The organism is Pseudomonas sp. TR47, assembly GCF_044143025.1.
GTDB classification, from domain to species: Bacteria; Pseudomonadota; Gammaproteobacteria; order Pseudomonadales; family Pseudomonadaceae; genus Aquipseudomonas; species Aquipseudomonas putida_E.
This window is the reverse complement of sequence record NZ_JBHFCS010000003.1, coordinates 112,709-168,594: the sequence shown is the minus strand read 5'-3', so window position 1 is coordinate 168,594 and position 55,886 is coordinate 112,709. Positions and strand designations below refer to the sequence as shown.

Below are 55,886 nucleotides of genomic sequence, written 5' to 3'. Positions count from 1 at the left end.
GCGCGCTCAGGCGCGCCTGTTCCAGCAGCATCGGCACCACTTCCTGCTCGGGGCGGCGATAGGCGGCTGTAATGGCCGAGCGCAGCACCGACTGGGGCAGGATGCTCTCAGCGAACTCCAGGAAGCACTGGTGCGCATGGTCGGGCTGTACTTCACCGGCATCGTCGGCCGGGCTGTTGGCCTGACCGTTGAGTTCGGTCAGGGTGGCGCCACCCTCGAGCTTCTCCAGGTAGTTGAAGATTGCTTGCTTGATCAACCAGTGCGGCGTGCGGTCGATGGACTGCGCAGCTGCCTTGAGTCGCTCACGGGTAGGGTCATCGAGTTTGACCCCAAGGGTGGTCGTCGCCATTTCTTATCCTCGTTATTGCCACGGTTGTGGCCTAAGCTAACGCCAAGAGTAGCCGTAGGACATTTCGGGTGCAACCAGGTGCAACCCGATTTTTTGACGGAAAAGGTGCAACTCGTCCGATGAATGATCCTACGCTTCAAATACGTTTTTTTCTGATGCGTTTTGTTCTGAAAAACGCGGGTTTTGCTCCATAAAGGAGCAAAAAAGCGGCATTACCTGAAAATGCACGAGAAGGTGCAACTGGCGGACGAAAAGTGGTTGCACCCTATTAACGTTGTTGCATAGGATTCGCCGCCTGGGTGCAACCGTCTCGATTCGGTTGTGCATGAAATAAAAACAAACGCCAGGGCACAAGCATGGGCAATCCACTAACGATCACTTTCGTGATCTATATCGCGGTAATGGTACTGATCGGCTTTGCCGCCTATCGCTCCACCAAGAACCTTTCCGACTACATTCTGGGCGGTCGCAGCCTGGGTAGCGTTGTCACCGCGCTTTCCGCTGGTGCTTCCGACATGAGCGGCTGGCTGCTGATGGGCCTGCCGGGCGCCATCTACTTTTCAGGTCTGTCCGAGGCCTGGATCGCCATCGGCCTGACCGTCGGTGCCTACCTCAACTGGTTGTTCGTCGCTGGCCGTCTGCGCGTGCAGACAGAGCACAACGGCGATGCGCTGACACTGCCGGACTACTTCTCCAGCCGCTTCGAAGACAGCAGCGGCGTGCTGCGGATCATTTCGGCCATCGTCATCCTGGTGTTCTTCACCATCTATTGCGCCTCCGGTATCGTCGCCGGTGCCCGTCTGTTCGAAAGTACCTTCGGCATGTCGTACGAGACTGCGCTGTGGGCCGGTGCTGCGGCAACCATCGCCTACACCTTCATCGGTGGCTTCCTGGCGGTGAGCTGGACAGACACCGTGCAGGCTTCGCTGATGATCTTCGCGCTGATCCTGACCCCGATCATCGTGCTGATCTCCACGGGCGGCTTCGACACGACCTTCCTGGCCATCGAAGCGCAGAACCCGGCGCACTTCGACATGCTCAAGGGTGCTTCTTTCATCGGCATCATTTCGCTGATGGGTTGGGGCCTGGGCTACTTCGGTCAGCCGCACATCCTGGCGCGCTTCATGGCCGCCGATTCGGTCAAATCCATCGCCAAGGCGCGCCGCATTTCCATGACCTGGATGATCCTGTGTCTGGTCGGTACCTGCGCCGTGGGCTTCTTCGGTATCGCTTATTTCTCCGCGAACCCTGACCTGGCAGGCCCGGTCACCGAGAACCACGAGCGTGTGTTCATCGAGCTGGCGAAGATCCTGTTCAACCCTTGGGTGGCCGGTGTGCTGCTGTCGGCCATTCTGGCCGCGGTGATGAGTACCTTGAGCTGCCAGTTGCTGGTGTGCTCCAGTGCGCTGACCGAGGACTTCTACAAGGCCTTCCTGCGCAAGAATGCCTCGCAGCGTGAATTGGTCTGGGTCGGTCGCCTGATGGTGCTGGCCGTGGCCCTGATCGCCATCGCCATGGCTGCCAACCCGGAAAACCGCGTGCTGGGCCTGGTGGCCTACGCCTGGGCCGGCTTCGGTGCCGCCTTCGGCCCGGTCGTGCTGATCTCGGTGCTGTGGAAAGGCATGACCCGTAACGGCGCGCTGGCCGGTATCGTGGTCGGTGCGCTGACCGTGATCCTGTGGAAACAGTTCGACACCATCGGTTTGTACGAAATCATCCCGGGCTTCCTGTTCGCCAGCATCGCCATTGTCGTGGTGAGCAAGCTGAGCAGCCCGTCGAGCAGCATGGTTTCGCGCTTTGAAACCGCTGATGCCGCGTATCACGCTGAAAAGTAATACCTGACACCTGTCGGGTCGAGGTGCCCCGGCCGCCGCTAAACCGGCGGTCGGGGCGCTGTCGATCGGCAGCCAGGCCTGACTCCGCCGGCAAGGCAAGGTAAACTTGCCGCTCGCGCAGGAGTTGCCATGAACTATCGTCACGCCTTCCACGCCGGCAACCATGCCGACGTCCTCAAGCACATCGTGCTGACCCGCCTCATCGCCCTGATGTCGCGCAAAGAACAGCCGTTCGCCTATATCGACACCCACGCCGGTTTGGGCCTGTATGACCTGCAAGGCGACCAGGCCACCCGTACCGGTGAGTACCTGGAAGGGGTCGCGCGCCTGTGGAACCGCGATGATCTACCGGCCATGGCCGCCGATTACCTGCGCATCATCAAGCGCCTGAACAGCGATGGCGAGTTGCGCTACTACCCCGGCTCGCCGGAGCTGGCCCGCCGCCTGATGCGCCAGCAGGACCGCGCCCTGCTCAACGAGAAGCACCCCGAAGACGGGCCGCTGCTCAAAGAGAACATGAAGAAAGACCCGCGCGTGGTGGTGCACCTGGGTGAAGGCTGGCATGTGCCGCGGGCGTTGCTGCCGGTGCCGGAAAAGCGCGCGATCATGCTGATCGACCCGCCGTTCGAACAGGCCGATGAGCTCAAACGTTGCACCACCTCGATGAAAGAGGCGATCGGCCGCATGCGCCAGACCGTCGCGGCCATCTGGTACCCGATCAAGGACCAGCGCTCGCTCACCCGGTTCTACCAGGACCTGACCAGCACTGGTGCGCCCAAGCTGCTGCGGATCGAGCTGTACGTTCACCACCAGGACAGCCCGCAGGGCCTCAATGGTTCGGGCCTGGCCATTGCCAACCCGCCATGGGGGCTGGAAGAAGAACTCAAGGAACTGCTGCCCTGGCTGGCCAGGGAGCTGGCGCAGACGGCCGGCAGCTACCGAATGGACTGGCTGATCGCTGAATAAAGCGGGTGCCCAGGCCGGCCCTGTCGCCGGCGCGGCGCCGCTCTTTGCGCGGCGCCGCGCCTGTCGGTGCCGGCTTGCCGGCGATAGGGCCAGTTGGAAGTGTTTGCGTTATAATCCCGCCTTTTAGCCGCCACCCGCCCCTGAGGCCGCTGGCGCATCTCTACCGAATGAAGAGGCTAATCCCTTGGCATTGACGATTCTTGGCCTGTCCGGCGCCCTTAGCCATGACCCTTCCGCGGCCCTGTACATCGACGGCAAACTGATTGCCGCCGCCGAAGAAGAGCGCTTCGTGCGTGACAAGCATGCGAAGAACCGCATGCCTTACGAGTCGGCGAAGTTCTGTCTGGAACAGGCCGGCATCAAGCCGTCCGATGTCGACGTGGTCGCCATCCCGTTCGCCCCGATCAGCCTGTTCGGCAAGGCTCGCTGGCACTATGCCAAGCGCTACTGGTATGCCCCGGACCGTGCCCTCGACGCGATCCTGATGGGCAACCGCCGTTACAAGCGCTACCGCAAGAAGATCGTCTGGTGCCTGGAGCAACTGGGCTTCGACCCGAAAAAAGTCAAGATCGAGCCGGTCGAGCACCACCTGGCGCATGCCTCCAGTGCCTATCACTGCTCGGGCTTCAAGGAAAAGACCGCGATCCTGGGTATCGACGGCAAGGGTGAGTACGCCACCACTTTCTTCGGCTATGGCGAAAACGGCAAGATCCACAAGATCAAGGAATTCTTCGACCCGGATTCGCTGGGCGGCCTGTACGGCGCGATCACCGAATTCCTCGGCTTCGAAATGCTCGATGGCGAATTCAAGGTCATGGGCATGGCGCCCTATGGCGATGCCAGCAAATATGACTTCTCCCGCCTGGCCAGCTTCGAGAACGGCGAACTGGTGATCAACACCGAGTATGCCAACGTCATCGGCCTGCGCCGCTATAAAGAGAAGGGCAAGGGCTTCTACTTCTCGCCGAAACTGATCGAATGGCTGGGCCCAAAGCGCGAAGGCGACATTGCCGACGAGCCCTATATCCATTACGCAGCGAGCATGCAGGCGCTGTTCGAGAAGCTGGCCTTGCAGATGATCGACCACTACCTGGGCGACACCCTGCGTGAAACCGGCAAGCTGGCCTTCGCTGGCGGCTGCGCGCTGAACGTCAAGCTCAACCAGAAGATCATCGCCCGTCCGGACGTCAAAGAGCTGTTCGTCCAGCCGGCCTCCGGTGACGCCGGTACTGCAGTCGGTGCTGCGGCCTATGTGTCGCATGCCCGTGGCGTACCGGTCGAGAAGATGGAGCACGTCTACCTCGGCCCTTCGTACTCCAACGAAGACGTGATCGCCGCCTGTGCCCGTCACCCGAACCAGCCGAAATGGCGCAAGCTCGACGACATGCCCCAGCAGATCGCCCGGATCATGGTCGACGGCAACCCGGTGGCCTGGTTCCAGGGCCGCATGGAATTCGGCCCGCGCGCGTTGGGTGGCCGTTCGATCATCGGCTGCCCGAGCGTCGAAGGTGTGGCTGACCGCATCAACCACCAGATCAAGTTCCGCGAACGCTGGAGACCTTTCTGCCCGTCGATGCTCGACACCGTCGCCCCGCAAATGATCAAGATCGATCACCCGGCGCCGTTCATGACCTTCACCTTCGAAGTGGCCGAAGAGTGGAAAACCCGTGTGCCGGAAGTGGTTCACGAGGATGGCACTTCGCGTGCCCAGGTGCTCAAGCGTGAGTACAACCCGCGTTACTACGACATGATGAAGGCACTGGAAGACCTGACCGGCAATGGCGTGTCGCTGAACACTTCGCTCAACCGCCGTGGCGAGCCGATGATCTGCTCGCCGACCGATGCGCTGAACATGTTCTACGGTTCGGACCTGCAGTACCTGATCATGGAAGACATTCTTGTTGTGAAGGACGGCGCCGCCGCGTATGACCAGCCGCTCTGAACCGCGCATCCTGCAGTTCTGCCATGGCTACGACGGGCCGTTCCTCGACTGCGCCCGTCAGTACGCCAGCCTGTTCCAGGGCAGCGGCTACAAGGTCACCACGGTATTTCTCACCGGCGCCGCCGACCCGCAGGTTGCGGCTGGCTGCGCGTCGGACGAGGTGCTGTTCCTCCAATTCAGCTCCAAGGCCGTCCGCGGCCTGAAGCTCGGCGCCATACGCGCCCTGCGCCGCATCGCGGCCGAGCGCAATTTCAGCTTCTGCATCGCCCACCGCTTCAAGCCGATCTACGTGGCTTTGCTGGCGACGGGCCTGCCGGTGATCGGCGTGCACCATGCGTTCGGCGACTATGAGCGCAAGGGGCGGCGCCTGTTCGCCAACCTGTTCAGCAAACGGCTGAGCCTGCTTGGCGTGTCGGACGCCGTGCGTGACGACATGCGCCGTTGCCTGCCTCAGTGGCCGGCCGAACGTATCCAGACGCTGTACAACCGTATCGACATCGAGGCCCTGCAGGCCGCACTGGTGCCGCGCGCTGAAGCGCGTCAGGCCCTTGGCCTGGATGCGCAGGCGTGGGTCGTCGGCAATGTCGGGCGCCTGCACCCGGACAAGGACCAGGCGACCTTGCTGCGCGGCTTTGCCCAAGCCCTGCCTGAGCTGCCGGCCGGCGCTCGTCTGGCGATCCTCGGCATGGGGCGCCTGGAAGACAAGCTCAAGGCGCTGGCTGGCGAGCTGGGCATTGCCGGGCAAGTCGACTTTCTGGGCCAGGTCCCGGATGCGCGCCGCTACTTCCAGGCATTCGACGTGTTTGCCCTGAGTTCCGACCATGAACCGTTCGGTATGGTCCTGCTCGAAGCCATGGTGGCCGGCGTACCTGTGCTGGCAACGGCCTGCGGCGGGGCTCGTGAAGTGGTCGAGGGCGTGGGTGTGTTGTTCCCGCTCGGCGATGCCTCGCAGCTGGCCCAAGGCTTGAAGCATATGGCGTTGCTGGACGAGCAGCAGCGCGATGCATGCGCCTCGCACATGCTGCAGCGCCTGCGCGAGCGTTTCTCCGATCAGGCCGTGCGCGAAGCCTTCTGGCAGCTGCCGCAGGTAAGCGCGCTGGTGGTGGGCAAGTGATGCTCAATCATATTCAGGCTTGGCGAGAACGCGGATGGCAGGTGATCGACGCTGCCGCCTACGCCGAGGCGTGGGCACGCTTCGGTGGCAGCGTTGCCACGCACCCGCTGGTGATCGAGCAGTTGGCGGACCTGGCGCAGATACCCGTGCGTTACCTGGGCTGGCATCAGGCAGGCGAGCTGAAGGCTGGTGTTGCGACCTGGGGGCGTCATTTGGCGCTGTCCAAGGACGTGCTCAAGCGTGCCGGCAAGAAAGGCCTGTTTGACCTGGGCAATGCCGAGATCATTCTGCCAGGCGCTGGCGATGCCGCCGCACCCTTGCGCCATACCGCGCGCTACCTGTCCGAGCTGAACCAGGGGCGCTTCAGCGGCCTGAAGGCTCAGAAAGAGCAGTTGGCGATGGCCCGGGCGCATGAAGACCTGTCGAAGAAATTCCGCTACAACCAGCGCCGCGAGTTGCGCCTGCTGGAAGAGGCGGGTGGTGTGGTGCGCCCTATTACCGATTTCAATGCCCAGCAGATCGCGGCCATGTACTGCGACCTGTTCCAGCGCCGATGGGGGTTCCCGGCCACCGGTGCCGAGCGTATGGCCGATGTGCTCGAGCGCCTGCGTGAGCTGCTGATCGGCTCGGTGCTGTTGCTCGACGACAAGCCCATCGCCATCCAGTTGGTCTATCGGGTCGAAGCACCGCAGTGGATCAGTGTCGAGTACGTCAACGGCGGCGTCGACCCTGAGACCAAGGCGTTCAGCCCTGGCAGCGTGCTGAGCTTCCTCAACACCCAGGCTGCCTGGGACGATGCCCGCGCACGCAACAAACCTCTGCGCTTCTCGTTTGGCCGTGCCGACCGCGAGTACAAGGACCGTTGGTGCAACCCCGTGCCGGTGTTCCAGGCGTGAGCCGCAAACAGCAGTTGCTCAAGCGCCACCGGCGCAACAAGCGCCTGGGGCTGCTGGCCGGCCTGGCGGTGCTGGTTGCCCTGGGCGTATTCGCCTGGTGGTGGCTGCCGTTGTTGCTGCTGCCGCTGCTCTGGGCTGCCCACGAAGCTTGGTTCGCTGATCATCTGTTCTATGCACCGGGCGAAGATTACGCCTACAACTTCGGCGAGCAGACCGGCGAAGCGCCTGTCACCTTGCGTGACGGCGTGCTCAAGGTCGATACGACGCTGCAGGGTAATGAAACACTGATCCTCGAAGTGCGGGTCAAAAGCGGATGGCTTGGGCGTTTTCTCGACCCATGTGTCGAGCTGCTGGCCGATGAGCGTGCAGACCGGCAGGCGTTCGAGCGCGGTGTCGACGGCGTTCGCTTCCTGAACCTGACCGGGCTGGCTGCACCGCTGCAGGCCGGTACGCTGCGCGTGCGCGGCCGTCACTGTCGTTTGCAGGGCCAGCCGCGTCTGTGGATAACCGCCGGCGTCGAAACGCAGCGCCGTCGCGTGATGGTGATCGCGCCGCATGCCGATGATGCCGAGCTGGCGGCCTATGGCCTTTACAGCCAGGCGGACGAAGCCTGGGTGGTGACCTTGACCGCTGGCGAAATCGAAGCAGAGCACTACCAGCAGATGGGCATGGGCAAGGCCGAGGCGGCACGGCTGAAGGGCCGTCTGCGCGCCTGGGACAGCATTGCCGTGCCGCGCTGGGCCGGGGTGCCAGAGGCGCGTTGCGTGCAATTAGGCTACTTCTGCCTGCAACTGCCCGCCATGCAGGCAGCGCCCGATGTGCCGGCCGTTTCCCGAGAAGCCGACATGGCCGATATCCGCCCGTTCCGTCGCTTCAACCCGTTGCGGTTGCCGGCCGACAGCGATGGCGCGCCAACCTGGAACAACCTGCTGGCTGACTTGCGTGCGCTGCTGGAGATGGCCCGGCCTGAAGTGCTGGTCATGCCGCACCCGCAACTGGACCCGCACCCTGATCACATCTGCGCCCATGTTGCCGTCATGCAGGCACTGCAGGGCTTGGCGTGGCAGCCGCAGACGCTGCTGTGCTATGCCAACCATCTGCACGACAACGACCGCTGGCCCATGGGCAACAGCGGCGATGGAGTGGCCTTGCCACCGCAATTGAGTGCCGACCAGCCGTGGGCACCCTGCAGCCTGGTGCTGGACCTGCCAACGCAGCGCGACAAGGCGATGGCCCTGGGCATGATGCACGACCTGCAACCTGGCGCACCGTTCAAGCGCCGAGTGCGTCGGCTGTTGCAGCGCTGGCTGGCCGGGCGCCGGCCATCGCCTTACGGTGAGAACGAGTTCTTCCGCAAGGCCGTGCGCCGGCATGAACTGTTCTGGCGCCGTGAGCTGTAGATAATGCCGATGGTTGACCGCGAAGGCGCAGAGCGCCCAAGGAAAGCAATGAAAGTCTTATTTCTGGTGCAGAAGGAACAGCGGGCGATCCTCGATCGCCTGTACGACGGCGTCGCGGCCAACTGTGAGTGCGACCTGCGCTGGTTGACCAGCGATGACCAGCGCAACCTGCGCCGTTATTTCAAACGTGAAGTGCAGGTCGAGCGCTATGACCGCATCGTCTTCTTCCTGCGCTTCAAGCAGGAGATACGCCAGGCGGCGTTCATCCGTACCGTGCCGAACCTGGTGATCCTCGAGCATGATGCCTACCAGAACTACATCCCCTGCAAGTACACCGGCAAGTTCAGTGCGCATTACCGCAAGCTGCCGTGGGCACGGGTGATCAGTTCCGGCTACATGGTCAGTGAGCGCCTGCGCCAGGAAGGTTTCGATGCGGTGTTCGTGCCCAAGGGTTATGACGAGCGCCTGCTCACGGACCAAGGGCTTGAGCGTGATATCGAGCTGGCGTTCGTCGGCAGTACCAACAGTGTTGCCTACAGCGGGCGCAAGGCGTTGCTGGATGAGCTGGGGCGGGTGGAAAACCTGGTGGTGACCCGCACCAAATCCGGCGAAGACTATTGCAACACCCTCAACCGGATCCGTTTCTTTGTCAGTGCCGATGTGGGCATGGGCGAGTACATGATCAAGAACTTCGAGGCCATGGCCTGCGGCTGCGTGTTGCTGGCGTTCGACCAAGGGGCAGAAGAAAATAGCGCCCTGGGCCTGCAGGATATGCACAACGTGGTGTTATACGACAGCATCCCGATGCTCCAGGCGAAGCTGAGCACCCTGCGCGCCGATCCGGGCCTGGCGCAGCAAATTGCGGAAAATGGGCGGGACCTGGCGGTTTCCCGCTTCAGTTTCGCTGAAGTTGGCCGTAGCATCGTCGACCATATGCGCCCGGCACTCAGGCCGCACCCGCCCTTGTCCGCCTGGCAGAGGCTGCGGTTGACGCTGGGCATTTAATCTAAAGAGCTTTCGTGGCCAGGGAGTGGCTACGCAAAGTCTGTTGTCGCAACGCGGAGGGAGTCCGGTGCGCTTTTCAAATGATAGTGATGTCACGCTTGTCGTGACCAGCTGCGGTCGGTTCGATCTGCTCAAGGAAACCCTTGAGAGCTTCGATCGCTACAACACAGCGCCCATTCGCGAGGTCTTCATTACCGAGGACTCCGGTGACGACGCTGTTCACGGTGCCGTACCCGAGCACTGGAAACCCCACTGCACGGTGTTCGTCAACCGCCCCAAGCTTGGGCAGCTGGCGTCGATCGACCTGGCGTACAGCCATGTGAAGACAGCTTACATCTTCCATTGCGAGGACGACTGGCGCTTCTATCGCCAGGCCTTCGTCGAAGACTCCAAGGCGATCCTCGAGGTCAGCCCCGATGTGCTGCAAGTCTGGTTGCGCAGCCACGCCCATGACTTGTCGATCCACAGCCCTTACATTCATCTGGGGGATCGCCAGGTGATCGCCGGCGTGCCGTGCTATCCATTGCACTCCGAGAAAGCCGAATGGCAGGCCTTTTCCCTCAACCCGGGCTTGCGTCGGCTGAGCGATTATCAGCGCTGTGCGCCATTTGCCGCCTATGCCGGCGAGAAGGCGTTGTCGCGCCGTTACGCGGAGTTGAAACTGACAGCGGTGACCCTGGAGGGTGACGCGGTACTGCACACAGGCTTTGGCAGCCACGTCACCGTGCCTGAAGAAGTGCACCGCAAGGCCAAGCGGCGTAATCGCGACCGGGTCAAGCTCGCATTGACGCTGGTGATCGGTGCCTTGGCAGGTATGGGTATATCCATCTTCGTGCACTGACACCGCGCCTGGCAGGTTTTTCAACGGCCTGCCAGGCGCTGCCGGGCTGATGTTCAACGCGCCAGCAGGGCCGCTTGGAAATCGGCGAGGGGGAAGCGGTCGCCCAGTTTCTCGCGTGCGATGTAACTCACCATATGTTGCACGTTGCGTCGAACCATACGGGCAGACAGCGGCGGGCGCAGGAAGCGCATGTCCGCAACGTCGATCAGGCCCAGCTGCTGGTCGGGCGTGACCACCACATTGCCCAGGTGCAGCGAGCGGAAGTACACGCCGCTACGGTGCAACTGGCGGATCAGGGTGATCAGGCGGGGCAGGTAGATGTCCCAGCTGAAGCCTTCGTCCCGTGACATCTGCAGCAGCGTGCGCCCCGGCAATGGCCGGTACAGCACCGCTGTTCTGCCCGGCAGGTCGAGCTTGTGCTGGCTGATTACCTCGAGCGTAGGGATGCCCAGCTGCGCAAGGCGCGCAGCGTTGTCCACGAAGCGCTGGGAGTAGGGGCGCAGCAGCGCAGATGAAATCAGACGCTTGCGCCGAAAAACCTTGAGGAAGTTACCATCCTCAAGCAGGTAGACTTTGGCGCCATGGCTGTCCGCCTCCAGTATCTGGGCGCCAAGTGTCAGCTGATCGAAGTCGACCTGGGTGAGCCGAGAGCATTGCATGAGTTGAGCCTTGTCGTCTGGCGAGCAAAATGACCGGCAATAATGCCGAAAATAATCCTCCAGCACCACGTTGGTCTCTTTTGACTGACCAGGGGGGCTCATACCGTACGAAAAAAACCGGGTGCAAGCCTTGTGGGCCGCCGGCCTGGCATGTTGTTGCCTCGCAGGCGTGCCGAAAATGACGCCTGTGGTAAAATTTCCGGTTCAACCTGAACAGCGAGCTCGATGATGGCCGAAACACCGCTACCGGCGGAGCACACCTCCAGCCTGAAGATCTACTTCCGGTTGCTGAGCTACGTGAAACCCTATATCGGCATTTTCCTGCTGAGTATTATCGGTTTCGTGATCTTTGCCTCGACCCAGCCAATGCTGGCCGGGATCCTCAAGTACTTTGTCGATGGCCTGAGCAACCCCGAAGCGGTGTTGTTCCCCAACGTGCCCTACTTGCGCGACCTGCAATTGCTGCAGGCGGTACCGCTGCTGATCATCCTGATCGCCGCATGGCAGGGCCTGGGTTCGTTCCTCGGCAACTATTTCCTGGCCAAGGTTTCCCTTTCCCTGGTGCATGACCTGCGCGTGGAGTTGTTCAACAAGCTGCTGGTACTGCCCAACCGCTATTTTGACAATCACAACTCCGGGCACCTGATTTCACGCATCACCTTCAACGTGACCATGGTAACGGGGGCCGCCACCGATGCAATCAAGGTGGTGATCCGTGAAGGCCTGACCGTGGTGTTCCTGTTTGCCTACCTGCTTTGGATGAACTGGCACCTGACCCTGGTAATGGTCGCCATCCTGCCGGTGATCGCGGTAATGGTCAGCGTCGCCAGCAAGAAATTCCGTAAACAGAGCAAGAAAATCCAGGTGGCGATGGGCGACGTGACCCACGTAGCTTCCGAAACCATCCAGGGCTACCGTGTGGTGCGCAGCTTCGGCGGCGAGGCTTACGAGCAGCAGCGCTTTGGCCGTGCCAGCCAGAGCAACACCGACAAACAGCTGCGCATGACCAAGACAGGCGCCCTGTACACGCCGATGCTGCAACTGGTGATCTACAGCGCCATGGCCGCTTTGATGTTCCTGGTGCTGTTCCTGCGGGGCGACTCGACCGCCGGTGATCTGGTGGCCTACATCACTGCTGCGGGCCTGCTGCCAAAGCCGATCCGCCAGCTTTCTGAGGTCAGCTCGACCATCCAGAAAGGCCTTGCCGGTGCTGAAAGCATCTTCGAGCAGCTCGACGAGCAGCCCGAGATCGACCGCGGTACGATCGAGAAGGAGCGGGTGGCCGGTCGCCTCGAAGTACGCAACCTGAGCTTCACCTACCCAGGTACCGATCGCGAAGTGCTGAGCGACATCAGCTTTACCGCCGAGCCTGGGCAGATGATCGCACTGGTCGGGCGCTCTGGTAGCGGCAAGTCGACCCTGGCGGCGCTGATCCCGCGCTTCTATCACCACGATCAGGGGCAGATTCTGCTCGATGGCGTGGAGATCGAAGACTACCGCCTGCGCAACCTGCGCCGGCACGTTTCGCAGGTGACCCAGCATGTGACCCTGTTCAACGACACAGTGGCCAACAACATTGCCTACGGCGACCTGGCCGGCGCGCCGCGCGCAGACATCGAAGCTGCGGCTGCCGATGCCTATGCCAAGGAGTTCGTCGACCAGCTGCCCAAGGGCTTTGACACCGACGTGGGTGAAAACGGCGTGCTGCTGTCCGGTGGCCAGCGCCAGCGCCTGGCGATTGCCCGGGCCCTGTTGAAGAACGCGCCGCTGCTGATCCTCGACGAAGCGACTTCGGCACTGGACACGGAGTCCGAGCGGCATATCCAGGCTGCCCTGGACCATGTCATGCAGGGCCGCACCACGCTGGTGATCGCGCACCGCCTGTCGACCATCGAAAAAGCCGACCAGATCCTGGTGATGGACCAAGGCCGCCTGGTGGAGCGCGGTACCCATGCCGAGCTGCTGGCAGCCAATGGCTATTATGCCCGCTTGCACGCCATGGGGCTGGACGAGCCGGCGAAGGCCGATATCACCTGAGTTGCCCTTGATCGGGGCCGTACGGCCCCGATTGTCACCGGAATTTTCCAGGGCCCGATCTGGCCGTAAAGCCGTCGCCTACCCTGTGCTAATATCCTGCCCCTGTTCATTATTTTCATATGGGTTGCCCATGAAGTTGTCCATGCCGCGTTTCGATCAAGCCCCGGTATTGGTGGTCGGCGATGTCATGCTGGACCGCTACTGGCATGGCGGTACTTCGCGTATCTCGCCTGAAGCGCCAGTGCCGGTGGTCAAGGTCGATCAGATCGAGGATCGCCCCGGCGGCGCGGCCAACGTTGCGTTGAACATCGCCGCCCTCGGTGCCCCGGCGGCACTGATCGGCGTTACCGGCCAGGATGAGGCCGCCGACAGCCTGGCCAACAGCCTGCAGGCTGCGGGGGTGCGTTCGGTGTTCCAGCGCATTGCGCACCAGCCGACCATCGTCAAGCTGCGGGTCATGAGCCGTCACCAGCAGCTGTTGCGCATCGATTTCGAAGAGCCGTTCGCCACTGACCCGCTGTCGCTGGGCGCCGAAGTCGAGAGCCTGCTCGAGGGTGTCAAGGTGCTGGTGTTGTCCGACTACGGCAAAGGCGCACTGAAAAATCATCAGAGCCTGATCGAAGCCGCACGTGCCAAGGGTATTCCGGTACTGGCCGACCCCAAGGGCAAGGACTTCTCCATCTACCGCGGTGCCAGCCTGATCACGCCGAACCTCAGCGAGTTCGAGACCATTGTCGGCCGCTGCGCCGATGAGGCCGAGCTGGTCGCCAAGGGCCTGCAGCTGCTGCTGGACCTTGACCTGGGCGCGTTGCTGGTGACCCGTGGCGAGCACGGCATGACCCTGCTGCGCACCGGCCAGCCGGCGCTGCACCTGCCGGCCCGTGCCCGCGAAGTGTTCGATGTGACCGGCGCTGGCGATACCGTGATTTCCACCCTGGCTGCGGCCATCGCGGCCGGTGAAGACCTGCCCCACGCGGTCGCCCTGGCCAACCTTGCGGCTGGCATCGTGGTCGGCAAACTGGGTACTGCAGCGATCAGCGCACCTGAGCTGCGTCGCGCGATCCAGCGCGAGGAAGGTTCCGAGCGTGGCGTGCTGGGCCTGGAGCAATTGCTGCTGGCCATCGACGATGCGCGTGCGCACAACGAGAAGATCGTGTTCACCAATGGGTGTTTCGACATCCTGCATGCAGGGCATGTGACGTACCTCGAGCAGGCGCGTGCCCAGGGTGATCGTCTTATCGTCGCGGTCAACGACGATGCCTCGGTAAGCCGTCTGAAGGGCCCTGGCCGCCCGATCAACAGTGTCGATCGGCGCATGGCCGTGCTGGCTGGGCTGGGCGCGGTGGACTGGGTCATCAGCTTCCCTGAAGGTACGCCGGAGAACCTGCTGAGCCAGGTGAAACCGGATGTGCTGGTCAAGGGCGGTGACTACGGTATCGACCAGGTGGTGGGTGCCGATATCGTCAAGGGCTACGGCGGCACCGTGAAGGTGTTGGGCTTGGTCGAGAACAGCTCGACGACCGCGATAGTCGAAAAAATCCGCAAGAACTGATGTGCCCGGGGCCGTAAGGCGGCCCCGGATATTCATTTGTTCAGCGAGGTGCGCGCGCGCTCCAGCAGTGCCCGCGCCTTGTCGCCAAAGCGTCGCAGGTGCGAAGCCTTTGCGGTTTTGCGCTCCACCAGCCCCTGCTGCTTTACCCAATCCTTCCAGCGTATCCGCTCGTCCGCGACCACCCACCCGTCCTGCCGGGCAAAGCTCTCCGCCAGGTACAGCCCGCGGGTGCTGGCCGGCACCAGTTCATCTTTCCTCAATGTATACAGCTCGGCCTGCGGCTGACCGTCCTGCACCGGCATCAGGTACAGGTCGGGCCGTTTACGGTTGAGCCGGGCGACCAGCTGATCACCTTCAAGGCGTTCATCGACATGGAACAGGCTCAGCTTCTTGGCGTCCCTGGGTACTTGCAGGCGCATGTCGTAGATCAGTTGCAGCGATGCCGTAGGCAGGTGCACGTAGGCCCGTGGGCGCTCCAGCAACATCAGGTTGCCGCAATGCACCGGCCGGGCGGCACCCGATTCCGGCGTCAGCACGAACGGCAGCGCTTCCCGGTAGTGCAGGGCAGCAGCGTAAGGTGCAGGTAGCCAGGTGTCGTTGAAGCGACCACCCAGCCAGCCCTCCGGGGTTTCCAGCAGGCACTCTTCCGCCACTTCCTGTACCGCGGTGTGCAGCGGCAGGTTGAGCTCCTGAGCCGGGACATACCCTGAAATCAATTTAAGCACCACGTCGCCCCGGTCCTGGCGGCGCTGACGCACCAGTACCCAGTAGTCGCGGTTCTGCCAGTGCAGGGTCAGGCGTACCGAGACACCCAGGTTGGCCAGTTCCGCTACGAAGCGCTGGTTATCGGGTAGCTGGATGGCCCGGCGCCGTTGTTGGGTCTGGGCGAAGTTCACCGGCATGCCGATGCTCTGGTAGACCAGGCTCTCGGGGGTGGCTTCGACATGCAATGGCAGTGTTTTGAAGTTGCTCGGGTTCTTGCGAATCAGCGTACGCGGCACGAGGCTCCTCCTTGCGTCGGGTCAGTCTCCAGGCCCGGGGTGGGGACAACTCAATGCTGGCCCAAAATGCGGGCGACCGTGGCCACATTGTGGGCCAGGTGCAACGGGTTGATGGTGCCGACGATAGCACTGCTGACGCCAGGGTGGGCGAACAGCAGTTCGAAGCTGGCGTGTACCGGGTCGACACCAGGTGCGAGGCAGACATGCCCACTGGCCAAGGCCTTCTTCACCAGAATGGCTTTGCCGTGCTCGGCAGCGTAGTCCAGTACCGGTCGTTCTGCCTGCTCGTTGAGGTTGAAGGTGACCATGGCACAGTCGCCCTGCTCGAGTGCCTTCAGCCCGCCGGCGACAGTTTTGCCCGACAGGCCGTAGCCGAGGATCTTGCCCTCCTGCTTGAGGGCTGCGAGGGTCTGATAGACCTCTTGCTGCTCGAGAATCTCCAGGTCGTTGCCATCGGAGTGCACCAGCACCAGTTCGATACGGTCGGTTTCCAGCCGGCGCAGGCTGCGTTCGACCGAAAGACGGGTGTGGGCTGCACTGAAGTCGAAGCGCGACAGGCCGTTTTCGAACTCTTCGCCAACCTTGCTGACGATCACCCATTCATCGCGCTGGCCGCGCAGCAGCGGCCCCAGGCGCTCTTCGCTGCGGCCATAGGCCGGTGCCGTGTCGATCAGGTTGATACCCAATTCGCGCGCCTGGGCCAGCAGCAGGCGCGCTTCGTCATCGCCGGGGATCGTGAACCCGGTGGGGTACTTCACGCCTTGGTCGCGGCCAAGCTTGACCGTGCCCAGGCCCAGAGGGGACACCTTCAAGCCTGTGCTGCCCAGCGGGCGGTAGAAGTCGTGCAGGGTCGGCAGGGTCATGGCAGCAGTTGCTCCCAGGCGGGCACGCCGAGTGGCGGGCGTGGCAGCCCTGCAAGCTCGGCCTGGGCGCTTGGGCGGATGCCGTCACGTTCCAGGCTGGCCAGCACACGGTCACTGAAGTCGGGCGCCAGGGCAAGTTTGGTCGGCCAGCCCACCAGTAGGCGCTGCTGGTCGGCGAGGAACGCGTTGTCGGGCCGCACCAGGCCCGATTGTGCAGGCTCAGCGCGGTCGACCCGCAGCGTGGCCCAGCGGACCAGGCGTTGATCTACCCACGGCAAGAGCTGGCTGATTTCCTTCTGGGCTGCGGCAATCTGTGCAGCCGTGTCGCGTGCTACGCCATCGGCTTCAGCCAGGTCGCCGCCCAGGTACCAGACCCATTGGCCATCGGCTGCGGGGTGGGTGGTGATGGTGACGCGCGGCTTGGGGCCGCCGCCCAGGCAGTGGGCATACAGTGGTTTGAGGTTAGGGCCTTTGGCCATGACCATATGCAGCGGCCGTGTTTGCATGGCCGGTTGCTCAAGGCCCAGGGCGTGAAGCAGGCCCTCGGTGCCCGCGCCAGCACTGAGCACGATGCGCTGGGCCCGTACTTCACGGCCGTCCACGCGCAGGCCAACCAGTGAATCACCTTCACGCAGGGGCTCGATGTGCTCACCGGCGAGCAAGGAGTCGCCAGCCAGTTCAGCCAGGTTGGCCAGCAGGCTGGGGACATCGATCACCAGTTCGGCCAAGCGATACACCTTGCCTTTGAAGGCGCGGTCTTGCAGTGCGGGAGGCAACTGGTCCCCCTTGACCTGGTCAACCCGGCCGCGCACGGCTTTGCTGGCGAAGAAGCTGGTGAGGTTGCCGGCCAGGGTGCCGGGCGACCACAGGTAGTGGGCGTCGGAAAGCAGGCGGGTGCGGCTCAGGTCCAGTTCGCCGCTGCCGGCCACGGCTTCGCGCCAGCGCCGTGGCATGTCGGCGATGGCTTCCGAGGCCCCCGTCAACGCACCGTGCAGGGCGTACTTGGTACCGCCATGGATGATGCCCTGGGACTTGATGGTCTGTTCGCCGCCAAGGCTGGCGCGCTCCACCAGCACTGTCGAATAACCCAGGCGGCGCAGGCGGGCATTGAGCCACAGGCCTGCGACCCCGGCGCCGACGATGAGCACGTCAGTGGAAATGGCGGATGGCATGGCGGTACCTCGAAGTCTGGGACAGCTGGCAAGTATACAGGCTATGCCTGGCTTGGCTCATCGCCGACAGGCCCCATCAATGCCCGGCAGTCTTGGAGAACAACTGGATCACCACCACGCCGCCAACGATCATCGCCATCCCCAGCATCGCCGGCACATCGAGTTTCTGCCCATAGATCACCAGCGCCGCCACGCTGATCAGCACAATCCCAAGCCCCGACCAGATCGCATAGGCGATACCCACCGGAATGCTGCGCACCACCAGCGTCAGCATCCAGAACGCGATGGCATAGCCGACCACCATCAGCAGAAGGGGCAATGGCGTGCTCAGGCCTTTCACAGCCTTCATGGAGGCTGTGGCGATGACTTCGGCGACAATGGCGATGGCGAGGTAGGTGTAGGCGTTCATGGTTCGTTCCTCCGGTTCTGGGCGGGCATTCTAGAGTGTCCCTGAATGCGGTAAAGTCATTACCTATCACTCTGGGAGATAGGTTGATGGCCGAACAGTGGAGCCTCGAGCAGTTGCGTACCTTTGTGCGCGTCGTCGAACTGCGCTCGTTTTCTGCCGTCGCCCGCGAGCAGCGCAAAGCGCAGTCCGCCATCAGCAATGCCATTGCAATGCTCGAAGCGGACCTCGGCGTCACTTTGTTCGAGCGCAGCAGCGGCCGTCAGCCCAGGCTGACCGAAAACGGTACCGCGCTGCTGGAGGATGCCCGCGAACTGCTGCGCCAGTGCGAACGGCTCGATGGCCGCGCTCTGGCCCTGATGCGTGGCCAGGAAGCCTTGTTGCGGGTGGCCCAGGATGAAGCCATGCCTTATCAACCTGTGATCGACAGCCTCGACGAACTGGCCAGTCATTACCCTTTTCTGGAAGTGCAACTGGCCAGCGGTGCCCAAGGTGATGTAGCGCGCAAGCTGGTGGAGCGACGTGCAGACCTGGGTTTGTTTTTCCACCATGAAAGCATGCCTGCCTCACTGGAGCGGCGTGCCCTGGGTAGCGTGGAGATGGTCACGGTGTGCGCGGTGGATCATCCATTGGCGCGTGAAAGCCGCGTCACACGCCAGCAGCTGGCACGTTACCGCCAGTTGCTGATCGCCCCGCAGCAAAGTGGCTACCCCGGCGGCGAAGCGATCAGCCCGCAGGTATGGCGCGCCGACAGCTTCTACGCCATGGCCGAGCTGTTGATGCGAGGGCTGGGCTGGGCGTGGCTGCCACGCCACGTGGTGCAATACCCGACCTACCAGGCGCACATGGTCGAGCTGGCCAGCGAATGGCGGCCCCCGGCCTTGGTCGTCGAACTGGCCTGGCGCCGTGACGAACCGCTGGGGCCCGCCGCGCAATGGCTGGCCGAGCGCTTTGCGGTGCACTTGCGCGCGATCGGGTAAACTTCGCCGCCATGAACAGAACTCTCTATACCCTGTTGTTCCACCTGGGCCTGCCGCTGGTCGCGCTGCGCCTTTACCTGCGTGCACGCAAGGCCCCGGCCTACGGCCAGCGTATCGGCGAACGTTTCGCCCGCAATCTGCCGGCGATGCGCCAGGGTGGCATCTGGGTACATGCCGTATCGGTAGGTGAAAGCATTGCCGCCGCGCCCCTGGTGCGAGCCTTGCTCAAGGCCTACCCGGACCTGCCGGTCACGCTCACCTGCATGACCCCCACCGGCTCAGAGCGCATTCGCGCGCTGTTCGCCGATGAACCACGCATCCAGCATTGCTACCTGCCTTATGACCTGCCGTGGGCGGCGGGGCGTTTTCTCGACCATGTGCGCCCGCGGCTGGGCATCATCATGGAAACCGAGCTGTGGCCCAACCACATTCACCAATGCGCCAAGCGTGGCATTCCGGTTGCGCTGGCCAATGCTCGGTTGTCCGAGCGTTCCGCTCGTGGCTACGCGCGTTTCGCCAAACTGACCCGGCCGATGCTCGCCGAGATGAACCTGATTGCAGTGCAGACCGAAACCGAGGCGCAACGCTTCCGCGACTTGGGTGCGCGTCCTGAGTGCGTGCAGGTCACAGGTTCGATCAAGTTCGACCTGAAGGTCGATGACCAGCTTTTGCCGCGTGCCAGGGCACTGCGTGAACAGTGGGGCGCAAGCGAGCGGCCGGTGTGGATTGCGGCCAGTACCCATGAGGGTGAGGACGCGCTGATCCTGCAGGCTCATCAGCAGTTGCTGCAGGCGCATGGCGACGCGCTGCTGATCCTGGTGCCGCGCCACCCCGAGCGTTTCGATGCAGTGCATGCCTTGTGCTGCGGGCAGTTCGCTACCGTGCGCCGTTCTGCCGGTGCGGCGGTCGATGGCCAGACCCGCGTGCTGCTCGGCGATACGATGGGCGAGCTGCTGTTCCTCTACGCACTGGCCGACATCGCTTTCGTTGGCGGTAGCCTGGTCGCCACTGGCGGCCACAACCCTCTGGAGCCGGCAGCGCTGGCACTGCCGGTGATCATGGGGCCGCATGTGTTCAACTTCCTCGAAATCAGCGCGATGTTGCGTGATGCCGGGGCGTTGCAGCAGGTGGACGATGCCCAAGGGTTGGCACAGGCAGTGCGGCAGTTGATCGAATTGCCGCAGGATGCCCGGCGCATGGGTGAGGCGGGCAGGGCGGTGATGCAGGCCAATCAGGGGGCCTTGCAGCGGTTGCTGGATGGGCTGGCGCGGTTGACCCGCTGAGCCGCATCACGGTTCGTGAGCCCCCTGCGGCCCTGTTCATCTCTAGTAGAAAAGCCGCGGCTCGGACGAATCCAGCAAGCTGGCGAGTTTGGTCAGGGCAAAGCTCAGCTCGGCGCGGCTTGGCGTCATCAGGGCGATGCGCACGCCACAGCTGGCTGGGCTGCGCTCAGGCAGGAACTGGCTGCCGCTGACCACGGTTACGCCATTGTTGCGCGCCAGGTTGGCGAACTCATCGCTGGTCCATGGCTCAGGGAGTTCCAGCCAGATATGGAAGCTGTTGGGCTGGCTGCGCACCTTGTACCTGCCAAGGATTTCCTGGGCCATCAACTGGCGTGCGGCGGCTTCTTCCTGCTGCACCCGCACCAACTGCTCGGCCATGCCGCTGTTGATCAGGTTGCTGGCCAGCTGAGCCATCAGCGGGGAGGGCATCCAGACGCTGCTGCGCACCATAGACGACAACCGTGACAGCGTTTGTGGCGGCGCGTAGAGGTAGCCGATACGCAGGGCCGGCAGCACGCTCTTGGACAGGCTGGTCAGGTACACCGAGCGCTCAGGTGCATAGGCGGCCAAGGGCTTGTAGTCAGGCGCCGGTTCGAGGAAGCCGTAGATATCGTCATCCACGATGAACAGGTCGAACTCGCGGGCAATCTGGGCGATAGCCTCGCGACGCGCGTGCGGCATTACCGAGTTGGTCGGGTTCTGGTGAGTGGTCACACATACCAGCAGCGAGGGGCGGTGCTCCAGGCAGGCGGCCCGCAAGGCCTCGGGCATCAGGCCGTGCTCGTCCATGGCTACCCCGCGCAAGCGGCGGCCCATGCTGTGGGCAAGGGAAATGATGCCGGGGTAGCAGAGCGACTCGCAGAGGATCACATCATCGCTTTTCGACAGGCTGCTGATCGCTACCAGCAGGCCATGCTGGGCGCCGGAGGTCAGCACCACCTGTTGCGCGCGAGCTTCGGGCAACCAGCGCTGAATCCATGTGGCGCCAGCCTGCTTGTGCGTCGCATGGCCACCGTCGGTAACGTAGTCGAGCACTTGGTCAAGGTCGGGGGAAGCCGCCAGCTCGGTGATCGCTCCGCGCAGCCAGTCGGCCATGTGCGCATCGTTGGGCTTGATGATCGAAAGGTCGATCTGGCCGCTTTCATGCTTGAGCGGTGCGGGCCGCGAGAATGCGGTGGGGGTAGGCGCCGGTCGTTGCTGCAGGACGAAAGTACCGCGGCCAACCTCGCCCACCACCAGGCCCCGCTTGGCCGCTTCGTCATAGGCTCGGCCAATGGTGCCAGGCGTCACGTGCAATGACTCGGCAAGATCCTTGAGTGTTGGCAGGCGGTCGCCAGGCGCCAGCCGGCCGTTGCCTATGTCCTGTTCAAGAGCATCGGCAATCATCAGGTAGACCGGCTGCGCCAGGTCGCTGTAGTGAGGAACCCACATGGAAATGGCACCAGAATCTGCAAGAACGCGGAAGCCTAGCACGAAAGGCAAGATCGGAGTAATCGCGTTTTTTGTATGTGAATTGCCTCTATTGATATGACTTGAAGGCTTGTCGCAGCGGGTCCTCCCTACACAACGGGAGCGCAAGCGTGAGCGCGATCAATCCACGTTCAGAAGAAATCTTTTGAAATCAATAAGTTGATTGATTCGATTCAATGCTGATGGCAATCGGCCAATGAAATAAATTGAATCGATTCTATTTTTGTAATTACAATGATTGAGTCGGTGCAATTTGGTGGTGCCTGGAGCAGCACCCCTCGTTCGCATCGCTTAGCTGTGAACGGTTTCAAAAAAAGACAATGACTGCCGCCTCTGCCCGGCATGGCACGACACCGAATGGCCAATGGAATAGCACTCGAAATGGAAAGCGCATACCTGCAACAAGCAGCCGAGCCTCAGACTTCACTGGAGATCCGCCTGCCCTGGGTTGTCTCCAGTGCCTGGCAAACCTTGCTGAGCAACACCCCGCTCGATTTCGAAACCAGCAAAGAGCTTTACCCGCAACTCAAGGAGCAGGCGCAGGAGGTCTTGGGCAAAGCGCTGTGCCAGCAAATCCGGGGGTTCGTTGAAGATCCGCAACTGACCAGCATGATCGTGCGTAATTGCCCGCGCGATCGCGATGTGCCTCCTACCCCTTACTCCGGTGTGCTCAGCCCACGCAGCACGCCGATTGCCTGCCTGGTCAGCCTGACCATGCAGAACCTGATGGGCATCAACCCGGTTGTCTACGAGGGTGAAAATGACGGTCGGCTGTTTCGCCATGTCATCCCGGCCCGAACTTCATCCAGCCACAAGAGCTCGCATGGCTCACGGCTGCGATTTTCCTATCACGTAGACAATCCCGACCTGCCATTGTCTTCCGAGCCGCTGGGTACGGTTTCCTGCTGCCCGGAATACCTGTCGTTCTTCGGCATGCGCTGTGATCCACGTATCAGCACCACCTTGGTCAACCTGGATGCAGTGATCGCGTCGCTGCCCTTGGCTACCGTGCGCGAACTGTGCGAAGCGCAATTCGAAATCCGCCGCCCTGACTCGTTCACCGGTAACCGCCGCTGCACCGCCGAACTGCCGGTGCTGGTGCGTGGCCATTCAGGCGAGTGGTTGTGCCGCTTCGACAGCGAGAACACCCACGGGCTGAACCTGCGCGCCGAGCAGGCCCTGGCCACCCTGCGCGGCTTGCTGGAAACCCGGCGTTTCGATGAGCCGCACCTGCTGCTGCCAGGCGACTTCATGATCTTCAAGAACCAGCGCGTGCTGCATGCCCGCGATGGCTTCGAGCCGCAGAACGACGGCGCTGACCGTTGGCTGCTGCGGGTGTTCGCGGTCAACGACCTGAACCGTGTGCGCTTCGCCCGGGCCGACCACCTTTACGAAGTGCTCTCCTGATTTCTTTTCATTTTTCGACGGAATTACTGCTATGGAACTGTTAGGCGCTTACTGGGCAGAACACTGGCTGCTGGCGATCCTGCTGCTGGGCGCCATTGCCTTTGTCGCAGGCTTTGTGGACAGCATTGCCGGGGGTGGCGGGTTGTTCCTGGTACCAGGGTTTCTGCTGGTGGGCATGCCGCCTCAGGTAGCCCTGGGGCAGGAAAAACTGGTCAGTACGCTGGGCACGCTGGCTGCCATCCGCAATTTCCTGGCCAACAGCAAGATGGTCTGGCAGGTGGCACTGGTCGGCGTGCCGTTCTCACTGCTCGGCGCCTACCTGGGGGCGCACCTGATCGTGTCGATCTCTCAGGAAACCGTAGGCAAGATCATTCTGGCGTTGATCCCTTTCGGCATCCTGATCTTCCTCACCCCCAAAGACCGCCCGATCGAGGAGCGAGAGCTGTCGGCGCGGATGCTCTACACCGTCGTGCCGGTGACCTGCCTGGCCATCGGTTTTTACGACGGCTTCTTCGGCCCAGGCACTGGCAGCATGTTCATCATCGCCTTCCACTACCTGCTGCGCATGGACCTGGTTTCCAGTTCGGCCAACTCCAAGACCTTCAACTTCGCCTCCAACATCGGTGCGCTGGTCGCATTCATCATGGCCGGCAAGGTGGTCTACCTGCTGGCGTTGCCGCTGGTGGCCTGCAACATCCTCGGTAATCACATGGGCAGTGCACTGGCGCTGCGCAAAGGCAACGACGTGGTGCGCAAGGCGCTGGTGTTCTCGATGTTGTGCCTGTTCACCAGCCTTGGCGTGAAGTACCTGGTCTGACATTACCTTCTGGGAGACAAACCTTATGAAAACTGCATTCGTAACCGGCGCCTCCTCAGGCTTTGGCCGGGCCATATGCCGCACCCTGGTTGCCAAGGGCTATCGCGTGATCGGTGGCGCCCGCCGTATGGACAAGTTGCAGGCCCTGGAGCATGAACTTGGCGACAACTTCATTCCACTGGCGCTGGATGTGACTGATATGCAGTCGGTCAGCGCAGCGGTGGCGCAGATCAACGAAGCTGCGCCGGGCATCGATGTGCTGGTCAACAACGCAGGGTTGGCGCTGGGTATCGAGCGGGCCCAGGCCTGCAGCGCCGAGAACTGGCAGCGCATGATCGACACCAACATCACCGGCCTGGCCATGGTCACCCATGCGGTATTGCCGCAGATGGTCCGGGCCGACAGCGGCATGATCATCAACATTGGTTCGATTGCCGGCACTTATCCCTACCCGGGCGGCAACGTTTATGGCGCGAGCAAGGCGTTCGTGCGTCAGTTCAGCCTGAACCTGCGCGCCGATCTGGCGGGGACCCGCGTGCGAGTCAGCAACATCGAACCTGGGCTGTGTTCCGGGACCGATTTTTCGGTGGTGCGCCTGAACGGCGACCTGAATGCAGTGGATGCGTTGTACCGTGATGTGCAGGCGATTTTGCCCCAGGACATTGCTGCCACGGTTGCGTGGATCGCTGAACAGCCGCCACACGTAAACATCAATACGCTCGAAATCATGCCGGTGGCGCAGAGCAGCGCGGCCTTGAATGTGGCGCGCAATCTGCCGCCTTGCTGACTAGGGTCAATCGCACTTTTGGCATTCTTGGCTAGTCTTAACGGTTGGCGGCATCGCTTAGCCGCCACCGTGATGACCCGAGGCGCCGGCAATGCCCCGAGCGCCCGAAACCTGATCAGGAGTGCACGATGGACCTCAACCGTCGGCAATTCTTCAAGGTCGCCGCTGTCGGCCTTGGAGGCTCGAGCCTGGCGGCGTTGGGCATGGCCCCGACGCCGGCCTTCGCCGAGCAGGTGCGCCACTTCAAGCTGGCGCACACCAAGGAAACCCGCAACACCTGCCCCTACTGCTCGGTCGGCTGCGGCCTGATCCTCTACAGCCAGGGCGATGCGGGCAAGAACGTCAAACAGAACATCATCCATATCGAAGGCGACGCCGACCACCCGGTCAACCGCGGCACCCTGTGCCCGAAAGGCGCCGGCCTGCTGGACTTCATCCACAGCGAGAGCCGCCTCAAATACCCTGAGGTGCGCAAGGCGGGCAGCAAGGAGTGGGTACGGGTCAGTTGGGACGAGGCACTCGACCGCGTCGCCGGACTGATGAAGCAGGACCGCGACGCCAACTTCATCGAAAAGAACGCCCAGGGGCAAACCGTCAACCGCTGGCTTACCACCGGTTTTCTCGCTGCCTCCGCCGCCTCCAGCGAGGCCGGCTACCTGACCCACAAGGTCATCCGCGCAACCGGCATGCTGGGGTTCGATAACCAGGCACGTGTCTGACATGGCCCGACGGTGGCAAGTCTTGCCCCGACGTACGGCCGTGGCGCCATGACCAACCACTGGTCAGATATCGCCAACGCGAATCTGGTCCTGGTGATGGGTGGCAACGCAGCAGAAGCTCACCCGTGCGGCTTCAAGTGGGTGACCGAGGCCAAAGCGCACAACAAGGCGCGGCTGATCGTGGTCGACCCGCGGTTTACCCGTACCGCCTCGGTGGCGGACTACTACGCGCCAATTCGTACCGGCAGCGACATCGCCTTCATGGGCGGGTTGATCAACTACCTGCTGAGCAATGACAAGATCCAGCACGAGTACGTGCGCAACTACACCGACGTGTCGTTCATCGTCAAAGAAACCTATGGTTTCGAAGACGGGCTGTTCAGTGGTTACGACGCGGCCAAGCGTGTGTATGCCGACAAGTCCGGCTGGGGGTACGAACTGGGCGAGGACGGTTTCGCCAAGGTCGATCCGACCCTGCAGCACCCGCGTTGCGTGTTCCAGTTGATGAAGCAGCATTACAGCCGCTATACCCCGGAACTGGCGAGCATGACCTGTGGCATGCCGCAGGACGCCATGATGAAGATCTGGGAAGAGATCGCCACCTGCTCGGTACCGGGCAAGACCATGACGATCCTCTATGCACTGGGCTGGACGCAGCATTCGATCGGCGCGCAGATCATCCGCAGTGCGGCCATGGTCCAGTTGCTGCTGGGCAACGTCGGCATGCCGGGTGGCGGGGTCAATGCCCTGCGCGGGCATTCCAACATCCAGGGCCTGACCGACCTTGGCTTGCTGTCCAACTCGCTGCCGGGCTACTTGAGCCTGCCTGGCGATGCCGAGCAGGACTATGCCGCCTACATTGACAAGCGGGCCTCCAAGCCGCTGCGCCCTGGGCAGTTGTCCTACTGGCAGAACTACGGCAAGTTCCATGTCAGCCTGATGAAGGCCTGGTATGGCGCCAATGCCACGGCAGAAAACAATTGGGGTTACGACTGGTTGCCCAAGCTCGACGTGCCGGCCTATGACGTGCTGCGCATGTTCGAGATGATGAGCCAAGGCAAGGTCAACGGTTACATCTGCCAAGGCTTCAACCCGATCGCCGCGTTGCCCGACAAGAACCGCGTGACTGCTGCCCTGGGCAAGCTCAAGTGGCTGGTGGTCATGGACCCGCTGGCCACCGAGACCTCGGAGTTCTGGCGCAATGCCGGGCCCTTTAACGATGTCGACACGGCCAATATCCAGACCGAAGTGATTCGCCTGCCCACCACCTGTTTCGCCGAGGAGGATGGTTCGCTGGTCAACAGCAGCCGCTGGCTGCAGTGGCACTGGAAGGGCGCCGACGGCCCGGGCGAGACCCGCACCGACGTGCAGATCATGAGCGAGTTGTTCCTGCGCATGCGTCAGCGCTATCAGACCGAGGGTGGCACTTACCCTGATCCGATCATGAACATCAGTTGGCCCTACAAGCTGCCTGACGAGCCGTCCCCGGAGGAACTGGCCAAGGAAATGAACGGCTGGGCGGTCACTGATGTGACCGACCCCTCGGGCGCGCTCATCAAGGCCGGGCAACAGTTGGCAGGCTTCGGCCAACTCAAGGACGACGGCAGCACTGCGTCCGGCTGCTGGATCTTCGCCGGTTGCTGGACCGAGCAGGGCAACCAGATGGCGCGGCGTGACAACAGCGACCCGTATGGCATGCACCAGGCGCAGAACTGGGCCTGGGCCTGGCCGGCCAACCGCCGCATCCTGTACAACCGTGCCTCCAGTGACCTGCAAGGCAAGCCATGGGACCCGGAGAAAAAGCGCCTGGTGTGGTGGAACGGCAAGGCCTGGACCGGCACCGACGTGCCCGACTTCAAGGTCGATTCACCACCGCAAGCGGGCATGAACCCGTTCATCATGAACCCCGAGGGCGTGGCGCGGTTCTTTGCCATCGACAAGATGGCCGAAGGGCCGTTCCCCGAGCACTACGAGCCGTTCGAGACGCCGATCGGCATCAACCCGCTGCACCCGAAGAACAACAAGGCCACCAGCAACCCGGCCGGGCGGATCTTCGATTCGGTGTGGGACACCCTCGGCAAGCACGACGAATTCCCGTATGCGGCGACGACGTACCGGCTGACCGAGCACTTCCACTTCTGGAGCAAGCATTGCCGGCTCAACGCCATTGCCCAGCCCGAGCAGTTCGTCGAGATCGGTGAGGTGCTGGCCAACGAGAAAGGCATCAAGGCGGGCGACCGGGTGCGGGTGTCGAGCAAGCGCGGGCATATCGAAGCGGTGGCGGTGGTGACCAAGCGGATTCGCCCGCTGCAGGTCAACAACCAGACCGTGCACCAGATCGGCATCCCGTTGCACTGGGGCTTCACCGGCGCGACACGGCACGGTTACCTGACCAACACCTTGGTGCCCTTCCTCGGTGACGGCAACACGCAGACGCCGGAGTCCAAGTCGTTCCTCGTCAAAGTGGAGAAAGTCTGATGGCCAGCCAAGACATCATTGCCCGCTCGGCCACCACCACCGTACCGCCTTCGGTACGCCTGCAGCAGGAAGTCGCCAAACTGATCGACACCACCAAATGCATCGGCTGCAAGGCCTGCCAGGTGGCGTGTTCAGAGTGGAACGAGCTGCGTGACGAGGTCGGCCACAACCACGGTACCTACGACAACCCCCAAGACCTGACGGCCGATACCTGGACCCTGATGCGCTTCACTGAACACGAGCGCGACGATGGCAACCTGGAGTGGCTGATCCGCAAGGACGGCTGCATGCATTGCGCCGAGCCGGGTTGCCTGAAGGCGTGCCCGAGCCCGGGAGCGATCATCAAGCACGCCAACGGCATCGTCGATTTCAACCAGGACCATTGCATCGGCTGTGGCTATTGCATCACTGGCTGCCCGTTCAACATTCCGCGCATCTCGCAGAAAGACCACAAGGCCTACAAGTGCTCGCTGTGTTCCGACCGCGTGAGCGTGGGCCTGGAGCCTGCCTGCGTGAAAACCTGCCCGACCGGCGCGATCGTCTTTGGCAGCAAGGACGAAATGAAGGTGCATGCTGCCGAACGCATCGTCGACCTCAAATCGCGTGGCTACGACAACGCCGGGCTCTACGACCCGGACGGCGTCGGTGGCACGCACGTGATGTATGTACTGCACCATGCCGATACGCCCCGCTTGTATGCCGGCCTGCCGGACCAGCCGGTGATCAGCCCGCTGGTGGGCTTGTGGAAGGGCATCACCAAGCCGCTGGCACTGCTGGCGATGGGCGCGGCGGTGCTGGCCGGGTTCTTCCACTATGTGCGGGTTGGCCCGCAGCGGGTCGAGGAGGACGAACACCCCAGCCCCACGCCACCTGATGACAGCGTGCACCAGGTGGACCCGGCGGTGCATGTCTATGATCCGAAGCAGCCCGGTGGGCAAGGGGAGCAGCGGCCATGAACGACGACAAACCCATCCTGCGCTACAACGCCAACGAGCGGACCAACCACTGGATCGTCGCCATCCTGTTCGTGCTGGCCGGGCTTTCGGGGCTGGCGCTGTTCCATCCGGCGCTGTTCTGGCTCAGCCATCTGTTCGGCGGCGGGCCGTGGACACGCATCCTGCACCCCTTCATCGGGGTGGCCATGTTCGTGTTCTTTCTGTTCCTGGTGGTGCGTTTCTGGCGCGCCAACTTCATCACTGCCAACGACCGCCTGTGGCTGCGCCGCATCGACCGGGTGATGCTCAACAAGGAGGAGGGCGTGCCGCCGATCGGCAAATATAACGCCGGGCAGAAGCTGCTGTTCTGGACGTTGTTGGTGTGCATGCTGGTGTTGCTGTTCAGTGGCGTGGTGATCTGGCGCGCTTACTTCAGCCATTTCTTCGGCATAGGTTCGATTCGCCTGGCGTCGTTGGCCCATGCGCTGGCGGGCTTCGTGCTGATTCTCAGCATCATCGTGCACATCTACGCCGGTATCTGGATCAAGGGCTCGATCGGCGCCATGCTGCATGGCTGGGTCAGCCGCGCCTGGGCGCGCAAACACCATCAGTTGTGGTACCGCGAGGTGACCGGCGACAAGACGCCGAGTGACCATGGACGTAAAGAAGGATGAACGCTTGAGCACGATACTCGAACCGGGGCAGATCGAAGCGTCGGCGGTGATGCCGCCGTTTCTTCACCTGCCGCCCGCCAACCTGTTCGAACTGCGCGCCATGCGCCTCGAACAGCTCGCTGCAGGGCATGCCCTTGGCGACTACCTGCGCCTGATCGCCCGGCTGTGTCGCATTCAGCAGCAGCTTGTGGATAACCCGCCTGGTGGTTTGCCAGTGGCCGATGACCGACAGCGCCTGTGCATAAGTCATGGTTTGCCACCCCTTGCGGCCGACGGCCTGGTGCGCGAGGGGCCGTGGCTGGCGTGGTTGCAGGCGCTGATCGATCATTTCGACGGCGAGGCCAATGGCCCTTTGGCGGCAGCACTGCTGGCGCTGCGTGGCAGTGATGACAGCCAGCGCAAAGGCTGGGGGAGCGCATTGCTGGCCGGGCAGTACGACGCTGTGCCCGCAGCACTGGTGCCGTTTCTGGGGGCCGCGCTGCAGGCGGCCTGGTCCAGCTGGTTGCTGGCGCTGCCGGCAGTTGAACTCAAGCCGTCGGGCAGCCAGGCCCAGTGCCCGGCCTGTGGTTCGCCGGCCATGGCGGGGGTGGTGCGTAACCGTGGCAAGCACAACGGCCTGCGTTACCTGGCGTGCTCCTTGTGTGCCTGCGAATGGCATGTGGTGCGGGTCAAGTGCGTGTATTGCGAATCGAGCAAGGGCTTGTGCTACACCAGCCTGGAGGATGACCGCCATGCGCCGGGCAAGGCGCCGCTGCGGGCGGAGTGCTGCCCGGGGTGCAATGCCTACCTGAAACAGAATTACCTTGAGAACGACGCTGCTGCCGAGCCGTTGGCCGATGACCTGGCCAGCCTGGCGCTGGATATCCGGTTGGACGAGGAGGGCTTTCATCGGCTGGCACCCAACCTGATGCTGGCGCCGGGTGGTGGGTGAGTGTCTACACTGCACAATTGAGTTGCCTCCATCGCCGGCAAGCCGGCCACAGCTATTTCACCGCTCCCGAGAGCGATGCAGTCCTGTAGGAGCCGGCTTGCCGGCGATGAGGCCCGAACAGACAATGGATAAGGTAGTACCTGATGTCTTCAAGCCTTGCCAGCAATACGCCACGGCTCCCTTCCATCGACACCCTGCTACGCCACCCGGCCTGCCTCCCGCTGATCGAGCGCCATGGCCGCGACGCTGTGCTCGCCACCCTGCGCCAGCTGCTCGGCGACCTGCGCGAACCTGTTCGCAACGGCCAACTCGGCGCTGCCGAACTGGGCGCTGAAATCCTCCTGGGCCGCAGCGGCGAGCGCCTGGCCGCCCAGCAGCGCAGCCAGGTACGCCGCGTCTTCAACCTCACCGGCACGGTACTGCACACCAACCTCGGTCGTGCCCTGTTGCCGGAGGAAGCCGTTGAAGCCATGCAGACCGCCGCCCGCTATCCGCTCAACCTGGAGTTCGACCTTGCCACCGGCAAGCGTGGCGACCGAGATGATCTGATCGAAGGGCTGATCCGCGAGCTGACCGGCGCCGAAGCGGTCACCGTGGTCAACAACAACGCTGCCGCCGTGTTGCTTGCGCTCAACAGCCTGGGCGCGCGCAAGGAGGGCATCATTTCCCGCGGTGAGCTGATCGAGATCGGCGGCGCCTTTCGCATTCCCGATATCATGGCCCGTGCCGGTGTACGCCTGCACGAGGTCGGCACCACCAACCGCACCCATGCCCGCGACTATGAAGCTGCCATCGGCCCGCGTACCGGCTTGTTGATGCGGGTGCATTGCAGCAACTACAGCATCCAGGGCTTCACCACCCAGGTGCCGACCGCGGAGCTTGCGCGAATCGCCCATCAGCATGAACTGCCGCTGCTGGAAGACCTGGGCAGCGGCAGCCTGCTCGACCTGACCCGCTGGGGCCTGCCCGCCGAGCCGACCGTGCGCCAGGCCCTGGCCGATGGTGCGGATATCGTGACCTTCAGCGGTGACAAGCTGCTTGGCGGCCCGCAGGCGGGGATCATCGTCGGTCGCAAGGATTTGATCGCGAGGATCAAGAAGAACCCGCTGAAACGTGCACTGCGCGTCGACAAGATCACCCTCGCCGCCCTCGAAGCCGTGCTGGCGCTGTACCGCAACCCGGACAGGCTGGCCGAGCGCTTGCCCAGCCTGCGCCTGTTGACCCGCAGCCAGGCTGAAATCCACGCCCAGGCCGAGCGCCTGGCACCCGAGCTCAAGGCTCGCCTCGGGGGGCAATGGGCCGTCAGCGTCGAGCCGGCGTTCGGCATGATCGGCAGCGGCAGCCAGCCGGTTGCGCGCCTGCCCAGCGCCGCGCTGTGCCTGCGCCCACAGGTGTCGAAGAAACTGCGCGGGCGCAGCCTGCATGTGCTGGAGCGCGCCTTGCGCGATCTGGCGGTGCCCGTGCTCGGCCGTATCGACGATGACGCGCTGTGGCTCGACCTGCGCCAGCTGGACGATGAAGCCCAATGGCTGGCGCAGCTACCGGCCCTGCAACTGGGGCCGGTGCAGTGATCGTTGGTACCGCCGGCCACATCGACCACGGCAAGACCGCATTGCTCCAGGCCCTGACCGGGCAGGCCGGCGACCATCGCCAGGAAGAACGCGAGCGCGGCATGACCATCGACCTGGGCTATCGCTATGCCGCCTTGGCTGAAGGCGCGCCACTGACGGGCTTCATCGATGTGCCCGGCCACGAGCGTTTCATCCACAACATGCTTGCCGGCGCCCAGGGTATCGATCTGGTGTTGCTGGTGGTGGCTGCTGATGACGGCGTCATGCCGCAGACCCGTGAGCACCTGGCGATCATCGAGTTGCTGGGCATTCCCCAGGCGCTGGTAGCAATCAGCAAGTGCGACCGGGTCACGCCGGCGCGCGTGGCCCAAGTGCAGGTGCAGATTGCGCAGTTGCTGGCGCCCGGGCCTTATGCCGGGGCGGCGCAGTTCCCGCTGTCGAGTGTCACCGGCGCGGGGGTCGAGGCGCTGCGTCATGCGTTGCTGGCGGCGGGCGAGGGTTTGAAGCAGCGCAGCGTGCGTGGCGGCTTTCGGTTGGCTATCGACCGCGCCTTCGCGGTCACCGGGGCTGGCCTGGTGGTCACGGGTACGGCGCTGGCCGGGCGTGTCAGTGCGGGTGATACGTTGTTGCTGGGCAAGGCCGGTAAAGCGGTGCGGGTACGTGGCCTGCATGCGCAGAACCAGGCGGCGCTGGTGGCTGAAGTGGGGCAGCGTGTAGCGCTGAACATTGCTGCCGAGCGCCTCGCGGTGGAGCAGGTGCGCCGTGGCGATTGGCTGGTATCGCAATGGCTGCACGCGCCCAGCACACGGGTCGATATCGAACTGCAGCTGCTCGCCGGCGAGTCCCGTCCTTTCGAACATTTCAGTGCCGTGCATGTACACCTGGGGACCCAGGACGTCACCGCACGGGTCGCCCTGCTCGAAGGCGAGCGCCTGCTTGCAGGCCAGCGCATGTTCGCCCAATTGTTGCTCAATGCGCCGCTGCAAGCCGTGCATGGCGACCGCCTGGTGCTGCGTGACCAGCGTGCCCAACGCACCCTTGGCGGCGGTACGGTGCTCGACCCGTTCGCACCGAGCCGGCAGCGTCGCAGCGAGGCGCGCTTGCGCCAGTTGGAAGTGCTGCGTGATGCCGAGGGCCTGGAGCAGGCCTTGATGGCGTTGCTCGACAACGCACCGGGCGGGCTCGACCCGCAGCGGCTGGAGCGCCAGTTCAACCGCTTGCGTGAGGGCTGGCAGTTGCCAGCTGACGTGCTGGTGGTCGCAACCAGGCAAGGCCAGTTGTTGTTCGCTAAAGCCCAGTGGCAGGCGCTCAAACACCAGGTGCGCGAACAACTGGCGTTGTTCCATGAGCAGGAACCCGACCAGCTTGGCCCGGACCGTGACCGCCTGCGCCGCTTCGCCGCCTTGCCAGTCGAGCGTCCCGCATTCGTCAGCCTGCTCGAGGAGATGCTCGGCGAAGGCACTATCGCCAGCAGCGGGCCGTGGTTGCATCTGCCTGGTCACAAGGTGCAGTTGAGCGAGGCCGACAGTGCGCTATGGTCGCGGCTGCAGCCAAGGTTGCTGGAAGGGCGCTTCGATCCGCCTTGGGTGCGGACGCTGGCCAGCGAAGAGAAATGTGCCGAGGCGGATGTGCGCCTGTTGTTGCGAAAGTTGGCCAGGCTCGGCGTAGTGCATCAGGTGGTACGTGACCTGTTCTACCCCGAGGCGACGCTACAGCGCATGGCAGAGCTGCTGCTAGGGCAAGCGAATGAAACACCGATAGTGCAGGTGGCCGCATTTCGCGATATGTTGGGCATCGGTCGCAAGCGCAGTGTGCAGATTCTGGAATACTTCGACCGTATCGGCCTGACCCGCAGGGTTGCCGATCAGCGTCACATCCGCGCCGACAGCGCCCTGGCCCAACAGCAGGCCAGGCACTGAGTTCAAGGAAGGCAATCGCGCCCGGTGGCGCGGCCGGGCTTCAAACCCGGTTGGGGACGGCAGCCGTTCCCGGGCAGGTTCGACTCCCGCTGCCTTCCGCCAATTTCCTGTTCAAGCGCGCTCGCCGCACAGGTCCAGCGCAAACCACTGCTCTGCAGCATCTGCATCCAGCCCCGCGCCCAGCAGCGCAAACATCTTGCCCAGCGCAGCCTCACGGGTCATGCCACCGCCACTGACCAGCCCGGCACCGCGCAGGCGGTTGCCCGCCGCATAGGTATCGAACACCACCGAACCCTCGGGGCACTGGCTGATGGCAACCAGCATCACCCCACGCTGGCGCGCCGAGCGCAGCACGTCGAGCAAGGCTTGGTCATCCGACGGCCCGGTGCCGCTGCCGTAACATTCAAGCAGTAGCCCTTGCACCCCGGTGTCGAGCACCGCCCGCAGGTGTTCGGCCTGCAAACCGGGGAATACCGGCATCACGGCAATGTTCACCGGTTGGCGCTGCTGGCGATAACCCAAGGTGGCAGGTAAGTCGTTCGCCCGCTCGCCTTCACGATGACGCGGCAACGCGGCGAAGGCGTCGAACGCTTCGCTGCGAAGCTTCGAGGCGCGGCAGCCCTGCAACAGCTGGCCATGGAAGTACAGCTGCACGCCAGCCTCAAGGCCTTGCTCGAACTGGCGCAGGGCACCGCACAGGTTGTCCCAGGCATCACTGCCCGGTGCACCGGCCGGCAACATTGACCCGGTCAGCAGAACTGGCACCGGCAGGCCCAGCAGCAGGAACGACAACACCGCAGCGCTGTGGGCGAGGGTGTCGGTGCCATGCAGCACCAGCACGCCATCGTGGCCGTCATTGTCCACTGCACAGACGATGGCATCGCGCATTGCCAGCCAGTTGTGCTGCTGCATGTTGGCACTGTCGAGCAGCGGGTTCATTTCCTGCAGCGTCCACTGCACCTGGGGTGCATCGCCCAGTTGGGCGAAGTGTTCGCGCATCCGCGCATCGAAACCACCGGCCGGTGCCAGGCCTTCGGCGGTTTCGAGCATGCCGATGGTGCCGCCGGTGTAGAGGACGAGAAGATTCGTGACTGCACGCATGGAAAGCATCCGTAGTGGTGAGCGGAGAGTAGGCAGCCGCCCGCGAACGGGGCGGCTGGGCAGGCGAGGATATCAGCGCTGCGGCTGAACTTCGCCGACGGCTTTGTCAACGGCTGTTTCGGCCTGCGGATTGGCCGGCCAGGCCTTGCGGTCCAGGTCCAGGTCGGCGAACTTGCTCGAGTCGAACACGGGCTGCTTGATGCCGGCTTTGCGCTGGTCGTCGTAATCGCGCATCACACGCAGGCCGACCTTGAACAGCAAGGCCAGGGCGACCAGGTTGACGAAGGCCAGGCAGGTCATGGTGATGTCGGCGAAGGCGAACACGGTGGTCAGGTCCTGTACCGAACCCCAGACCACCAGCGCCAGTACCAGGCCACGGAACACCAGCAGTACCAGGCGGTTGCGGCTGAGGAACTGCAGGCTGTTCTCGCCCAGGTAGTAGTTGTAGAGGATGCAGGTGAAGACGAACAGCGACAGCGCGACGCTGACGAACAGGCGGCCCCAGTCACCGACCACGGCGGCCAGCGAGTTCTGGGTCAGGACGATACCGTCACCTTCGAAGCCCGGGGTATAGAAGCCAGACAGCAGGATCAGCAGGGCGGTGCAGGTGCAGATCAGGAAGGTGTCGAGGAACACGCTGAAAGCCTGGACCACGCCTTGCGCGCCCGGGTGCTTCACGGCAGCCACGGCAGCGACGTTGGGCGCACTGCCCAAGCCTGCTTCGTTGGCGAACACGCCGCGTTTCACGCCCATGACGATGGCGCTGCCGAGCAGGCCGGCGAATGCAGGGTCCAGGCCGAAGGCGCTTTTGAAGATGGTTTCCAGCATTGCCGGTACGTGTTCGATCTGGGTGCCGATCACGTACAGGGTCACGCCGATGTAGGCCAAGGTCTTGACCGGTACCAGCAGGTCGGAGACTGCGGCGATACGCTTGATGCCACCCAGGAACACGATAGCCAGCAGCACCGCCAGGGCGATACCGGTGTGGCTTGGGTCGAAGCCGAAGGCGTTCTGCAGCGAATGTGTCACGGTGTACGACTGCAGGCCCATGAAGGCGAAGCCGTAGGTGACCAGCAGCAGGATCGAGAACACGATGGCCATGCTCCTGAGCTTCAGGCCGTGCAGGATGTAGTAGGCCGGGCCACCACGGTACAGGCCATCGCCATCGGCGCGCTTGTACACCTGGGCCAAGGTACATTCGAAGAAGCTGCTGGCCATGCCCACCAGTGCGGTGACCCACATCCAGAACACGGCCCCCGGGCCACCCAGGGTCACGGCGATGCCGACACCGGCGATGTTACCGGCGCCAACGCGGCCGGCCAGGCTCAGCATCAGGGCCTGGAAGGAGCTCAGCTGGCCTGCCTGGCCACGCAGCGATTCCTTGAACACACTGAACATGTGGGCGAAATGGCGGAACTGTACGAACCGCGAGCGGATGGTGAAGTAACCGCCGAGACCGACGATCAGCACGATGAGAAGCTTCCCCGAAAGGAAATCGTTGAGTGCTTCGAGCATTGGAAAATGACCTCGATTCTTATTCTTCGCGTGAAAAGACCAGCGGACGGCAGGCGCACCGCTATCGTTGGGGCGCATGGTTGGCCATGACAAGAGTGGTTACAATTTCGCGGGTTGCTCTGAATTGATGCGACTTGATGCTACACTTGCGCCATTCGCGTCACCCTGGATTCAGAACATGAGCGATCATTTCGCTACCAACCTCAAATTGGCCTGCAGCCACTACCGCTCTATCTCCGAAGTTTGCCGCCAGCTGTCGATCAACCGTGCGCAGTTCAACAAGTACCTGAGCGGGCAGAGCCGCCCGACGGCGTTCAACCTCAAGCGCATCGGTGATTTCTTCGGTGTCGAGGACTACGAGCTGAACTTGCCTCCCGAGCAGTTCGCCCGCCTGATCGGCGCCCGGGTATCGGCCGTGGCCGATCAGCCCAGCGACCCGATCAGCGAGCTGTTCCGCCCGCTGCACGAGCACGCCGGCAACCTGTCGCGCTACTGCGGCTATTACTTCGAGTACTCCAACTGCATGTCGGTACCCGGCACGATCCTGGTGTCACTGGTGCACCTGCGCGAGGAGCGCGGCCGCTTCCTGTTCGAGCGCCAGGAGCGTCAGGAGCGCTCTAGCGCCACCGACCTGCATGCCGAGGTGCGTTGCCGCTACCTGGGCGCGGCGTTCCAGCTGCAGGACCGGATGTTTCTCATCGACTACGAGTCGCTGACCCTGAACGAGATGAGCCAGACCATCCTCATCCCCAGCTTCAAGAGCCGCATCACCCGCTTGAATGGCCTGAAGACCGGTGTTTCCAGCGGCGACCGGCGCAACCCGGCCTGCACCCGGGTGGTGTGGGAGTACCTGGGTGAGGAGATCAACCGCATCAACGCCTACCGGCAGGTGAAGCTGTATCAGCCGGACGATCCGCGAATCGATGACGACGTGCGTGAGCGGCTGAGTGTGGGGCCACTCAGTAACGGCTTGTTCGAAATCGAATAGATTGAGCGTCTGTATGGGTATCGCCTCTTGGCGTCCGATGTCACGGGACAGGCCCAGCTGGCTTGCAGTTTATTGAATGCGAGATGGCGGATCTCGGGTCCGGCCTTAGCGTTTACCCCGGTAGTGCTGTCAGCCTCAGGGTTGGACTTCCCCGTCTGGAAACCGCAAAATGAACCCTTTCCCTCATCAACCTGTTCGGATCTGCTGACTCTATGCGTATGCGCCTGATGCTGTTGGGTGGTGGCAATGCCCTCGGGCAAGCGCTGATTCGTCTCGGGGCCGAGGAGGACATCGCATTTCTGGCGCCGCGCCCGCCGGAAGACGGCTGGACGCCAGCAAGCCTGACCCAGCTGCTTGACGATCATCGCCCCGATGCGCTGGTCAACCTGGCTTACTACTTCGACTGGTTCCAGGCCGAGTCGGTCAGCGAGCCGCGCCTGGCTCAGCAGGAGCGGGCGGTGGAGCGCTTGGCGGAGCTGTGCCAGCATCACCAGATCACCTTGGTGCAGCCTTCCAGCTACCGGGTGTTCGATGGTTCGCGTGCCACGGCCTATAGCGAAAAAGATGAGCCGGTGCCGTTGGGCCTGCGTGGCCAGGCCTTGTGGCGCATCGAACAGAGCGTGCGTGCGGCGTGCCCGCAGCATGTGCTGCTGCGCTTCGGCTGGTTGCTGGACGAGAGCATCGACGGTGCCCTGGGCCGCTTCCTGACCCGCGCCGAGCAACCGCAGGAGCTGTTGCTGGCCGATGACCGCCGCGGCAACCCGACGCCGGTCGACGATGCCGCGCGGGTGATCCTGTCGGTGCTCAAGCAGCTCGATTGCACCGCGCCGCTGTGGGGCACTTACCACTACGCCGGTAACGAGGCGACCACGCCGCTGGCGCTGGGCCAGGCGATCCTCACCGAGGCCGGGCAGCATCGCCAGCTGGCCGTGCAGGCACCGACCGCGCAGGCGCATGCCGCCCGCCCGGATGCCAGTGAAGAGCCGCAGAACGCGGTGCTGGCCTGCAAGAAAATCCTTCATACCTTCGGCATCAAGCCGCGTGCCTGGCGCGCCGGCCTGCCGCCTCTACTGGACCGTTTCTACCGCCATGGCTGACGCCCCCATCCTGATCACCGGCGGCGCCGGCTTCATTGGCTCCCACCTGTGCGATGCGTTGCTGGCTAAAGGCTACGCGGTGCGTGTGCTGGACGACCTTTCCACTGGCAAGCGCGACAACCTGCAACTGGGCAACCCGCGCCTTGAGCTGGTGGAGGGTGATGTTGCCGATGCCGCACTGGTTCAGCGCGCCGCGGCAGGTTGCAGCGCTGTGGTTCATTTGGCCGCGGTGGCTTCGGTGCAGGCTTCGGTCGAAGACCCGGTAAAGACCCACCAGAGCAATTTCATCGGCACCCTCAATGTCTGTGAGGCCATGCGCCTGCAGGGTGTGCGCCGGGTGCTGTTCGCCTCCAGCGCGGCGGTGTACGGCAATAACGGCGAAGGCCAGTCGATTGCCGAGGAGACGCCCAAGGCACCGCTGACCCCCTATGCGGTGGACAAGCTGGCCAGCGAGCAGTACCTGGACTTCTACCGCCGGCAGCATGGGCTGGAGCCGGTGGTGTTTCGCTTCTTCAACATCTTCGGGCCGCGCCAGGACCCTTCGTCCCCGTACTCCGGGGTGATCAGCATTTTCAGTGAGCGGGCCACCCAAGGGTTGCCGATCACGGTGTTCGGCGACGGCGAGCAAACTCGGGATTTCCTGTATGTGGGCGACCTGGTGCAGGTGATGGTGCAGGCGCTCGAGCAGCCGCAGGTGGAAGAGGGCGCGGTGAATATCGGCCTGAACCAGGCGACTTCGCTGAACCAGTTGCTCAAGGCGCTGGAAACCGTGGTCGGCAGCTTGCCGCCTGTCAGCTATGGCGAGGCTCGTTCGGGTGACATTCGCCACTCGCGGGCGGATAACCAGCGTTTGCTGGCACGATTCGATTTTCCGCAGCCGACTTCGATGGTCGAAGGGCTGGCGCACTTGCTCGGCAAGGCCTGACTTAGGCCGCTTTGCGGCCCATCGCCGGCAAGCCGGCTCCCACGCTGATTGATGTACTCCGCACCTTGTGGGAGCTGGCTTGCCGGCGATGGGCTGCGTAGCAGCCCTAATGAGACTAACTGACTGGCATCAGGCCTTGGCCGCCCTGCATCGCAGTGGTCAGAACTTGTAGCCAAGGCCGACCATGTAAACCCACGGGTCGACTTCCACGTTGACCTTGGTCTTGCTGTAGCCCAGCGCGCTCGGGCCGTCGACGGTGGCCTTGGTGTCGATATCGACGTACCAGACCGAAGCGTTGACCAACAGGTTATCGGTGAGCATGTAGTCCATGCCCAGCTGACCGGCGATACCGACCGAGTCCTGCAGCTTGAGGTTGCTGAAACCTTGTTGCTTGCGCGCGCTGCTCAGGTCTTCGTCGAAGAACAGGGTGTAGTTGATGCCGATGCCAGCGTATGGCTGGAAGCGCGAGTTCGGTGCCATCGGGTAGTACTGCAGCGACAGGGTCGGTGGCAGTTGCTTGATGTCGGCCAGCTTGCCGTCCAGGCCGCCACCCAGGCCCTTCACGCCCACGGTGTGCTGGAACGGCGTGGCCGCCAGCAGTTCAAGGCCGACGTGGTCGGTGAGCATGTAGGCGAAAGTCAGGCCCAGTTGGGTGTCGCTGTCCAGGGTCGCCTTGGTGCCCGACACCTTGTTGCCGTCGAACTTCAAGTCGCCGCTGCTTTCGTTCGGGGCGGTGGTGATCGCGCCTGCGCGCAGGATCATGTCTCCCGCCTGGTAGGCGTGGGCGGCAGGGGCGGCGAGCGCAAGGGCCACAAGTGAGGCGCCGAGCAAGGACTTGTTCATGGAAGCTCCGAAAGGACGTGAGTAATCAAGTTGTCCAATGGTACGGAGCCGTCTAAACCGAATGTTTGACCCAGCTCAAAGAACTGCGTTCACGAATTAGAAACAGTTCTCACTTCAGCTCATAAACGTATATTTTCTCGGCTTCCATCTGGTAGCCGGCGTCGGCCAGTTCGCTGCTGGAGGCTCTGACGTGCAGCTTTCCTTCAATCCAGTAGGGCTGGTACAGGTCTTCGACGCGTACGCCCATTTCGCTGAAGATATGCACGATCTGGTTGGAGGGCGGTGGCGGTACATGGATACAGGCGCCGTAGTAGGGCACTAACAGGAACTCGGTAGTGCGACCTTCTTCGCTGACTTCCAGTGGCACGATATAGCCGGGAAGTTTGATTTGCTGGCCGTCCAGGTCCTTGACCACCGGCGCATCGGGCGCTTGCTGGCGCGCCGCTGGGGCTGACTCAGCGGACAGGGCGCTGCTCAGTTGCGACATGTCGTGTAGCGGGGCGAGTTGCGGCGGGATGATCGGCGCGCCTTCCGGGATCAGTGCAGGCCAGTCGAGTTCGCGGGGTTCGGCCGCCCAGGTGGGGGCGGCGAGCATCAGCAGGGATAAAAACAGCGCGCGGAACATGGCGTTTTCTCAGAGGTGAATCGACAACCCATCGGCCAGCGACTGCCGGTAAGCGCGCCAGGCCGGCACGCTGCCCATCAGCAGCGCTGCGCCGAGGATGATAGCAAGCAGCGTCCACTCGTGCGTGCTGGGCCAGGCCAGCGGCAGGTACAGGCCGTAGTTGGCCTGAACGTAGCCTTGGGCGAGGGCGATGCCGGCATACAGCAGGCCAAGCCCGGCAACGATACCGGCACTTGCCAGTGCCAGCGCTTCAAGCACCAGCAACCCGGCAATGTGCCAAGGCCGGGCCCCCACCGAGCGCAGAATCGCCATTTCCCGGCGACGTTCGTTGAGGCTGGTGAGAATGGCCGTGAGCATGCCGATCAAACCGGTCAACACGACGAACAGCGAGACCACGAACAACGCCTGTTCGGCCGTACCCATCAGGCTCCACAACTCCTGCAGCGCTACCCCGGGCAAGATCGCCAGCAGCGGCTCGCTGCGGTATTCATTGATCTCGCGCTGCAGGCTGAAGGTGGCGATCTTGCTGTTCAGGCCCAGCATGAACGCGGTGATCGCGGCGGGCTGCAGGTCCATGGCGCGAGCCTGTTCGGCGCTGATGCGCCCGGCACCACGGGCAGGCACGCCGTTATGCCAGTCGATATGGATCGCCTCCATGCCCGCCAGGCTGATGTGCAGCGTGCGGTCGACAGGTGTGCCGGTGCGTTTGAGCACGCCGACCACGGTGAACGGCTTGTCGTCGTGCTTGACCAGGCTGATTGCCGCCACGCCATGGGCAAGCACCAGCTTGTCGCCAAGCTTGTAGTTCAGCGCCTCGGCCACCTCGGCGCCCAGCACCACCTCGAACGGGTCGCTGGCGAACTCACGGCCTTGGCTCAGCTCCAGGTGCTGCCGGCGACCGTACTGGTAATGGCTGAAGTATTCACCGGTGGTGCCCATTACCCGGTAGCCGCGGTGCGAGTCGCCGAGCGAGATGGGAATCGCCCACTTCACCCGTGGGTCCTGGGCGTAATGCTGGTAACTGTCCCAACGGATATTGTTGGTGGCGTTGCCGATGCGGAACACCGAATACAGCAGCAGGTTTACCGAACCCGAGCGGGCGCCGACGATCAGGTCGGTGCCGCTGATGGTGCTGGCGAAACTGGCGCGTGCTTCGGTGCGCACACGTTCCACGGCCAGCAGCAGGCACACCGACAAGGCGATGGCGAAGGCAGTGAGAAACGCCGTGAAACGGCGATTGGCCAGGCTGGCCAGGGCAAGGCGAAGCAGGTACATCAGGCCTCCCGGGGCGTGGCTGCGCGGTTGAGTTCGGCCAGTGACAGATGACGGTCGAACAGCGGTGCCAGGCTCTGGTCATGGCTGACGAACAACAGGCTGGAGCCGGCGGCGCGACATTCATCGAACAGCAGGCGGATGAACGCCTCGCGGGTGTCGGCATCCAGTGCCGAGGTCGGTTCGTCGGCAATGACCAGCTCGGGTTGGCCGATCAATGCTCGGGCAGCGGCCACCCTTTGTTGCTGGCCGATCGACAGGCTGTCGGCGCGGCGGGCAAGCAGTGCCGGGTCGTTCAGGCCCAGATGGGCAAGCAGCTCGCGGGCAGCTTGGTCGACACTGCCGTGGCGTTGGCGGGCGCGGTCGGCCCGGCTGTGCGAAAAGCGGCAGGGCAGTTCGACGTTTTCCCGTACCGAGAGGAACGGCAGCAGGTTGAACTGCTGGAAGATATAACCGGTGTGATCGACCCGAAAGCGGTCGCGGGCGCCCTGGCCAAGGCTGCCGAGATCCTGGCCGAGCAACTGGATACGGCCCTGGGCTGGCACGTTCACCCCGCCCAGCAGGCCCAGCAAGGTGGTCTTGCCACTGCCGCTGGGGCCCTTGAGGAACAGGGCCTCGCCTGCTTCCAGGCGAAACGCGGGTATATCCAGCAATGGCGGCTGCCCTGGCCAGGCGAACACCAGGTCTTGCAGCGCGATCAACGGCAGGCTCATTCAGAACGCGACCACGGCCTTGGCAGGCGAGGTTTCCAGGCCCTTCTGGCCGTTCGGGCCGATCAACTGCACATTGATTTTCTGCGTGGCGGGGAAGGTCTTGAACAGCGGTGTGAGGTCGAGCTGAGAGAGTTTTTCCGGGGCGGAGCATTTGAGCTGATAGTGCGCACTGATGTCGCTGTGCTGGTGGCCATGCTCATGTTCATCACCGTCGTCATCTTTTGCCGCATCACCGAACAGTGGGCTCTCCAGCTCCTGAGCATCTTCCTGGCAGCCAGCAGCCGCTGCCAGGCCAAACAGCTTCAGAGGTTGCTCGAGCTGCTGGCGCACGGCGGCGACCTTGGCTTTGTCGGCATCACTGCTGGCGCTGTGTTCAAAGCCGACCAGGTTCATTGCCGGGCTGTCCAGCTCCAGCTCGAGGGTGTTGCTGTCGAGCACCACATTGAGCTTGGCCACACCGTGCTCATGCGCCCCGAGCGTGCCGTGGGCGTGATCATGGTCATGGTCATGGTCATGGTCTTCGTGGCCATGAGCCACGGCCAGGGGCAGCAGGGCGAAGGGCAGGGCGAGCAGCAGGCGACGCATGGACGACTCCAGAAGCAGACGGGGAATGATTTGGTAATGTTATAACAACTTTTCTCTCTCCCGCCAGCCTGCGTGGTGCAGGTTTCATGTTGTTGTAGCATGAGGGTATTGAACGCGCTTGAAGGAATGCATCGTGAGAATTCGTGGACAGATTGGTGACTGGCCGGTGGACCTGACCATCGAGCTGGAGCCCGCGGAGTGGGCGCAGTTGGGGCGGCAGCTTGCAGTGCCTGTGGCGGCCGAAACGGTATCGCAGGCTATAGCGGCAGCGCCGCGCCAGGATGACGGGCAGTGGACGGCTGCGCGGGAGGTGCTGCGTCAGGCGGGGCAGATGAACGGGCCAGAATTGCTGGACCGGTTGGAAGGGCTGGCGGGTAGTACGGCGGCGGGCAAGCGGCTGCTGGTGCGGTTGCGACACAGCAGTGAGGTGAAGGTGGAAAGTGGCGCGGATGCGCCGGTGTATCACTGGGTCGGATAAAACTGCAGGCCTGTGTTGCCCCACGAGCGAGGGCATGGCCCTCGCCTGTTGGGCGAATCAGAACATGGCCGAAGACAGCCTGCGGCGGTAAACAGCCACCAGCGGATGGTCGCCACCGAGCAAGTCGAATACCTGCAGCATCGCCTTTTGCGGCAAGCCGTTTTCATAGGCGCGGTTACGCTGGAACAGTTTCAGCAGCCCATCCAGCGCCGCTTCATACTGCTGGCGCGCCAGTTGCTGGATGCACAGCTGGTAAGCCGCTTCATCATCCTGCGGGTTCTGCGCCAGGCGGCTTTTCAGGTCGGCGACTTCCGGCAGGCTGGCAGCCTGACGCAGGAAGGTCAGCTGCGCTTTGGCACCGGCCAGGGCGGCCTTGTGCTCATCGGTCTTGACCGCGTCCAGCACAACCTGCGCTTCGCCCAGCTCGCCGCGCTCAGCCAGGCAGCGGGCATACAGGATCAGCGCCTCGGCATTGCTGTTGTCTTCACCCAGCAGGGCCTGCAGCAATGCCTCGGCCTCGGCGAAACGGCTCTCGGCGAACAAACCTTTGGCTTGCTCCAAGGGCGAGGCGGCCGGTGCGGCAGGCATCTGCACATGAGGCTCGAGCATGGCGCGGATCGCCGACTCCGGCTGCGCGCCGGCAAAGCCGTCGACCGGCTGGCCATCCTTGAACAGCACAACCGTGGGCAGGCTGCGAATGCCGAACTGGGCAACGACTTGCTGCTCAACGTCGCAGTTGATCTTGGCCAGCAGCAGCTCGCCCTGATAACCCTCGGTGATTTTCGCCAGCAGTGGCATCAGCGCCTTGCAGGGCGCGCACCACTCTGCCCAGAAGTCCACGAGGACCGGCTTGTGGAAGGAGTTTTCGATCACCAGTTGCTGGAAGTTGGCATCGGTGGCATCGAAGATAAACGGTGTTTCCTGGCTCATCGTGACTCTCGCAAATCCGTGAATGGCACCACTATAAAGGCTCGCGGCTGGCGTGGTACAGGCTGACCCGGCGGAATTCGTGCGGCTCGGCCAGGTCCGGCAGGGTCAGTGCTTCAAGCACGCCCAACTGCTGGTAAAGCGGGTGGCTGAAATCGCGTACTCGGGAGTCTGCCACCAGCGCCTGGCGACCGCGGCCGAGGAAGGCATCGAGCAGCGGCAGATTGGCGCGGTCGTACAGCACATCGGCAACCAGAATCAGGTCGAAACGGTCTTCTTCGGCGAAGAAGTCATTGCTGTAACTGAGCTCGACCCCGTTCAGCTCGGCATTGGCGCGGCTGGCATCGAGTGCCAGCGGGTCGAGATCGCAGGCCACCACTTCCAATGCCCCAGCGCGCGCTGCAGCAATGCCGGCGATGCCGGAACCGGCGCCAAAGTCCAGCACGCGCTTGCCGGCCACCCATTCAGGGTGCTCGGCCAGGTAGCGGGCCATGGCCAGGCCGCTGGCCCAGCAAAAGCTCCAGTACGGTGGGTCGTCGAGGATGCGCCGGGTTTCTTCGCTGCTGAAGGCGCGGTCCATGTTCTGATCGTCGATCAACCAGAGTTTGAGCGCGCACCCCGGCAGTTCGCTGACGACCAGCCGCGCTTCGCCGATCAGGCCGCTGAGGGCCTGTTGCAAGGCAAGCGGCGCCACCTAAGGCGCCTTCTTGAAACGCAGCGGGCCTGTGGCTTGAGTCTGGGCCTGGGTGATGCGCACGGGCGGCAGGTGCATGATCAGTTGGCCCGACTGGCTGGCGCGGCCACGCAGTTCGACCCGAGCCCCGGCCGGGAAGACCTCCGGGTTGAAGCGCAGGCGGTAGGGCAGCGTCTGGCCGGTCCCGGTCAGGGTGCTGCTGGCCAGAAGCTGTTGCGGCCGGTCGCGCTCGTCGATGACCAGCAAGGCCAGCTCCACGTCGGCACCGCGGGGGATTTCCAGCAAGGTACCGCTCAGTTCGCGTTGATAGGCGGGCAGCGGGCCCAGCGGTTCGGCCTTTTTCGCCACCTTGGCGGGCGCAGGTGCCGGGGCTGGCTCGGTCTTCGGCCGATCGCTGCCACAGGCGGCGAGCAGGGCGGCGCAGCCCAGCACGACGAGCGCTCGATAATGCATGGGGTAGTCCTTCAGGGGCAGATTTACCTTGGATGTTAACCCCTTTGGCTTGTCTTGCCAGTGGGATGCGCTACCATGGCCCTCCCTTTTTTTGTTGCCTGCCACCATGCACTGTCCCTTTTGCGGTGCCAACGACACCAAGGTCATCGACTCGCGCCTGGTCGCCGAGGGCGAACAAGTGCGCCGCCGTCGCGAATGCGTAGCCTGCGGCGAGCGTTTCACCACCTTCGAAACCGCCGAGCTGGTATTGCCCCGGCTGATCAAGCAGGACGGCACGCGCCAGCCTTTCGACGAAGAAAAGCTGCGTGCCGGCATGCAGCGGGCGCTGGAGAAGCGCCCGGTCAGCGTCGAACGCCTCGAGGCGGCCCTGGCACATATCAAGAGCCGGCTGCGCGCTACGGGTGAGCGCGAGGTCAAGTCGCTGGTGGTGGGTGAGCTGGTGATGGCCGAGCTGCGCAAGCTCGATGAAGTGGCCTACATCCGTTTCGCTTCGGTGTACCGCCGCTTCCAGGACCTCGATGAATTCCGCGAAGAAATCGACCGCCTGGCCCGCGAGCCGGCTAAAGAGTGAGCATGCCGAGCCAGACCGCGATCCTCGACGCCCATTACATGGCCCGTGCCCTGGAGCTTGCCCGCAAGGGTATCTACACCACTCACCCCAACCCGCGCGTGGGTTGTGTGATCGTCCGTGACGGCGAAGTGGTGGGTGAGGGCTGGCATGTGCGCGCCGGTGAACCACATGCCGAAGTGCATGCCCTGCGCCAGGCCGGTGAGCGTGCCCGCGGCGCCTGTGCCTACGTGACGCTCGAGCCTTGCAGCCACCATGGCCGCACCCCACCGTGCGCCGAAGCGCTGGTACAGGCTGGTGTGGCGCGGGTGGTGGCAGCCATGCAGGACCCCAACCCGCAGGTCGCCGGGCAGGGCCTGCGCCGCCTGGCCGAAGCGGGCATCGAAGTCGCCAGTGGTGTGCTCCAAGCCCAGGCCCGTGCCCTGAACCCCGGTTTCCTGAAGCGCATGGAGCATGGCTTGCCGTTCGTGCGGGCCAAGCTGGCCATGAGCCTGGATGGCCGTACCGCCATGGCCAGCGGTGAAAGCCAATGGATCACCGGCCCTGCCGCCCGCTCTGCAGTGCAGCGCCTGCGTGCCCGTGCCAGCGTGGTACTGACCAGCGCCGCCAGCGTATTGGCCGACAACGCACGGATGACTGTGCGCGGTGCCGAGCTGGGCCTGGACCCCGACGCCACCGCGCTGGCGCTGAGCCGCCCCCCCCTGCGCGTACTGATCGATGGCCGCCTGCGCCTGCCACTGGACGCGCCGTTCTTCCAGGCTGGCCCGGCCCTGGTGGTAACCGCCATGGGGAGCGACCCGCGGTACGCCCAGGCTGGCCACGAGCTGCTCAGCCTGCCGGGCAGCAATGGCCAGGTCGATCTGCTCGCCTTGATGCAGGCACTTGCAGCGCGTGGCGTCAACGACATCCTGCTGGAAGCTGGCGCAGGCCTGGTCGGCGCTTTTGCCCAATTGGGCCTGATCGACGAGTACCAGCTGTTCGTCGCCGGCACCTTCCTTGGCTCCCAGGCCCGTCCGTTGCTGGACTGGCCGCTGTCGAAGATGAGCGAAGCGCCACGGCTGAAAATCACCGAAATGCGTGCAGTGGGCGATGACTGGCGGGTCACGGCCATCCCTCTGCCGGCGCCCGGCGTATAATGCCGGGCTTGCCCTGCGCAACCCGTTTTTGAGGAAGTCCCCATGTTCACCGGCATCATCGAATCCATCGGCACCATCCGCAGCCTGACCCCCAAGGGCGGTGACGTGCGCGTCTACGTCGAGACCGGCAAGCTCGACCTGGGTGACGTCAAGCTCGGCGACAGCATCGCCGTCAACGGCGTGTGCCTGACCGCCGTCGAACTGCCGGGCGATGGCTTCTGGGCCGACGTCAGCGTCGAGACCCTCAAGCGCACCGCTTTCATCGACCTCAAGAGCGGCAGCAAGGTCAACCTGGAGAAGGCCCTGACCCCGACCACCCGCCTGGGCGGCCACCTGGTCAGCGGCCACGTCGACGGTGTCGGCGAAATCATCTCGCGCAGCGATAGCGCTCGCGCCATCCAGTTCCGCGTGCGTGCACCCAAGGAGCTGGCCAAGTACATTGCCCACAAGGGTTCGATCACCGTCGACGGCACCAGCCTGACGGTCAATGAGGTCAATGGCGCCGAGTTCGAGCTGACCATTGTCCCGCACACCCTGTCCGAAACCATCATGGCCGACTACCGCGCAGGGCGTCGGGTCAACCTTGAGGTCGATTTGCTGGCCCGTTACCTGGAGCGCCTGCTGCTGGGCGACAAGGCTGGCGAACCGAGCAAGGGCAGTGGCATTACCGAAAGCTTCCTGGCCGCCAACGGCTTCTTGAAATCCTGATTGAGAAGGGGGTGCCGCGTGGCGCTCAACAGCATCGAAGAACTGGTCGAAGACATCCGCCAGGGCAAAATGGTCATCCTGATGGATGACGAAGACCGTGAAAACGAAGGCGACATCATCATGGCGGCCGAGTGCTGCCTGCCTGAGCACATCAACTTCATGGCCAAGCACGCCCGTGGGTTGATCTGCATGCCGATGACCCGCGAGCGTTGCGAAATGCTCAAGCTGCCGCTGATGGCGCCGCGCAACGGCTCGGGCTTCGGCACCAAGTTCACCGTGTCGATCGAAGCGGCCGAAGGTGTTACCACCGGCATCTCGGCGGCCGACCGCGCACGCACCGTGCAGGCCGCAGCCGCCAAGGATGCCAAGGCCGAAGACATCGTAAGCCCGGGCCACATCTTCCCGCTGATGGCCCAGCCCGGCGGTACCCTGGCACGCGCCGGCCACACTGAGGCCGCCTGCGACCTGGCGCGCATGGCCGGTTTCGAGCCGAGCGGCGTGATCTGTGAAGTGATGAACGATGACGGCACCATGTCGCGTCGCGCCGAGCTCGAAGTGTTCGCCGCCGAGCATGGCCTGAAAATCGGCACCATCGCCGACCTGATCCACTACCGCATGATCCACGAACGCACCGTGCAGCGCGTTTCCGAGCAGCCGATCGAGAGTGAGCTGGGTGAGTTCAACCTGGTCACCTACCGCGACGCCGTGGAAGGCGATGTGCACATGGCCCTGACCCTGGGCAAGGTCTGCGCCGAAGAACCGACCCTGGTGCGTGTGCACAACATGGACCCGCTGCGCGACCTGCTGCTGGTCAAGCAGCCTGGCCGCTGGAGCCTTCGCGCCGCCATGGCTGCGGTTGCCGAGGCCGGCAGCGGCGTGGTGCTGTTGCTGGGCCACCCACTGGATGGCGACGTGCTGCTGGCACATATCCGCGAAAGCGCAGGCGATGCACCGACCAAGGCACCGACCACCTACAGCACCGTGGGTGCCGGTTCGCAGATCCTGCGTGACCTTGGCGTGCGCAAGATGCGCCTGATGAGTTCGCCGATGAAATTCAATGCGATATCCGGATTCGATCTGGAAGTTGTAGAATACGTGCCCTCCGAGTGACTTGAGGCGGCGCTTGCGCCCTCACGCTCGAGTCCAAACCCTCCCGAGGCCGCCAGAGCGCGGCCTCGCTCTTGAAGATGAGAACATCGGAATGACCCTGAAGACCATCGAAGGTACCTTCATTGCCCCCAAAGGTCGCTATGCTTTGGTGGTTGGCCGCTTCAACAGCTTCGTCGTAGAAAGCCTGGTGAGCGGTGCCGTTGATGCCCTGGTACGCCACGGTGTCAGCGAAAGCGACATCACCATCATCCGTGCCCCGGGCGCGTTCGAAATCCCGCTGGTGGCTCAGAAAGTCGCCCAGCAAGGTGAATACGACGCGATCGTCGCCCTGGGCGCAGTGATCCGTGGCGGTACCCCGCACTTCGAATACGTGGCGGGCGAATGCACCAAGGGCCTGGCCCAGGTGTCCATGGAGTTCGGTGTGCCGGTGGCCTTCGGTGTCCTGACCGTCGACTCCATCGAGCAAGCCATCGAGCGTTCCGGCACCAAGGCCGGTAACAAAGGTGCTGAAGCTGCCCTGTCCGCTCTGGAAATGGTCAGCCTGCTGGCGCAGTTGGAGGCCAAGTGATTAGCGACGAAAGCGATCGTTTCAACCCGCGCGATCCAAAACCTGCGGATGCCGGCAAGCCATCGAAGAGCGCCAAGCGCCGCGAAGCCCGCAAGCTCGCGACCCAGGCCCTGTACCAATGGCACATGGCTCAGCATTCGCTGAACGAGATCGAAGCGCAGTTCCGGGTCGATAACGATTTTACCGATGTAGATGGCGCCTATTTCCGCGAAATCCTGCATGGGGTTCCGGCCATCAAGAGCGAAATCGACAGCGCGCTGAAACCGTGCATGGACATCGCCCTGGAAGAGCTCGACCCGGTCGAACTGGCCGTATTGCGCCTGTCCACCTGGGAGTTCATCAAGCGTGTCGATGTACCGTATCGCGTTGTGATCAACGAAGGCGTAGAGCTGGCCAAGGTCTTCGGCGCCACTGACGGCCACAAGTTCGTCAACGGCGTGCTGGACAAGCTGGCACCTTCGCTGCGCGAAGCAGAAGTCAAGGCGAACAAGCGCTGATCCTGGCGCTGTCGAGCCATGGGTGAGTTCGAGCTGATCAACCATTACTTCGCCGCCGCGCCCTGTGCGCAGGGCGGTGAGGGCGTGGCGCTGGGCATTGGCGACGACTGCGCCTTGCTCGAGCTTGCCCCGGGCGAGCAGTTGGCGGTGTCTACCGACACCCTGGTTGCCGGGGTGCACTTCCCGACGGTCTGTGACCCGCGCTTGCTGGGGCAGCGCTCACTGGCCGTGGCGGCCAGCGACCTTGCAGCCATGGGCGCCAATGCCATCGGCTTCACCCTTGCCCTCACCCTGCCCGATGTCGGTCCCGACTGGCTCGCCGCCTTCGCCGACGGCCTCAGCCGCATGGCCCAGCGTTGCCGCATGAGCCTGATTGGTGGCGACACCACTCGCGGCCCCTTGAGCATCACCGTCACTGTTTTGGGCAGCGTCCCGGCTGGCCAGGCCCTGCGCCGCAGCGGTGCCCGGCCGGGTGACCTGCTGTGTGTGGGGGGCGTGCTGGGCAAGGCAGCCGGTGCGTTACCGTTGGTGCTGGGCGAGCGGGAAGCGCCTGCCGAGCAGGCCGAGCCCCTGCTGGCCCACTACTGGTCGCCGCTGCCTCAACTCGGCCTGGGCCGGCGCTTGCGCGGGCGGGCGACGGCGGCGCTGGACATTTCCGATGGCCTGCTTGCCGATTGTGGGCACATCGCCAAGGCCTCCGGGGTCGCCCTTGAGGTGAACCTGGCGCAGGTGCCAGTGTCTCCTGCACTAGAGGCCTTTCTCGGCCGCGACGCGGCGGTGCAAGCGGCGCTCACCGGTGGCGACGATTACGTATTGGCGTTCACCCTGCCGCCTGAGGCGCTTTCATCCCTGGCGGACGCCGGCGTACATGTCGTCGGCCGAGTGCTCCAAGGGCAGGGCGTGACCCTGCGTGACCCCCAAGGCCAGGACATCACCCCCGTACAGCGGGGCTATCAACACTTTAGGGAGACACCGTGACCGACCACCCCAACCAGGTGCCTGCGGAGTTCGTTCCGCCATCGGTCTGGCGCAACCCGTGGCACTTCATCGCTTTCGGCTTCGGTTCGGGCACGCTGCCCAAGGCACCCGGCACCTGGGGCTCGATGGTGGCCATTCCGTTCATCCCGCTGTGGCAGATGCTGCCCGATTGGGGTTACTGGCTGCTGCTGGGCATCACCATGCTGTTCGGCTTCTGGCTGTGCGGTAAAGTCGCCAATGACTTGCGCGTGCACGACCATGAAGGCATTGTCTGGGATGAAATGGTCGGCATGTGGATCACCCTCTGGCTTGTGCCGCAAGGGTGGCAGTGGATTCTGGCGGGGTTCCTGATGTTCCGCTTCTTCGACATCCTCAAGCCATGGCCGATTCGCTGGATCGATCGCCATGTGCACGGCGGTGTCGGCATCATGCTCGACGATATCCTGGCCGGCGTGTTCGCCTGGCTGGGCATGCAGGTTCTGGTGTGGGCGGTAGGCTGAGACAGGGAGCGCTTTGATGGCCATTCGGACTGTGCTGCTGGCAATGATGCTCAGCTTTGCCCATGGGGCGCTGGCGGCCGAAGGCGTACCGAAACAGGTCCATCTGGTCAGTGAAGAGTGGCTGGACTACACCAATGCCGATGGTACCGGCGTGGCCTGGGATGTCTTGCGCAAGGTCTTCGAGCCTGCCGGCGTCAAGGTGGTGGCAAAAAGTGCTCCTTACAGCCGTGCCGTCGGGCTGGTCAAACGCGGCGAGGCCGATGCCTGGGTCGGTTCCTACAAGGATGAGAACGACGACAATCTCTACCCGCGTTGGCACTTCGACATGGACCACATCTATGCGCTGGGGCTTGCCAGCAAACCGGTGCCTACCCTGGAGACCGTTGGTCAGTATCGCTTGGCCTGGGTGCGTGGCTACGATTACGGCAGCTACCTGCCGAACGTAAAGGAGTCGCGCGAGATTCAGCGCCGCGAAGGCATCCTGCCAATGCTTGAGCATGATCGCGTGGACTTCTACATCGATGCGCTGACCGAAGTTGACTACGTGCTTGGCCAAACCTCTCAGCCAGAACGGTTCCGGCGAACCCATGTCGCCGAACTGCCGTTGTACCTGGCCTTTGCCCGCAACGAGCACGGCAAGGCCCTGCGTGAACTGTTCGACAGACGCATGGCTGAACTGGTACGCAGCGGCGAGTTGAAGCCTATCTTCCAGCACTGGAAACAGCCGTATCCCTTTACTGCCGACAGCAAGCCTCAATAGCACCATGGGCTGCCACAGGCTAACCGAACATCGAACTTTTCGATCTTAACCCACGGTATTCAGCCAGCGCACAGGCGCTGACCTGCTGATACAATCGCTTCACGAGAATTTTCCTACTTATCCAGGAGCACAACGTGCCCGTCGTCTTTGTTGCCGCCTCTAAACTCCCGACCCCCTTCGCGACTTTCACCATGCATGGTTTCCTCGACGAAGCCACCGGCCGTGAGCACGTGGTGCTCAGCCTGGGTGACATCGCCGACGGTGAGCCGGTGTTGGGGCGCCTGCACTCCGAGTGCCTGACTGGCGATGCCCTGTTCAGCCAGCGTTGCGACTGCGGCTCGCAACTGGAAGCCGCCCTGCAGGCCATTGCCCGTGAAGGGCGCGGCGTGCTGCTTTACCTGCGTCAGGAAGGCCGTGGCATCGGCCTGCTGAACAAGATCCGCGCCTATGAGTTGCAGGATGGTGGTGCCGACACTGTAGAGGCCAACGAGCGTCTGGGGTTCGCTGCCGACCAGCGTGATTACGCGATCTGCCTGCCGATGTTCGAACACCTGGGCGTGAAATCGCTGCGCCTGATGACCAACAACCCGCGCAAGGTCAAGGCGCTGACCGACATGAACATCAAGGTTGCCGAGCGCGTGCCGCTGCATACCGGGCATAACCCGCACAACCGTTACTACCTGGCGACCAAGGCCGACAAGCTTGGCCACATGCTGGGTAACGAACACCAGGGTGAGGTCCCCCAGGCGTGACCCGCAGCGAGGTGAAGCGGCGCCTGGCGCTGGCCTGGTGGCAATACCTGGCGGTTGGCCTGGTGCCGCTACCGGTGATGGCCTGGGCCTTTGGCGGTGGCGATGCGCTGATCCCGGTGCTGGCGATGCCGCTGTTCATCGCCGGTGCGGCAACCATGTTCCTCAGCCTGCCGCGTTTCGGCGCCTACAAGCGTGCTTTGATCGCCACCTCCAAGTTGCTTGGCACGGCTGAAGAGCCGGCTGCCTGGATCGAGTTGGCCCGGGTGCGGCGCATGGCCATGCTGTTCGCCTGTTTCCCTGCCTGGGTCGCCGCGCTGTCGGTGCTGGTAGGGCTCGAAGCTGTGCCGCAAATCCTCTTGGCGTTATCCACAGTGGTGGTGCTTTACCTCTACCGCATCCCGCGCCAGCTGGGGTGATGCGCCGCCTGCTCTGCCTGCTGGCGCTGCTGGCCTGCACCGTCCAGGCTGGCGAGCCTCTGCGCGTGGTCAGCCTTGCGCCTTCGATGAGCGAAATCATGCTTGAGCTGCAGGCCGATGACCTGCTGGTGGGCGTGCTCGACGGCGGCGAGCGCCCAGCGGCGCTGCGTAACCTGCCTTCGGTAGGGCGCCAGGGGCAACTGGACATGGAACGCCTGCTCAGCCTCAGGCCTGACCTGCTGTTGCTCTGGCCCGGCAGCGTGGCTCCGGCCCAGCGCGATCAGCTTACGCGCCTGGGTATCGCGACTTTCAGTGCAGAACCCCACGACCTTGAGCAACTGCTTGAACAGATCGAGGCCATTGCCGTGCGTGTAGGGCGGGCAGAGCAGGGGCGGCAGTATGTGGGAGGCCTGCGTGAACGGTTGCGGCAACTGCGTCAGCACTATCGGCGTGAACAGCCGCTACGGGTGTTCTATCAGGTCTGGGACCGGCCGCTGTACACCTTGGGTGGGCGACAGGTGGTGAGTGATGCCTTGGCGGTGTGTGGGGCGCGCAATATCTTTGCCGACCTGAGCCAGCCGGCACCGCAAGTGAATGTGGAATCAGTGCTGATGCGCGATCCGCAGGTGATTCTGGCTGGCGACCAGGGGCAGTTGGCAAGCTGGAAGGCTTGGCCAGATTTGGGCGCTGTGGCCGGTGATCGTCTGCTGGTGGTGCCGGACAAGGGCCTGGAGCGGCCCAGCGGGCAGATGATCGAAGCCACCGCCCGCTTGTGTGCGCTGCTCGAAGCTAAAGCACCGGCGTCCAGGTGACGCTGAACAGGGCCGTGCGGCCCTCTTCGCGGTAGCCGTAGCTGGCGCCATCGTAGCTGTAAAGCGCACGGCTGTAGCCTTTGTCCAGCAGGTTATCCAGCTTTAGTTCCAGCTTCAGCTCGTCGGTCGCTGCCCAGCTGCTGCGCAGGCCCAGCAAGCCATAGCCGCCGAGGCGGTTGCGGTTGGCCTCGTCGTCGTAACTGGCGCTGACGGCCTGCCAGCTGCCTCCTACCGTAAAACGCTCGAATTGACGGTCCAGGTCCAGGCTCAAGGTGCGCCTTGCGCGGCGGGCGAGGGTGTGGCCGCTGTCACGATCACGCGGATCGATCAACGCCAGGCCCAGCTGGCTGCGCCATTGGCCCCACTGTTGCTCCAGTGCCATTTCCACGCCGTTGATACGCGCCGAGGCCACATTACGCGGGATCGAGTCCTGGCCAAAGATAATCGCATCGCGCAGGTCAGTACGGTACAGCGAAGTTTCCAGGCGGCTGTCGCGGCTGAGCTGGCTGCGCCATTGCAGCTCGTAACTTCTGGAATGCTCCGGGTCCAGCTGCGGGTTGCTGTACTGCGGGTAGTACAAGTCGTTGAAGGTCGGCGCACGAAAGCCTTCGCTGTAGGACAGCAGCACATCGTTGTGCGTATTCAGCGGCACGGTCAGGCTACCGCTCCATGTGGTCTGGCCGCCAAACTGCTGGTTCTGGTCGCGGCGCACGCCCAGTTCGGTAGAGACGTGCTCGCCGCGCAAGCGATGCTGGATGAAAGCGGCGCGGTTCCAGCGGCTGTCTTCGCTGAAATCGGTGCTGGCGTGCACGCGGTCTTCGTACCAGTCGCCGCCGATCAACAGGTTCTGCCGCTC

At 63.4% G+C, this 55,886-nt stretch carries 55 protein-coding genes and 1 tRNA gene (2 of these 56 running past the window's edge); 38 read left to right on the top strand and 18 right to left on the bottom strand.

Translation table 11 applies throughout. From position 1 onward, the window contains the following. On the bottom strand, positions 1-349 hold the beginning of the coding sequence (gene putA, locus ACEWE8_RS04910; protein ID WP_046785059.1) for a trifunctional transcriptional regulator/proline dehydrogenase/L-glutamate gamma-semialdehyde dehydrogenase. It extends 3,605 nt beyond the left edge of the window; the window shows 349 of its 3,954 coding nt (coding positions 1-349); the start codon lies at positions 347-349; its stop codon lies beyond the left edge, outside the window. 356 nt (positions 350-705) lie between these two features. On the opposite strand from putA, the gene putP reads away from it, so the two are divergent. The 8 genes from putP (at position 706) to ACEWE8_RS04870 (ending at position 10,348) form a co-directional block, all read left to right on the top strand. After that, a complete protein-coding gene (gene putP / locus ACEWE8_RS04905) occupies positions 706-2,184 on the top strand; it encodes a sodium/proline symporter PutP (protein ID WP_046785060.1) in 1,479 nt (492 codons plus the stop codon). Between the two features lie 129 nt (positions 2,185-2,313). Then, complete coding sequence (locus ACEWE8_RS04900; RefSeq protein WP_046785061.1) at positions 2,314-3,150, top strand: 23S rRNA (adenine(2030)-N(6))-methyltransferase RlmJ; 837 nt, start codon at positions 2,314-2,316, stop codon at positions 3,148-3,150. Between the two features lie 184 nt (positions 3,151-3,334). Continuing rightward, positions 3,335-5,092 (top strand): carbamoyltransferase, encoded by a 1,758-nt coding sequence (locus ACEWE8_RS04895; RefSeq protein ID WP_046785062.1) that lies wholly within the window; start codon positions 3,335-3,337, stop codon positions 5,090-5,092. Continuing rightward, positions 5,076-6,206, top strand: a complete 1,131-nt coding sequence (locus tag ACEWE8_RS04890) for a glycosyltransferase (RefSeq protein WP_046785063.1) — start codon at positions 5,076-5,078, stop codon at positions 6,204-6,206. The genes ACEWE8_RS04895 and ACEWE8_RS04890 overlap by 17 nt, the downstream gene beginning before the upstream one ends. After that, positions 6,206-7,102 carry an antimicrobial resistance protein Mig-14 gene (locus ACEWE8_RS04885; RefSeq protein ID WP_046785064.1) on the top strand — a complete coding sequence of 299 codons (897 nt, stop codon included), beginning with the start codon at positions 6,206-6,208 and terminating at the stop codon, positions 7,100-7,102. The genes ACEWE8_RS04890 and ACEWE8_RS04885 overlap by 1 nt, the downstream gene beginning before the upstream one ends. Further along, positions 7,099-8,502: a PIG-L family deacetylase gene (locus ACEWE8_RS04880; RefSeq protein WP_367903676.1), complete on the top strand. Its 1,404-nt coding sequence runs from the start codon at positions 7,099-7,101 to the stop codon at positions 8,500-8,502. Before ACEWE8_RS04885 ends, ACEWE8_RS04880 begins: the two co-directional genes overlap by 4 nt. A gap of 48 nt (positions 8,503-8,550) precedes the next feature. After that, entirely contained in the window at positions 8,551-9,507 is a 957-nt protein-coding gene (locus ACEWE8_RS04875) for a glycosyltransferase (protein WP_046785066.1), read from the top strand. A 67-nt stretch (positions 9,508-9,574) separates the two neighbouring features. Continuing rightward, positions 9,575-10,348, top strand: a complete 774-nt coding sequence (locus ACEWE8_RS04870) for a glycosyltransferase family 2 protein (RefSeq protein WP_046785067.1) — start codon at positions 9,575-9,577, stop codon at positions 10,346-10,348. A 53-nt stretch (positions 10,349-10,401) separates the two neighbouring features. Here ACEWE8_RS04870 and ACEWE8_RS04865 read toward each other — a convergent pair whose 3' ends face one another. Then, positions 10,402-11,007 carry a hypothetical protein gene (locus ACEWE8_RS04865; protein ID WP_039603331.1) on the bottom strand — a complete coding sequence of 202 codons (606 nt, stop codon included), beginning with the start codon at positions 11,005-11,007 and terminating at the stop codon, positions 10,402-10,404. Positions 11,008-11,235: 228 nt separating this feature from the next. On the opposite strand from ACEWE8_RS04865, the gene msbA reads away from it, so the two are divergent. Continuing rightward, entirely contained in the window at positions 11,236-13,044 is a 1,809-nt protein-coding gene (msbA, locus tag ACEWE8_RS04860) for a lipid A export permease/ATP-binding protein MsbA (protein WP_046785175.1), read from the top strand. Between the two features lie 130 nt (positions 13,045-13,174). Then, positions 13,175-14,596: a bifunctional D-glycero-beta-D-manno-heptose-7-phosphate kinase/D-glycero-beta-D-manno-heptose 1-phosphate adenylyltransferase HldE gene (hldE, locus tag ACEWE8_RS04855; RefSeq protein WP_039602848.1), complete on the top strand. Its 1,422-nt coding sequence runs from the start codon at positions 13,175-13,177 to the stop codon at positions 14,594-14,596. Positions 14,597-14,628: 32 nt separating this feature from the next. Here hldE and ACEWE8_RS04850 read toward each other — a convergent pair whose 3' ends face one another. From ACEWE8_RS04850 to ACEWE8_RS04835, 4 genes are all read right to left on the bottom strand, one after another. Further along, complete coding sequence (locus tag ACEWE8_RS04850) at positions 14,629-15,597, bottom strand: hypothetical protein (protein WP_046785068.1); 969 nt, start codon at positions 15,595-15,597, stop codon at positions 14,629-14,631. A 50-nt stretch (positions 15,598-15,647) separates the two neighbouring features. Further along, entirely contained in the window at positions 15,648-16,460 is an 813-nt protein-coding gene (locus tag ACEWE8_RS04845; protein ID WP_046785069.1) for an aldo/keto reductase, read from the bottom strand. After that, positions 16,457-17,632 (bottom strand): FAD-binding oxidoreductase, encoded by a 1,176-nt coding sequence (locus ACEWE8_RS04840; RefSeq protein WP_046785070.1) that lies wholly within the window; start codon positions 17,630-17,632, stop codon positions 16,457-16,459. Before ACEWE8_RS04840 ends, ACEWE8_RS04845 begins: the two co-directional genes overlap by 4 nt. A 76-nt stretch (positions 17,633-17,708) precedes the next feature. Continuing rightward, positions 17,709-18,041, bottom strand: a complete 333-nt coding sequence (locus tag ACEWE8_RS04835) for a multidrug efflux SMR transporter (RefSeq protein ID WP_046785071.1) — start codon at positions 18,039-18,041, stop codon at positions 17,709-17,711. Between the two features lie 86 nt (positions 18,042-18,127). On the opposite strand from ACEWE8_RS04835, the gene ACEWE8_RS04830 reads away from it, so the two are divergent. Both ACEWE8_RS04830 and waaA read left to right on the top strand, forming a co-directional pair. Continuing rightward, positions 18,128-19,018: a LysR family transcriptional regulator gene (locus ACEWE8_RS04830; RefSeq protein ID WP_046785072.1), complete on the top strand. Its 891-nt coding sequence runs from the start codon at positions 18,128-18,130 to the stop codon at positions 19,016-19,018. Between the two features lie 11 nt (positions 19,019-19,029). Next, positions 19,030-20,301 (top strand): lipid IV(A) 3-deoxy-D-manno-octulosonic acid transferase, encoded by a 1,272-nt coding sequence (gene waaA / locus ACEWE8_RS04825; RefSeq protein WP_046785073.1) that lies wholly within the window; start codon positions 19,030-19,032, stop codon positions 20,299-20,301. Between the two features lie 42 nt (positions 20,302-20,343). On the opposite strand, the gene ACEWE8_RS04820 is transcribed toward waaA, so the two are convergent. Beyond that, on the bottom strand, positions 20,344-21,732 hold the full coding sequence (locus ACEWE8_RS04820; RefSeq protein WP_046785074.1) for a PLP-dependent aminotransferase family protein: 1,389 nt from the start codon (positions 21,730-21,732) through the stop codon (positions 20,344-20,346). A gap of 420 nt (positions 21,733-22,152) precedes the next feature. Here ACEWE8_RS04820 and ACEWE8_RS04815 point away from each other — a divergent pair, with 420 nt between their 5' ends. The 10 genes from ACEWE8_RS04815 to ACEWE8_RS04770 all read left to right on the top strand — a co-directional run bounded on the left by ACEWE8_RS04815 (position 22,153) and on the right by ACEWE8_RS04770 (position 34,111). Continuing rightward, the gene (locus ACEWE8_RS04815) at positions 22,153-23,178 is read left to right on the top strand and encodes a TauD/TfdA family dioxygenase (protein WP_046785075.1); all 1,026 of its coding nucleotides are present in this window, start codon (positions 22,153-22,155) and stop codon (positions 23,176-23,178) included. Between the two features lie 31 nt (positions 23,179-23,209). Continuing rightward, a complete protein-coding gene (locus ACEWE8_RS04810) occupies positions 23,210-23,995 on the top strand; it encodes a TSUP family transporter (protein ID WP_046785076.1) in 786 nt (261 codons plus the stop codon). Positions 23,996-24,020: 25 nt separating this feature from the next. Further along, positions 24,021-24,782: an SDR family NAD(P)-dependent oxidoreductase gene (locus ACEWE8_RS04805; RefSeq protein ID WP_125923485.1), complete on the top strand. Its 762-nt coding sequence runs from the start codon at positions 24,021-24,023 to the stop codon at positions 24,780-24,782. A gap of 128 nt (positions 24,783-24,910) precedes the next feature. Further along, positions 24,911-27,979: a formate dehydrogenase-N subunit alpha gene (gene fdnG / locus ACEWE8_RS04800; protein WP_144415440.1), complete on the top strand. Its 3,069-nt coding sequence runs from the start codon at positions 24,911-24,913 to the stop codon at positions 27,977-27,979. Further along, positions 27,979-28,935, top strand: a complete 957-nt coding sequence (gene fdxH, locus ACEWE8_RS04795) for a formate dehydrogenase subunit beta (RefSeq protein ID WP_046785079.1) — start codon at positions 27,979-27,981, stop codon at positions 28,933-28,935. The genes fdnG and fdxH overlap by 1 nt, the downstream gene beginning before the upstream one ends. After that, positions 28,932-29,588: a formate dehydrogenase subunit gamma gene (locus ACEWE8_RS04790; RefSeq protein ID WP_046785080.1), complete on the top strand. Its 657-nt coding sequence runs from the start codon at positions 28,932-28,934 to the stop codon at positions 29,586-29,588. The genes fdxH and ACEWE8_RS04790 overlap by 4 nt, the downstream gene beginning before the upstream one ends. Before the next feature lie 4 nt (positions 29,589-29,592). Then, the gene (gene fdhE, locus ACEWE8_RS04785; RefSeq protein ID WP_046785081.1) at positions 29,593-30,519 is read left to right on the top strand and encodes a formate dehydrogenase accessory protein FdhE; all 927 of its coding nucleotides are present in this window, start codon (positions 29,593-29,595) and stop codon (positions 30,517-30,519) included. 143 nt (positions 30,520-30,662) lie between these two features. Further along, positions 30,663-32,090 carry an L-seryl-tRNA(Sec) selenium transferase gene (gene selA / locus ACEWE8_RS04780; RefSeq protein WP_046785082.1) on the top strand — a complete coding sequence of 476 codons (1,428 nt, stop codon included), beginning with the start codon at positions 30,663-30,665 and terminating at the stop codon, positions 32,088-32,090. After that, positions 32,087-34,009, top strand: a complete 1,923-nt coding sequence (gene selB / locus ACEWE8_RS04775) for a selenocysteine-specific translation elongation factor (protein ID WP_046785176.1) — start codon at positions 32,087-32,089, stop codon at positions 34,007-34,009. Before selA ends, selB begins: the two co-directional genes overlap by 4 nt. Before the next feature lie 6 nt (positions 34,010-34,015). Further along, positions 34,016-34,111: transfer RNA gene (locus ACEWE8_RS04770), tRNA-Sec, on the top strand. Between the two features lie 9 nt (positions 34,112-34,120). On the opposite strand, the gene ACEWE8_RS04765 is transcribed toward ACEWE8_RS04770, so the two are convergent. After that, positions 34,121-35,110 carry an asparaginase gene (locus tag ACEWE8_RS04765; RefSeq protein ID WP_046785083.1) on the bottom strand — a complete coding sequence of 330 codons (990 nt, stop codon included), beginning with the start codon at positions 35,108-35,110 and terminating at the stop codon, positions 34,121-34,123. Between the two features lie 72 nt (positions 35,111-35,182). Next, entirely contained in the window at positions 35,183-36,625 is a 1,443-nt protein-coding gene (locus ACEWE8_RS04760; protein ID WP_046785084.1) for a sodium:alanine symporter family protein, read from the bottom strand. Between the two features lie 178 nt (positions 36,626-36,803). Between ACEWE8_RS04760 and ACEWE8_RS04755 the strand changes: the two genes are divergently transcribed. The 3 genes from ACEWE8_RS04755 to ACEWE8_RS04745 all read left to right on the top strand — a co-directional run bounded on the left by ACEWE8_RS04755 (position 36,804) and on the right by ACEWE8_RS04745 (position 39,635). Further along, positions 36,804-37,613 carry a helix-turn-helix transcriptional regulator gene (locus ACEWE8_RS04755; protein WP_046785085.1) on the top strand — a complete coding sequence of 270 codons (810 nt, stop codon included), beginning with the start codon at positions 36,804-36,806 and terminating at the stop codon, positions 37,611-37,613. A 212-nt stretch (positions 37,614-37,825) separates the two neighbouring features. Continuing rightward, positions 37,826-38,710 carry a sugar nucleotide-binding protein gene (locus ACEWE8_RS04750; protein WP_046785086.1) on the top strand — a complete coding sequence of 295 codons (885 nt, stop codon included), beginning with the start codon at positions 37,826-37,828 and terminating at the stop codon, positions 38,708-38,710. Beyond that, positions 38,703-39,635: an NAD-dependent epimerase/dehydratase family protein gene (locus tag ACEWE8_RS04745; RefSeq protein WP_046785087.1), complete on the top strand. Its 933-nt coding sequence runs from the start codon at positions 38,703-38,705 to the stop codon at positions 39,633-39,635. Before ACEWE8_RS04750 ends, ACEWE8_RS04745 begins: the two co-directional genes overlap by 8 nt. A gap of 159 nt (positions 39,636-39,794) precedes the next feature. On the opposite strand, the gene ACEWE8_RS04740 is transcribed toward ACEWE8_RS04745, so the two are convergent. The 5 genes from ACEWE8_RS04740 to ACEWE8_RS04720 all read right to left on the bottom strand — a co-directional run bounded on the left by ACEWE8_RS04740 (position 39,795) and on the right by ACEWE8_RS04720 (position 43,673). After that, positions 39,795-40,478, bottom strand: coding sequence for an OmpW family protein (locus ACEWE8_RS04740; RefSeq protein ID WP_012312498.1), 684 nt, complete (start codon positions 40,476-40,478; stop codon positions 39,795-39,797). Positions 40,479-40,587: 109 nt separating this feature from the next. Then, on the bottom strand, positions 40,588-41,103 hold the full coding sequence (locus tag ACEWE8_RS04735; protein ID WP_046785088.1) for a DUF3299 domain-containing protein: 516 nt from the start codon (positions 41,101-41,103) through the stop codon (positions 40,588-40,590). A gap of 9 nt (positions 41,104-41,112) precedes the next feature. After that, the gene (locus ACEWE8_RS04730) at positions 41,113-42,378 is read right to left on the bottom strand and encodes an ABC transporter permease (protein ID WP_046785089.1); all 1,266 of its coding nucleotides are present in this window, start codon (positions 42,376-42,378) and stop codon (positions 41,113-41,115) included. Further along, a complete protein-coding gene (locus ACEWE8_RS04725) occupies positions 42,378-43,088 on the bottom strand; it encodes an ABC transporter ATP-binding protein (RefSeq protein ID WP_046785090.1) in 711 nt (236 codons plus the stop codon). The genes ACEWE8_RS04730 and ACEWE8_RS04725 overlap by 1 nt, the downstream gene beginning before the upstream one ends. Next, the gene (locus ACEWE8_RS04720) at positions 43,089-43,673 is read right to left on the bottom strand and encodes a DUF2796 domain-containing protein (protein ID WP_046785091.1); all 585 of its coding nucleotides are present in this window, start codon (positions 43,671-43,673) and stop codon (positions 43,089-43,091) included. It abuts the gene before it with no gap. A gap of 133 nt (positions 43,674-43,806) precedes the next feature. Here ACEWE8_RS04720 and ACEWE8_RS04715 point away from each other — a divergent pair, with 133 nt between their 5' ends. Next, positions 43,807-44,151, top strand: coding sequence for a hypothetical protein (locus ACEWE8_RS04715; protein WP_046785092.1), 345 nt, complete (start codon positions 43,807-43,809; stop codon positions 44,149-44,151). A 57-nt stretch (positions 44,152-44,208) separates the two neighbouring features. On the opposite strand, the gene trxA is transcribed toward ACEWE8_RS04715, so the two are convergent. Genes trxA through ACEWE8_RS04700 form a run of 3 tightly spaced genes read right to left on the bottom strand, consistent with a single transcriptional unit; the run spans position 44,209 to position 46,225 of the window. Further along, on the bottom strand, positions 44,209-45,081 hold the full coding sequence (trxA, locus tag ACEWE8_RS04710) for a thioredoxin (protein WP_046785093.1): 873 nt from the start codon (positions 45,079-45,081) through the stop codon (positions 44,209-44,211). Positions 45,082-45,112: 31 nt separating this feature from the next. Next, the gene (locus ACEWE8_RS04705; protein ID WP_046785094.1) at positions 45,113-45,772 is read right to left on the bottom strand and encodes a methyltransferase; all 660 of its coding nucleotides are present in this window, start codon (positions 45,770-45,772) and stop codon (positions 45,113-45,115) included. Next, entirely contained in the window at positions 45,773-46,225 is a 453-nt protein-coding gene (locus ACEWE8_RS04700) for a YbaY family lipoprotein (RefSeq protein WP_281870174.1), read from the bottom strand. A gap of 106 nt (positions 46,226-46,331) precedes the next feature. Between ACEWE8_RS04700 and nrdR the strand changes: the two genes are divergently transcribed. The 12 genes from nrdR to ACEWE8_RS04640 all read left to right on the top strand — a co-directional run bounded on the left by nrdR (position 46,332) and on the right by ACEWE8_RS04640 (position 55,030). Further along, positions 46,332-46,796 carry a transcriptional regulator NrdR gene (gene nrdR, locus ACEWE8_RS04695; protein ID WP_008092351.1) on the top strand — a complete coding sequence of 155 codons (465 nt, stop codon included), beginning with the start codon at positions 46,332-46,334 and terminating at the stop codon, positions 46,794-46,796. A 2-nt stretch (positions 46,797-46,798) separates the two neighbouring features. Further along, positions 46,799-47,929, top strand: a complete 1,131-nt coding sequence (ribD, locus tag ACEWE8_RS04690) for a bifunctional diaminohydroxyphosphoribosylaminopyrimidine deaminase/5-amino-6-(5-phosphoribosylamino)uracil reductase RibD (RefSeq protein WP_046785095.1) — start codon at positions 46,799-46,801, stop codon at positions 47,927-47,929. A gap of 42 nt (positions 47,930-47,971) precedes the next feature. Continuing rightward, positions 47,972-48,637 (top strand): riboflavin synthase, encoded by a 666-nt coding sequence (locus tag ACEWE8_RS04685; protein WP_046785096.1) that lies wholly within the window; start codon positions 47,972-47,974, stop codon positions 48,635-48,637. 18 nt (positions 48,638-48,655) lie between these two features. Continuing rightward, complete coding sequence (ribBA, locus tag ACEWE8_RS04680) at positions 48,656-49,747, top strand: bifunctional 3,4-dihydroxy-2-butanone-4-phosphate synthase/GTP cyclohydrolase II (RefSeq protein ID WP_046785097.1); 1,092 nt, start codon at positions 48,656-48,658, stop codon at positions 49,745-49,747. A gap of 91 nt (positions 49,748-49,838) precedes the next feature. Then, positions 49,839-50,315: a 6,7-dimethyl-8-ribityllumazine synthase gene (ribE, locus tag ACEWE8_RS04675; RefSeq protein ID WP_043210219.1), complete on the top strand. Its 477-nt coding sequence runs from the start codon at positions 49,839-49,841 to the stop codon at positions 50,313-50,315. After that, complete coding sequence (gene nusB, locus ACEWE8_RS04670) at positions 50,312-50,812, top strand: transcription antitermination factor NusB (protein WP_012312511.1); 501 nt, start codon at positions 50,312-50,314, stop codon at positions 50,810-50,812. Before ribE ends, nusB begins: the two co-directional genes overlap by 4 nt. Before the next feature lie 18 nt (positions 50,813-50,830). After that, positions 50,831-51,790 carry a thiamine-phosphate kinase gene (thiL, locus tag ACEWE8_RS04665; RefSeq protein WP_046785098.1) on the top strand — a complete coding sequence of 320 codons (960 nt, stop codon included), beginning with the start codon at positions 50,831-50,833 and terminating at the stop codon, positions 51,788-51,790. Next, positions 51,787-52,290: a phosphatidylglycerophosphatase A gene (locus tag ACEWE8_RS04660; protein ID WP_046785099.1), complete on the top strand. Its 504-nt coding sequence runs from the start codon at positions 51,787-51,789 to the stop codon at positions 52,288-52,290. Before thiL ends, ACEWE8_RS04660 begins: the two co-directional genes overlap by 4 nt. Before the next feature lie 16 nt (positions 52,291-52,306). Continuing rightward, positions 52,307-53,050 (top strand): ABC transporter substrate-binding protein, encoded by a 744-nt coding sequence (locus ACEWE8_RS04655; RefSeq protein WP_046785100.1) that lies wholly within the window; start codon positions 52,307-52,309, stop codon positions 53,048-53,050. A 134-nt stretch (positions 53,051-53,184) separates the two neighbouring features. Then, entirely contained in the window at positions 53,185-53,802 is a 618-nt protein-coding gene (gene ribA / locus ACEWE8_RS04650; RefSeq protein ID WP_395589227.1) for a GTP cyclohydrolase II, read from the top strand. After that, on the top strand, positions 53,799-54,218 hold the full coding sequence (locus ACEWE8_RS04645) for a hypothetical protein (RefSeq protein WP_046785101.1): 420 nt from the start codon (positions 53,799-53,801) through the stop codon (positions 54,216-54,218). The genes ribA and ACEWE8_RS04645 overlap by 4 nt, the downstream gene beginning before the upstream one ends. Continuing rightward, positions 54,218-55,030: a cobalamin-binding protein gene (locus ACEWE8_RS04640; protein WP_367903678.1), complete on the top strand. Its 813-nt coding sequence runs from the start codon at positions 54,218-54,220 to the stop codon at positions 55,028-55,030. The genes ACEWE8_RS04645 and ACEWE8_RS04640 overlap by 1 nt, the downstream gene beginning before the upstream one ends. Here ACEWE8_RS04640 and ACEWE8_RS04635 read toward each other — a convergent pair. Beyond that, a protein-coding gene (locus ACEWE8_RS04635; protein WP_046785103.1) for a TonB-dependent receptor domain-containing protein crosses the window boundary here: on the bottom strand, positions 55,008-55,886 show its final stretch. The gene runs 993 nt beyond the window's last position; the window shows 879 of its 1,872 coding nt (coding positions 994-1,872); its start codon lies off the right edge, out of view — the gene reads right to left on this strand; its stop codon occupies positions 55,008-55,010. The genes ACEWE8_RS04640 and ACEWE8_RS04635 overlap by 23 nt on opposite strands.

Excerpts from the sequence above, each read along its gene's own strand:
- putP (WP_046785060.1), top strand. The coding sequence starts at position 706 with ATGGGCAATCCACTAACGATCACTTTCGTGATCTATATCGCGGTAATG.
- ACEWE8_RS04900 (WP_046785061.1), top strand. The coding sequence starts at position 2,314 with ATGAACTATCGTCACGCCTTCCACGCCGGCAACCATGCCGACGTCCTC.
- ACEWE8_RS04890 (WP_046785063.1), top strand. The coding sequence starts at position 5,076 with ATGACCAGCCGCTCTGAACCGCGCATCCTGCAGTTCTGCCATGGCTAC.
- ACEWE8_RS04885 (WP_046785064.1), top strand. The coding sequence starts at position 6,206 with ATGCTCAATCATATTCAGGCTTGGCGAGAACGCGGATGGCAGGTGATC.
- ACEWE8_RS04875 (WP_046785066.1), top strand. The coding sequence starts at position 8,551 with ATGAAAGTCTTATTTCTGGTGCAGAAGGAACAGCGGGCGATCCTCGAT.
- ACEWE8_RS04865 (WP_039603331.1), bottom strand. The coding sequence starts at position 11,007 with ATGCAATGCTCTCGGCTCACCCAGGTCGACTTCGATCAGCTGACACTT.
- msbA (WP_046785175.1), top strand. The coding sequence starts at position 11,236 with ATGGCCGAAACACCGCTACCGGCGGAGCACACCTCCAGCCTGAAGATC.
- hldE (WP_039602848.1), top strand. The coding sequence starts at position 13,175 with ATGAAGTTGTCCATGCCGCGTTTCGATCAAGCCCCGGTATTGGTGGTC.
- ACEWE8_RS04845 (WP_046785069.1), bottom strand. The coding sequence starts at position 16,460 with ATGACCCTGCCGACCCTGCACGACTTCTACCGCCCGCTGGGCAGCACA.
- ACEWE8_RS04840 (WP_046785070.1), bottom strand. The coding sequence starts at position 17,632 with ATGCCATCCGCCATTTCCACTGACGTGCTCATCGTCGGCGCCGGGGTC.
- ACEWE8_RS04835 (WP_046785071.1), bottom strand. The coding sequence starts at position 18,041 with ATGAACGCCTACACCTACCTCGCCATCGCCATTGTCGCCGAAGTCATC.
- ACEWE8_RS04830 (WP_046785072.1), top strand. The coding sequence starts at position 18,128 with ATGGCCGAACAGTGGAGCCTCGAGCAGTTGCGTACCTTTGTGCGCGTC.
- waaA (WP_046785073.1), top strand. The coding sequence starts at position 19,030 with ATGAACAGAACTCTCTATACCCTGTTGTTCCACCTGGGCCTGCCGCTG.
- ACEWE8_RS04820 (WP_046785074.1), bottom strand. The coding sequence starts at position 21,732 with ATGTGGGTTCCTCACTACAGCGACCTGGCGCAGCCGGTCTACCTGATG.
- ACEWE8_RS04815 (WP_046785075.1), top strand. The coding sequence starts at position 22,153 with ATGGAAAGCGCATACCTGCAACAAGCAGCCGAGCCTCAGACTTCACTG.
- ACEWE8_RS04810 (WP_046785076.1), top strand. The coding sequence starts at position 23,210 with ATGGAACTGTTAGGCGCTTACTGGGCAGAACACTGGCTGCTGGCGATC.
- ACEWE8_RS04805 (WP_125923485.1), top strand. The coding sequence starts at position 24,021 with ATGAAAACTGCATTCGTAACCGGCGCCTCCTCAGGCTTTGGCCGGGCC.
- fdxH (WP_046785079.1), top strand. The coding sequence starts at position 27,979 with ATGGCCAGCCAAGACATCATTGCCCGCTCGGCCACCACCACCGTACCG.
- ACEWE8_RS04790 (WP_046785080.1), top strand. The coding sequence starts at position 28,932 with ATGAACGACGACAAACCCATCCTGCGCTACAACGCCAACGAGCGGACC.
- selA (WP_046785082.1), top strand. The coding sequence starts at position 30,663 with ATGTCTTCAAGCCTTGCCAGCAATACGCCACGGCTCCCTTCCATCGAC.
- ACEWE8_RS04765 (WP_046785083.1), bottom strand. The coding sequence starts at position 35,110 with ATGCGTGCAGTCACGAATCTTCTCGTCCTCTACACCGGCGGCACCATC.
- ACEWE8_RS04760 (WP_046785084.1), bottom strand. The coding sequence starts at position 36,625 with ATGCTCGAAGCACTCAACGATTTCCTTTCGGGGAAGCTTCTCATCGTG.
- ACEWE8_RS04755 (WP_046785085.1), top strand. The coding sequence starts at position 36,804 with ATGAGCGATCATTTCGCTACCAACCTCAAATTGGCCTGCAGCCACTAC.
- ACEWE8_RS04750 (WP_046785086.1), top strand. The coding sequence starts at position 37,826 with ATGCGTATGCGCCTGATGCTGTTGGGTGGTGGCAATGCCCTCGGGCAA.
- ACEWE8_RS04745 (WP_046785087.1), top strand. The coding sequence starts at position 38,703 with ATGGCTGACGCCCCCATCCTGATCACCGGCGGCGCCGGCTTCATTGGC.
- ACEWE8_RS04740 (WP_012312498.1), bottom strand. The coding sequence starts at position 40,478 with ATGAACAAGTCCTTGCTCGGCGCCTCACTTGTGGCCCTTGCGCTCGCC.
- ACEWE8_RS04735 (WP_046785088.1), bottom strand. The coding sequence starts at position 41,103 with ATGTTCCGCGCGCTGTTTTTATCCCTGCTGATGCTCGCCGCCCCCACC.
- ACEWE8_RS04730 (WP_046785089.1), bottom strand. The coding sequence starts at position 42,378 with ATGTACCTGCTTCGCCTTGCCCTGGCCAGCCTGGCCAATCGCCGTTTC.
- ACEWE8_RS04725 (WP_046785090.1), bottom strand. The coding sequence starts at position 43,088 with ATGAGCCTGCCGTTGATCGCGCTGCAAGACCTGGTGTTCGCCTGGCCA.
- ACEWE8_RS04720 (WP_046785091.1), bottom strand. The coding sequence starts at position 43,673 with ATGCGTCGCCTGCTGCTCGCCCTGCCCTTCGCCCTGCTGCCCCTGGCC.
- trxA (WP_046785093.1), bottom strand. The coding sequence starts at position 45,081 with ATGAGCCAGGAAACACCGTTTATCTTCGATGCCACCGATGCCAACTTC.
- ACEWE8_RS04700 (WP_281870174.1), bottom strand. The coding sequence starts at position 46,225 with ATGCATTATCGAGCGCTCGTCGTGCTGGGCTGCGCCGCCCTGCTCGCC.
- nrdR (WP_008092351.1), top strand. The coding sequence starts at position 46,332 with ATGCACTGTCCCTTTTGCGGTGCCAACGACACCAAGGTCATCGACTCG.
- ribD (WP_046785095.1), top strand. The coding sequence starts at position 46,799 with ATGCCGAGCCAGACCGCGATCCTCGACGCCCATTACATGGCCCGTGCC.
- ACEWE8_RS04685 (WP_046785096.1), top strand. The coding sequence starts at position 47,972 with ATGTTCACCGGCATCATCGAATCCATCGGCACCATCCGCAGCCTGACC.
- ribE (WP_043210219.1), top strand. The coding sequence starts at position 49,839 with ATGACCCTGAAGACCATCGAAGGTACCTTCATTGCCCCCAAAGGTCGC.
- thiL (WP_046785098.1), top strand. The coding sequence starts at position 50,831 with ATGGGTGAGTTCGAGCTGATCAACCATTACTTCGCCGCCGCGCCCTGT.
- ACEWE8_RS04655 (WP_046785100.1), top strand. The coding sequence starts at position 52,307 with ATGGCCATTCGGACTGTGCTGCTGGCAATGATGCTCAGCTTTGCCCAT.
- ACEWE8_RS04640 (WP_367903678.1), top strand. The coding sequence starts at position 54,218 with ATGCGCCGCCTGCTCTGCCTGCTGGCGCTGCTGGCCTGCACCGTCCAG.